Raw genomic sequence first — 51059 nt, forward strand, 5'->3', positions numbered from 1 at the left:
GGCAAATCCTTCCGTCATGGACAAAACGAGCAAAGCCATCCCATCGGTTGAGCAGATAATTGATCGGCTTGATCACGTTTGACGAACGCGAGAGCCGGGCGGATTCCGCCCGTAGCCAAGCCTCAAAATCGCTCAGCAGCGGCGCGCTTCTGTCTTGGCGGACCCGCAGCCGCTCCTCGGCATTCAACCCATGGATCTCGCGCTCGATCTCGAACAGCTGGTCAATTCGAGGCACCGCTTCCAGCGCAATGGGCGAGATCGCCGCCGCCGAAGCGCCTCAACGTCGACGCCCGCATCGACAATGACGCGCCGCCCGCCAGCCAGCTCGATCTCAATCCGACGCTCCGTCGAGTGTGCTGTCGCGCTCTCCGATGAAGCCGCCACCGACGCCACAGGCCCATCCTCGGCCACAACTGCCCTGACAAAGCCAGCCTCGGATTTGGTCCGCTCCGCCGCGAAGGCTCTTCGCCAAGTCACCAGCAGAGAACGCGACAAGCCGTATCGCCGCGCTGTCGCCGCAACCAGCCGCGGCTCGGACAGGCTCTCCAAAACAATCCGCGCCTTCTCCTCCTCAGACCAACGCCGCCGCCGGCCCGTCTCCACCACTTCCAGTCGATTCAGCGCACTGATCGTATGGCTGTCCATACGTACAGTTCTCAACCATCAAGCCAGCCCGTCGCAAGGCGTCTTTCCTCGGAGGCTTACCCTGCGCCAACGGCGTAAGGCAGCGCAACGCGCAAGACGGCCTCCCCGGCCTCTAATCAGCGCTCGTGTCAAGTCTACCAAAACAACTCCGCAATCATGGCCGTTCTGCTGCCGGGCTATGCGGGGCGGTTGCACGCGGGAGCCGAGACGGGCGGCGAGCTGGACGGCGCTGTTGCGAGACCCAGCGGAGTTACTCTTCCGAGCGGCTTTAGCCGGCGACCTTTCGTTGGGCTTTAAAAGAAAAGTCTATGTCCCACAGCGACAAAGACCCAACCTGTTCTTTCACAAGATGGCCGAGCTACCAACCTCATCTTCTGATGAGCTCACCCGATACCCAACTCATTCAAAGGCCATTTCAACCACCTCAATCACAGGCCACCGGTAGGGCTTCCGACGACCCGGCGGTTCGCGCCGGTGCGTTTTGAACAGAAGTAGACCAACGATCGGCGCTCCCCGGTCAGCACAGGCTTCACCTCATGTCGGAGCCTACATGTGGTGACAAGCACGGCGCCAAAGGGCGGTCGGAATACCTGCTGTTCGTATCCGCTTGGATATACCACGAACTCCCCCCCATCGAAGTCTCTCGCGAGCTGCACAATCACCGAGTACTCGAAATCCGGGTCGCTCGCCGCATCCCGATGCATGCCAACAAAGGAACCAGGTGGCATACGATGCATTTGGCATCGGCGAATCACGTAATCTGACGATGCCCCCAAGATCTTTCTTACCGCGACTCTGCGGTCTTTCCTTTCAAGTAGTTCCATGATCTGCCCTGGAGCTGCACCACTCGCGTTGCTAGGAGCGCGGCCGGGCGGGTCTACCCTCACGCGTTTGACAAAGACATGGTGCGAGTCGCCGGCATCTCCTTCCCGCACTTCTTCTTCGGGAATCTCAGCCTGCAGCTGATCGATCCTGGCCAAGTCATCTTGGGTGAACAATATCTGGGGGCCGATCACGACCGTCCCCTTCACCAACAGCTCTATGCGGTATTTTGTCAGAGCTTCTTCTGAAAGCAGACGGGATTTATCATTCATTGCGCGCGCCATTCTAGTTCACTCCAGGGCTTCAATCTTCGAGGCAGGGCTACCGGGTCCTGGCGCATATAGCGGAATGCTTGCTCCCAATGCTCGCCATCGAACTCGTTTATTCTTATGCATTCGATTATCCAGGCATCGAATATTTACGGCTGAATCCGGAAGGGTTCGACTGCGGCCTATAGAATGGCTTTGGACCACAAAGCCGGCAAAACGTGTGCCGAGCGATGTTCTTGTTGAACTGGTACGCAGTGAGGAATTCTTCGCCGCACTTAATGCCGAGCCTATCGCCAGGTACGAGCAAGTGCAGAAATCCAGACATTTGGCAGATTGAGCAATTGCATCGAACTGCAGAAGCTCTCGTGGCGCTCGGACGCAGAACTTGACAGAACCACAATGACAACGGCCATGGTGTTCGATCTCCGAGTGACCATCTCCCTCACGTGAGACGATTCGGAGCAGATCGCGGCACCACAGTAAGCTGAGCCGATAGGCTCGATCGAATTCATTCAAAAAGCGACCATTAAGGTCTGCCGGGACAAGTTCGCCAAGCAGCCGGCTTGTCATTTCTCTGTGATACTTCTCCGCGGGATCTTCTCCGCGGACATGGCTGCGGAAATTCTCAAGATCGTCAGACCGCGCCTCAAAGGTTTTTACCAAAGTGGTCCGCCGCGACTGGATCATGTCCGCAGCGTGTAGCTCAAAAGCGACCATGTAGGCGCAACCCACTAGGGGGTCTTTCGATGACAATCCGGCATAGAGAGAATACAGGTACCGCTTCGTCGTGGCACTGTAGTTGGTCCGCACTGCTCTGCCGAGTAGTCGCGAAGCATTCTTTCTAAAGAGGTTTGAGTGGAGGTTTTCAATGACCGGAATATCGGGTAGCGCTGCCTTGCCGCCCTGGAGAACTCGGCGATAACCACCCCTCTCATCCCAACAGTTAAAATTTGCGACCATGCTGGTCAGTTCAATGTCCCTCGCACGATCTCGATTGTGATGCATTGCATCGAATATGAGATCCCTTTGCGACTCTGCCTGCAGGTACGAGAACGCCTGTGACATCGCCAGGTATTCAGGCATCAGGATAGCGACCTGGTCTTCGGACATCTCCACATCGAACGGGTGCGGGCCGAACAGGGCTCGCGCTTGCTCAGTCAAATACTCGCAGCATATCTGCGGAGGCTGATCCGGTGGAAATCGAGACGCTTGAGATGTCATTTGACCTATGGCGATGAGGAGAGAACGAAGCCACTTCGTGTCCGGACCGGCTATTGGCCGCCGCGGAGATCTGCAACTTCGTTGGTTCGATGGTCGTATGATCGCGTTCACCATCGAGGCGAACTTCCTCGTGCCGACGTTCACGTACCAGACAGCGGCATGCTCAATCCTGCTCACGCGATGTCCACCAAATTGAGCGGCGGCGATCCAGTCGGATTCCGGACCATGAGCAGTCCGATGCCGTGAATGCCCGGCACGGCTAGCAATCGCTTGTAGAGTCATGGTGAGATCTTGCCAGCGCACGCCATCGGGAAGCTAACGTCACTGCGCGAGTCGCCCGGGCGCTTCCAGCTTTCGCGATCTGTCGTGGATGAATCAAGCCCTCGCGGTTGCTGCTCCTGCCAGTTCATCGAACGGCTATGACCTACGTACAACATTGCAAGGATCAATCCGCATCTACCTGGCGCTTGACGCCTTTGGCCGCAAGCTGCGCGAAATGCCGGCTGCTGGGCGGCACGAGCGTCTCAAAGAGACCGCCGCTAGTTTTCGCGTTGCGAGCGCCGCCATATTGTGTTCTTGCACGTTTACAGCAATCACCGTGCCAAAACCGTGCACTCGCCCCATAAGGTTATGAGTGCGTTGACGAAACGCTCGCGACCGACTCCTCATTGCAAGTGTATTGAACCTGACAGGACTTGCACGGCCCTCGGAAACCAAACAGCGAAGAGCCAGCCGCCACTCACAATGGGTATAGGGCTGTTGAATTGCGAACATTGCTCAAAAGGCGACACATAGGTGGGCTTTGCGCCCTGAACCGCGCGACAGCACTTTGGGCGTTCAAGCGGCATCGCGCTAGCATGGTGATCCCAGTCGCTGACGTGTTCCGTCTTCGTTCGTAACAACTACGCGCGAAGCAGTCGTCGAATACGACCACACAGTGGGGGTCTGGACGCATGCGCAGCCCTTAGTCGATGCGCCTGATCGCAGCCAACTCGGGGCATCGATCGGTCTACGGAACATGCAGTCCCAGGTGATCGCGAGCGATCGAAGAACGCCATAGACCAGAATGCGCAGGTCGCGGGCTGAGATGCGTACTACATCTTGCGCGCTCTCACTGGACGGTGCCTCTTGCCCTTGGTACATCCTCGGACCGTTTCCGATCTATCGTTGCCAGGGCTCTCCAGATCACGCGTCACGGACAAGTGCCGCAAGATCGGTTTCGAGCTTCGGTTGATACTTGAAAATAGCGTCTATCAACGCCTGTGCCGGTTGCTCGGCGGCCTCAACCAACGTTGCCTTCTCAGCCCGCGCAGAGGGAGCGAACACTCGTTTGACGACGGTCGGCGAGCCCTTGAGGCCGCATTTGGAGACGTCTTCGACACCGGCATCGTGCGCGCTCCATTTCACGATTTGGGCACGCGCGGCACGCAAGGCATCCGCCATCGCGCCGCGCCGAATCTGATTCGTTGCCTCCAGCATGGTGATGAGACAGGGCAGCCTCGTGTGCAGCACCTGGACACCACCTTCGGAGCGTCGTTCCGCTTCAATTGTATGGGCGGCGAGATCTAAGGATCTGACCTTGGCAACGTAGGTTAGCTGCAGTACGCCAAGCCGCTTTGCGATGCCGGGCCCAACCTGCGCGGTATCGCCGTCGATGGTCTGCTTTCCCGTGAAGATAAGGTTGGTCGGGCGGTATTCCTTACCAATTTTTCGGATGGCTGTTGCAAGTGCATACGTTGTGGCCAGGGTGTCGGAGCCCGCAAAACAGCGATCGGTGAGGAGTACGGCGCGATCGGCGCCATAAGTCAGCGCCTTTCGCAAGGAATCTTCCGCCGATGGCGGCCCCATTGTAAGCACGGTAATTTCGCCGCCGAACCGATCGCGAAGCTCCAGCGCGGCCTCGAGTGCGAAGAGGTCATATGGATTGATGATGGTCGGCACTCCCTGACGCATGATCGTATTGGTCACGGGGTGCACGCGGATCTGCGCCGAGTCCGGAACCTGTTTGATGCAAACGACATTGTGCACGGAGTTGCTCCAAAAAGTTGCGACAGCTGCGAAGAGAACAGCAAGTGTTGTACCATCGCCATCCTTTTGAAATCGGCTTGCCATCACAGTGGCTAGAGCGGGTAATGCGCCCCTCTAGCCCGCTCTTCCTGACGAACGAATGCTGACACAAGTCGGGGCTGCGACAGCGCTGTTCCGCAGGGCACGCCAGCCGAGTGACGCCAGGACGGCTTGCGACAGACTACCGCCGCTAATCACGAGCGGGCGGCGGACCGGTTGACGGTCAATGAGAATTGCCGCTAGTCCGGCTTGATGGACGAATACGCGTGATAGCTCGTCTGATGTCGAGCAATTGACGGTTCGCGCTTGCAGACCGAAGGTGACGCTCTGTATGTCGTGGCGCGCAAATCCATCTCTCACCGAACCAGGTGAGCTTGCTTGCGACAGCAGTCTCGGAAGCGAGCGGAGCGGTTTCGGTCGTGGCCAAGTCGCCGCCGAGGGCGGACCCGTTCCTTTAAGATTGCAATGAGATTGGCCACCGGAGATCGTCCTCACATAGCTATTTGGCTCAACTGTGATAGTAAAGGTTCCGGCCGATTTTGTCGTTCAGAACCGCTTTATTTCGATTCCGTATTTCCTCAGCGCGTAGCCGATCTGGCGTGGCGTTAGTCCGAGCAGGCGCGCTGCCTTTGCCTGCACCCAGCCAGATTTTTCCATGGCCGCAATGACCCGTTCGCGATCGGCCATCTTCGCGCCGCTTACGAGAACTGTGCCGGGAGGAGCCAGTGAGGTCAGTTCGCTGCCGACGGACGGGACCGGCGGGGTCGCTTCAGCTAGCGGAATGATGGACTTTCCGGGCACCGGCGGGATGGGTGCCGGCTGGTCTGACCTCCCGTCCGATGTACTTTTCCACAGCATCGCGGAAAGGCACTGGGCCTGGTGGCATGCAAAGTCAGTTCTTACGATCGATGATCCGGCGCACAGCGTCGCTGTCCGCTCGATGCAGTTTTCGAGTTCGCGGACATTTCCCGGAAAGCCGCACTTCATCAGTACATCGATCGCACTCGCCTCCAAGGTCAGCGTACGGCCGTTCTCGTTGTTGAACTTTCTGAGGAACTCGCTGGCAAGCAGCGGAATATCACTGCGTCTTTCGCGCAGCGGTGGCAACAGCAAGGGAACTACGCTGATGCGATAGTAAAGGTCCGCGCGGAACTCACTCCGTGCCACGGCCTCTTCAAGGTTCCTGTTGGTCGCAGCTATGACTCGAACATCGACCTTAATCGTCTGGTTGCTGCCGACGCGCTCGAACTCCTGCTCTTGCAGGACGCGCAGCAACTTCGCTTGGAACGGAGCTGAAATCTCGCCGATCTCGTCAAGAAATAGCGTTCCTTTGTCAGCAAGTTCGAAGCGTCCCTTGCGCGAACTGAACGCACCGGTAAAGGCACCTTTCTCATGGCCAAATAATTCCGATTCCAGGACGGTCTCAGGAAGCGCCGCGCAATTCAGCTTAACGAACGGCCGCTTGGCGCGGGACGACGATTCGTGAATGGCCTTGGCTACGAGTTCCTTCCCGGTACCGGATTCGCCACGCAACAGAACCGTGCTTTTCGATTTGGCTACAACCGCAATCTTCTCGAGCAGCCCGCGCAGCGCCGGGCTGTCGCCAATGATCCCATGGACGTGTAGCTTCTTGCGCTCTCGAGCGGGCTGCCTGAGGTCAAATATCTGCTTTTGTAGACGGTCTTTCTCCGCCACCAGTGGTTCGCGATCGCAGGCGAACACGCGGTCTAACTTCACTGTTTGTCCCACGAGGTTGGCGATCATGGCGAGCAGCCGCGCATCGTAATCGATGCGGAGGCTTGACCTATCGTCGCGGATACGGTCGATCGTCAGAGTACCCACAACCTTCGGACCAATGCGAATCGGAACCCCGATGAACGACACTGGCATATTATCGGAGGCGCCGAGCACTTCCCGGTCGTCAGCGCTGAATGCCGGCTCGGCGGCCACGTCCTCGGCGACAAGAGGCCTGTCTGTCGCGACGATCTGATCGATTGCCTTCCGTGGCAGGCGCATCCGGTAACGTTCGTCGCTGCCTTCGCTCCAGCCGGCGCCCACTGTAATGTCCGGCATGCCGTCATCGTCGAACAGTGAGACGATGCCGTGTCGCATCTGCACAAACGATTGCAGAAGATCAACAACGTTTGCCAATGTGACTTCGAGCGGACAAGGAGCCGTGAGTATTTTCGATATTTCGAAGATGCCGGCCAACGCACTCTCACGCAACGGCTCCCCCGAGAGCTTATGCTCCGGCTCAAGTTGCGAGGCAGGTCTTTCGAGTGAGGAAGGGATATCCAGCATGAGGCGGCCTCCGTTGTCTTGATGATCCTCCGTAGCACCTTGTTCGGGTTTGCGAGGTTCGTTTTGCATGTCACTCTCGATCTAGTTCCAAGTGTTGACGAGATGACACAGAACCGTAACACCTTTTCATGGCACGACGGTAAACTTACAGTGTGCCTTTTTTCCTTTTGCGGAATGTGTGCGCGTCGTCAGCGGAGAGCATAAGTACCGCTGCTGCAGCTCAAGTCACTGCGGCGCCAAGGCTTGGCCAATTCACAGATGTTGCCCACCATCGATCGGCACCTCGGCCCCCGTGACATAGCTCGCCGCATCCGAGCACAGGAAGAAGATGACCTTGGCAACTTCATCCGGGGTTCCCACTCTGCGCAAGGGGATGTTTGGCACGAGACGCGCTTCTGTGTCGGGCGATAACATGTCCGTCCTGATTTCGCCGGGCGCGATCGCATTCACGCGAATGCCATGCGGCGCATAATCATGGGCCATTTCGCGTGTGAGGCTTGCAAGCGCAGCTTTTGAGGTCGCATAGGCACTGCCGGCAAACGGGTGCACCCGCGAGCCCGCGATCGAAGTCACATTCACGATCGATCCTGACGCGGCTCTTAGCTCGTCAAACAAACCCTGCGCCAGCATGATCGGGGCCACCAGATTGAGATGGAACACGCTCATCCAGGTCTCGGTTGAAGTCGTCAACGACGTCATCCGATCGCCAGTGGGCGTTTTCGGCGAGACACCAGCATTATTCACCAGCGCGTGCAAAGGAGCACCTGCCAAGCGCTTCTTGACCTCGCTGATCGCGCGCGGCAGCATTCGATGATTGCTCAGGTCGATCTGGACATGATCCTCGTTCCCTGCCTCCCAGGGGCATCGCTTGCTGTCGAACGGTTGGCGCGCGCAAGAAATGATGCGCCAGCCCGCCTCCGAAAACAGCTTGGCAGTGGCATGGCCAATTCCGCGCGATGCCCCGGTCAGCAACATCGCCTTCTGTTCTCCGCGATGAATACGGGCATTATCGGCGTGAAAGAGGCAACCCAGGTGTGTTTCGGGCAGCTGACCTCTGATCAGATCGTCATTCGGCAGATCGAGACCCACGCCCGCCTCCTCTCCTATTGCGTCGGCGCACGCGTAGCAGAATTTGCGCCACTGCGATGCACGCAAATCAACTCCGTTTTTGCGTCCTAATGTCGCGCACGCGGAATGCTTGGTGGGTTCAAGACACCGTGCGTGTGCTCTGCGACAACGATGGTGCATTACCTACGTAATGTCACGAGCACACTCGCCTGCGTCAAGACGAGGGTGCAGCCGCGCTCTCTTTCCTGATCGCGCAACCGAGGAGCCAGCCGATGGGCACCGCCTCTCGTTGGAGGAACGATCGATCAGGATAGCGGCCCGCGGCCAGTAGCCGCGTCAACTCGAAAACTGACGTTACCAGCTTCGTGCGTCAGATTTGTCGGCAACTGATGCTGACTTTATCGCGCTCTGCTCTGCAGTGTCCGGCACTGGCACTTCGCCGGATTGGTCCTGGACCACGACCTGGCTTACTGGATGTTCAGCCCAACATAGTGGATCTCGAGACCGCCGCTCCGCACCAGCGCGTGCCCGACCGCAACTACGGAACTCACCGGCTCTACGGAGACCCTTTCGATATGTTCGTCCGCGACCGACCACCGATTAGCTTCCACTCGCGGTCCGCGCAAGGCGAAGACGTGTTCCACCTGTTTAACGTGGCGGCAGCACGTTAGGGCCATCGTTGTCGACGTCGAGCTTCGGCGGGAGGCATTCGGTGGAGTTGTGCGACAGAGCATTACTTTGCGACAAATGCCGCCCCGAAAAAAAGTGCCAGCACTGCTGGATGCAACGAGCGGCAATCAGATCGATCAAGCGGGCAACGACTTTCATGAAGCAACGAGCTCTTGCGAGGTTTCTTCAATCAGGACCAAGCGGCTCGGATCGTTCAAATCGAATTCAATAACGCGTGGTGCGTGGAGACGCGCATAGCGCGTGAAGGCGCTCGTCGGGGGAAAACGGATCACGGTGTCGCAGCGCGCAAGAAGATACATATCGATCAGGGCGGAAAAGCCGCCCTCGGCTCCTAGCGCGGCGTTGTGCAATGGGCCGGCCTGAGGCGCCTGAAACCGTTTGGGGATCGTGAACACATCGGGAAATCTAGTCGAAACTTTCTCAAGGACGAGCGCGCTGTCCGTGCACAGGAAAGCTCTCACGGGTTTTGCGTGGGGTAACCCCCGGGCCCTATCAATGGCATCAAAGACCTGTCGCAAGGCGCGCTCCGGGTCGGCCCAGTAGGGAGTATGCCCCATAATATCTTCGCCGTTGCCATGCCGGACATGAATGCCGATTACGCTGTACGGCTCAAAGTGCTCACGGTAGACAGCATCAATCCGAGCCCGAATTTCAGGTCGTGGCTTGATGCTCCGAAAGATTTCTCGTTCGGCCTCCTGATCGCAGCGCCACATCAGGCACGCGTCACACACGACCGTGTTAGCGTCACTATCTTTCTGACTTCGCAACAATTGATCGAGTTCGTCGCGTTCCCGGAAAATCTGCTCGTCCGGACGATAGACGCAATCGATGGATGGCTTGTTCCACCATGTCGGGAAGAATGGTCCCGGAAATGAGCACTGATTGATCCTGTCGTCGCAGATTACCCGCACGCCGGCAATGTCTTGAACCGGTTCGAAGAAGACTGGAAAGGCGTTGGTGAATGGCTCATCGAGATAACAAGATCCCCGCCAATCAATGGCTAGCGTCCGTCCTGTCTGCTTTGCAAAACGCCAGGCAGCGGCCAGTGACCACAGGCAGTCGCCGAACCCCGTACGTCGCCGGGAAACTACGAACCGATCCTTCCTCGAACCGCTAAGCATCTGCATCGCCTCTTCCCGGGCTCCTGGTTGGACAAGAGACGTCATTGCAGACATCTCACGTACCATCTTGTCCGACGTCATGGTCTGAAATCGCAGTGCCGGCGAGCTGCGTCGGTAGAACTTCATAACAGCGCTATCCTTGATGGGCCGCGTTCTCTCAACACTTTCCGTCTTTTCTTCAGCGGTGTCGCGTCCACGTGCCCGATTTCAGTCGGATGCCCGATAACCCCGTGTGCGTCGGATGGCCTGGCCCCCTCACATGCAGGTATAGGCATGGCCATTCTCATGAGTCCCGGCTATGTCTATTTTTCACTTCATTGTGGCCGCAAGCCGCGCGCGGCGGATGCAGGCGAACGCCCCGCAGCTCCCACACGAGCCGCAATTCCTTCACGAGATCTTCACGCTGGGCCTGGCTCAGCATGGTTGTGTCGAGAAGCCAGCCGAGCGACGCCTCGCCCTCGATCCGCATCAAGATCTCGAAAAGCTCATGTGAGATACGCATACTATCGTGGGCGGAATGTCCCTTGCGGATCTCGCAGACCGTTTCCTGACGATCTGGCGCTGTGTGGGAGCGAACACGATGAAGGGATGCATACGGCGGCAATGAAACGCCCAGTGCACTCCAATCCTGCAGTGATGCTGGCCGCTTCCTGACGAGGAAAGGCCCAACAACAAGTCCGTCCAGGTCAGTCGTCAAGAACGTGGTGATCGCATCTGACACGGACTCCACGATCGGCTCGGCATTGTTGTTAAATGACGTATTTAGAAGAACCGGGATGCCCGTTCGCCTCTTGAACGCATTAATTACATCCCAATAGGTGGGGTTTGTCTTGCGCGATACTGTCTGCAGTCGAGCGGTCCCATCAACGTGCGTGATCGCACCGAGCACGTTACACTTGGTTTCACGCACACGAACTACGAAGTTCATGAAGGGGAGCTGCTGCGTGCCGTCCGGGAGCTCAAAGAACTCGCTCGCATCCTCCTCCAGTACAGATGGCGCAAAGGGGCGATAGCCCTCACGCTTCTTGACCATCGCGTTGATGCGGTCCTTGTTTTCCGCAGGCCGCGGGTCCGCAAGAATGCTGCGGTTACCAAGCGCACGGGGGCCGAACTCAGAGCGGCCCTGAACCCAGCCGATTACAGCGCCATTTGCCATCCAGTCTGCCGCACTGGACGCTATGTCATCACTTCGTTGAATGTCGAGGTGGCCTGACCATGCGTTGAGCTCATGCTCTACGGCTTGGTCGTTCCCGAGATCGGGCCCCCAATAAACGTCCGGCAGTCGCTCGCGCGGTGCTGGCCTGCCCAGCTCGTTCGATACCATCAATGCAGCGCCGAGTGCGCAACCGGCGTCGTGCGCCGCGGGTTGAACAAAGATGTCGTCAAATAGCCCGGAATAAAGCAGTTTACCGTTCAGCGTGCAATTATGCGCTACCCCGCCAGCCAGGCACAAGCGTGTCATGCCCGTCGCTTCACGATGGTGGCGCAGGATGTGAAACACGATCCGCTCCAGCGCTTCCTGCAGCGAAGCGCTGACATCTCGATGCTGTTGGGTGAATGGCATTCCTTTTCGCCGAACCTCGATGTTGCGGACCAGGGCCGGACCGATTCGATCCAGGTGAACGCGATAGCCACCGTTGTCCAACAACTCGTAGAACTGCGCGAAGAGCTCGCGATAGGGAGCGGGATCACCATACGGGGCAAGCCCCATCACTTTGTACTCGTCGAACAACCCGTAGCCGAGATATCGGATCGTCTCGAGATAGAACAGCCCCAGGGAGTTATGTTCCGGGAAGCTTTCAAGTTGCGCAATTTCGGTGCCAGACCCCACCGCCAATAAGCCGGAGAGAAAATCGCCACCGCCGTCGATCGCAAAAACGAGACTTTGCTCGAACCCGGACATGGCAAACGCGCTCACAGCATGCGCTTCGTGGTGATTCACGAAGGAAACTCGGGACGGATCGATCTCGGCGCCGAACTCCCGTGCCAGCAGCTGCCGCAGCAACAGTTTGGCGTCCAACGGAACGGGCTGAGAAACAGAAAGGCGCTCGAGCATAGTATTGCAGTAGGTTTCAGTCGCGTAGAACGCGATACGGTCGATCTCGCCGAGCTCAACTCCTGCGGTAGAAAGGCAGTATCGGATCGAATTGCTCGGGAACTTGTTGGAGTGCTTGACGCGGTTGAGGCGCTCCTCTTCGACAGCAGCGATCACGCGGCCATCCTGCACAAGAACCGCAGCCCCATCGTGAAGAAATGTATTCGGCAACTCCGGCGAGCTTTCATAGATTCTGTCAAGACCGCCACTCACTCCCAGGCACAACATCCCGTTCTCCATTTGATCATGACGGCAAGGCCAACTGCCGTCCCACCTACTTAATCTGTACAGTCACGCTCCGTCGGGTGCGCGGGCCAGACAGCACAACACAACTTTGCAAAGTCCGTCACGGCGCCTAGCGACAGGCGCTCAGAAATAACGGTGCTGGCGTCCGACACCGATCGACCGAATAGGCGGCCGTAGACGATCGCGGCCTCTTAAGGCCATTGCAGCATCTGCTGTGACAGACCAGGTCACTCCCGAGCTACCGCAGAAAGCATCGTGACACTGAATCGATTTGACATTCTCCGTTTTCGCTCAACTCACATCAACGCAGCAGGCGGCGCCGAAATAGTGCCGTCGACGCGAAAAAGGGCAAGACCGCGTAAACGCAGAGCGCACCGACGTGCAGCGCAGCACTGTCGGCGCCGCGCTCAAGCATCGCTGGGCGAATAAGGTCGACCGAATGTGCGAGCGGCAACAAGCCGGCGAAGTGCTGAAACGAGCCGGGCAGCTGGCTCGTCGGAAAGACCACGCCACACAAAAACACCATAGGAGTGAGGACAAGCGTCTGGTAAAACACGAAGTAATCGTAACTTGGCGCAAGAGATATGACGAGCATCGCCAGGCTGGCGAAGACAAGGCCAGTGAGAGCGATTGTTGGCATCGCATACAAAATGGATGACCATGATGCATAACCCAGCGTGGCAGCGACGATCCCGATCGCTGTTCCGGCCAGAACGGACTTACTGGCCGCCCACACCAGTTCACCCAGAACGATATCGCCAAGCGTGAGCTGAGTAGAGAGGATTGCTTCCCAGGTGCGCTGGGCGTCCATGCGTGCAAAGGCTGCATACATGGTTTCAAAGGTCGCGGACGTCATGGCGCTGGTCGCGACCATGCCTGCCGCCAGGAACGCGATGTACGACGTCCCCTCAACGCGCCCCACGATCAGTCCAAGGCCAAAGCCGAGGCCAAACAGATTGGTTAGAGGATCTGCGAGGTTACCGAGAATCGATGCAAGTGCGACTTTCTTCCATGCCAGGAAGTTCCGACGCCATACCGCGATCCAGTTGTACGCGTTAGCGGGCATCACCGCCGCATAACTTTCACCCATCGCTCACTTCTCCATCTCGCGCCCGGTCAGCCGCAAAAACACGTCTTCGAGATTCGGGGGGCGCTGCAGAATACGAAGGCCCGCTCGCCCGCGCAGTTGCACGCGTACCTGCTCCGGATATGGCGCATAACAAAAGAGCGTCTCTCCACTCACTTCGATGTGCCGCGCATACGGCCTAATCAGCTCGCAGAGCTGGTGCGGATCACCCCCATAGATTTCGATCACGTTACAGCCGATATGCTCATCGATCAGGCCGTCTGGCTTGCCCTCGGCGATCTTGCGTCCACCCTCGAGGACACACAGCCGATCGCACAGGCGTTCGGCCTCTTCCATGAAGTGAGTGGTCAAGAGAATCGTCTTGCCCCGCGCAAGCAGAACTCGCAGACGTTCCCAAATCAGGTGGCGGGCGTGCGGATCCAAACCAGTCGTCGGCTCGTCCATCACGAGCAGATGCGGGTCATTGATTAGCGCACGCGCCAGCGTCAGCCGCCGTTTCATGCCACCGGACAGCTCGGCAACGCGCGTGTCCGCCTTGCTTTCGAGGCGTGCAAACTCGAGCAGCGAGGGGGCGACCGCCTCGATCTTGCGAGCGCTCATGCCGAAGTAGCGGCCAAACACCAGCAGATTCTCTCGTACGGTGAACTCGAGTTCAAGATTATCGAATTGCGGCACCACGCCGATACGCACACGTGCGACACGAGCGCGTGCAGGTACAGGCTCATTGAGCACCGTAATCTTTCCTCCGTCCGGCGAGATCATGCCAAGCAGCATGCGCGCGATCGTGCTCTTGCCAGCTCCATTCGGCCCGAGAAGGCCAAAGCATTCTCCCCGCGCGACCGAGAACGACAGATCATTGACGATGATCTTGTCGCCAAATGATTTTTTCACGCCGGCAAGGTCGATTGCTACGGTGGACATGCTCACTCTTAGGCTGACAGAAGTCGTTCGGCCGATGATGACTTCCTTACGACCGTCTTGGTCCAGAGCAGGCCGTCGCACCACACATGCTCAACCCGTCCCCACTCGCAGGCCGCGGCAGCATCCGGAAAGAATCCACGTCCGTGGAGGTTGGCACTCGTATTGCAGAGCAGCGGAACGCCTGTGAGTTGTTCAAATTCGACGAGAAGCTCGGCGATTTTGTGCGGAGAGTTGCGGGAGATTGTCTGCAGCCGCGCCGAACCGTCCAGATGGACGACAGCGGGGACCTTGTCGCGCCATTCCGCGCGGGTCTGGTGATCGAACAGCATGTAAGGATCTGGCGTACCTGGGTTGAAAATCTCTGGGGCCCGATCCTCCAGACAAATCGGCGCCACCGGTCGGAAGTGCTCGCGACGCTTAATGTCGTTGAGATGATCTTTCATTGCTGGGGAGGTCGGGGCTGCAAGAATGCTTCTGCCGCCCAACGCCCGCGGCCCAAGCTCGGCGCGCCCGGAAAGGAAGATGATCGGCTTGTTGTCGGCGAGAATCGCCGCAAGTTCACGCAGAGTGCACGGCGCGGCCTCCCAGTCCGACGGAAGCTCGCTGTCCTGCAGGGCCGGCCCACTGTAGACTGACCATTCCACTGGCCCGAAGCCATTTTGCGCCGCCATCGCACCGCAAGCAGCGCCGATTGCCGAGCCGCTGTCATTCGGAAACGGCGGCACCCAGACATCATCGAACAGTCCCGTCATACGAAGCGCACTGTTCCACTTGATATTGAGACCGCAACCTCCGGCGACACATAGATTTCGCGCCCCCGGAAGCGACGAGTGCCGCAGCAGGACCATCGCGATTTCCCTGACAAGAAGACGTTCCAGGAACACATGAAACGACGCAAGAACGTCCTCCGCTCGCTTGGCCGTCAGGCGCAATGCGCTTGCCTCAAAGAACTCGTGTATAGCTGCGAGAGACGATTCCGCATTGTTTATGTCCGCGCGGTAGCGACGAGCCTGCTCGGTGTCGGCCGCGAAGCGCTTTTCATAGAGCTCCTGAAACACCGCCACGATGCTTTCGTCGACAGCGCCAAGCGCGATGTATGCCATCAGCTTGCCGGCGATGCCCAAATCCCAACTGGAGCGGTTCGGCTGCCTGTAAGGCCCGAAGTGAAGGCCCGCGGCAGCATAGGCGTGGCCGATCATCGGAAACAGGGATCCAATGAGCCGCGCCCCCCGAGGTTCGACATAGTAAAGACGTGGAAAGATGCAGCCGTCCCATACCAGACAGAACGCCGGTTCTCCCGCGCTGGCAAAGGGACTGGTGCTATATGCTGACGCGACGTGGCCCGTGACGTGCGGGTAGCTCTTATATGGAAACACCTTGCCGCCGAGGATCAGGCCAAAGCCGTCGACGGAATCAAGAAGCCCCTCAGCATGGCGCTCGACGTATGGCGCCCCTTTCAGCGCGATCGGCACAGCTCCACTGAGGACCTGGAAATGCGACTCGATCTCACCATCCCAGCCGTCAATGACGAACTGATCGATATCTCGCGGATCCAGGCCATGCTCCGCCAATGCGAGCACGACTGCATCGAGATTCTCGACGGATTGATAGCGTGGACTGTTGCCGCGCTTCTCTTGCTCGGTGCAAAAGAGAAGCCGCCCGTCCTCGACGACAGCAATTGCGCCGTCATGTGTTAACTTGATGCCGCAGATGCGCATACGAACTCCTGCCTAGTGACTGACGTTTGATTGTTCTGACGGGTGACCCTGCTTCCGGAACCGGACGATCAAGCAGTCTTCGTTGACCGACCCGGTGTGGCAGTGCAGACGCTCGACCTCCGATAGACTCTCGTTAAAGAGACCGATCACCGTCTCGGCACCAGCTGCATGACCCCAGCGTTGACACGTGGCATCACGTGCGGACCCGAAAATCAGAGCTCCATTTGGTGCAAGCATACTCACAAGGTTGCGGATAGCCGCATGCATCTCGACAATGTCCTTGAGGTAGTAGAGAACTTCGGCCACGACAATCAAATCGAACTGCTCAGTGGTCGAGAACCGTTGAATGTCGCAGGTCACCCACGTGATATGTGACCACTTCCTGGTCCGTAGTCGCGCTCGCTCGATCGCCTGCGGCATGACATCGACCACCGTGAGTCGCTCGCAAAGCGGCGCCAGCCTGTCCGTGAATGCACCGGCTGCACATCCTACTTCGAGGGCATACGCAAGATCTCCACTGCAACGCGACATCCGGAGCATTTGCGCGTATCGCTCCTGCTCGAACGAACTGCTGTCGAGGCGCCATGGATCGTCGACAGCCAACTCTCGCTCTAATAGCTGATGGTTTTTGTCCGAGATCATGAGCAACCACCTATTTGAAGGCGGTCGAACGATCGCGAGCGCAAACACTCTCCGTCGCCGCCAGGTTCGATGAAGGGTGCGAAGGCCCCGCCTTATGAATTGTGCCAGACATTCCCCCTATACTTGCAGGACTTCGTCCAGCGTTCGGGTGCAGGATGACACACTGTTTTTCCCCTTCGGTCGGCACGTTGGCGACCTTGCGCGATAGCCAATCGCTGTTGCTCAATGTGCAAAGTGCATAGGCCTTCAAAGGAAGTAAGAGGAAGATATTGATCGGTGTGTGGAGCGAGAAGCCGAGAAACCGCACTTCGCGAGCACGAAGGGCTGCAACACTGCACCGGACCATCGTCATTGCTACAATCGTCAATCCCGTCCACCAGGGTACCGAGCCGCCGATTACAAGCTGCGCGAACGCAGCCAGTGATGAAAGGGCGAGAAGCAACGGGCCGAGATTTTGCCCGATAACGTCTAGCGTCAGATAGCCATCGAGCTCCGGCAGCAGACGCAATGCAAGAAACGTGTCCCGAAAGGTACTGCGCGCCCAGCGGAGCTGCTGACGCAGATATGGCGCAAGGCTGTCCGGAACTACTGTTGCTGCGATTGCGTCCGGGACATATTCGGTTCGAAACCCCGCCTTGAGCATGAGGATCGTTAGATGGCGATCCTCGCCGAAATCGCTCGGCTTCCCGCGAAAGAATTGCGCTTCGTATTGATCAAGCAGCAAAGCGAGCGCGGAGCGACGATACATCGCACAAGGGCCGCAGCAGCACATGACGGCACCGAAACGAGCCTGTGCCGCACGCTCTTCGTTGCACGCCAACCAGTATTCCATATCGATCAGCCTGGTCAGCCAGGTTTCGCTGCGATTGCTCGCTATCAACTGACCCATGGCCGCACCGATTTCTGGGTCATGCATCTTCACTACAAGCTTCGTGACAACGTCAGCAGCAAGTATCGTATCCGAGTCGACGTTGAGCACCAGGTCCCCGGATGAGCTGCGTATTGCAGCGATCTGCGCCTTGCGCTTTCCAACGTTGTTTGCCAGCAAGATGATGCTGAATCTCGGATCGTTCGCATAGATTTTGTGTACAGGCGCGACAACGTCGCGATTTGCAGATCCGTCGTCGACCACATAGACCTGTAACTTTCCCGCGTAGTCTTGACTCGCAAGCGACTCCAGACATTCGGCGAGCGTGTTTGGATCCTCGTTGAAGCACGGCACGATGACGTCTACACTGGGAAGGACCCCGTCCGATTGTCCCAGGTTGTCCTGCAGCGATGAGTTATTCGCCGGTTGGGCATAAAGCGCTTGCGCGCTCTTGTAGATAGTGGAGAGCAGTGCATAACACGAAACGGCGACAGCACTGGTTGTAGCGAGCAGGTCCATAGGGTGCCAGTTTTTGTTCAGTGAAGTTGAGGGAGCGGACGAATTACAAACCCGCGCCGTTGCAATGCCGGAATCAGATATGACAGCGCCATCGTGGTCTGATCACGCTGCGTAGCATCAGTGCACAGCCTCTCCTCATCAGGAGGATATCCGTCGTGCAGGAGCACAATTGCACCCGGGCGAACGCTCGCGAGCACTGAATTCACAATTCTATCAACCCCGGGGCGGGACCAATCTCGCGGATCGACCGACCAGTGCAGAGCTGTGAGACCAGCGCTCGCTGACATAGCGAGCACCTCTTGTGTCCATATGCCGTAAGGTGCTCGCATGTGCCTGGGCGAGGCCTGCGGGCACGCCGAACGGATCGCCTCGCTCGCCGTCAACACTTCATCGTGCACCTCCGCAGGTCCGCATCTGGATAGATCCGGATGCGTCATCGTGTGGTTCGCAACCTCGTGTCCTTCCGCGATCATTCGTCGAATGAGTTCAGGTTGGTCGGCCGCATACGTGCCGATCACGAAGAACGTCGCCGGAACCTGATGTTGCGCCAGCACATCGAGCACCTCTGGCGTGCAAAATGGATTTGGCCCATCGTCAAAGGTCAAATAGACAGGGCGACTTCCGCTCACGTCAGCGTAGTCGCATCGGACAGCAGATAGGGGGAAAAGCTCGTTCACAGCTCAGGCCCGTTCCGATCGATGATCGTCCCGGCCGGCCACTCGCTCATCGAGCGTCCAACCGGGAAAACCACCACGATCACGTCTTCGATCCGGATCGGCGACAAATTGGGATAGACATCCGGATGCGTGGAGCGGACGCGAATGCCAGACAGGAGGGTGGCGAGCCCCTGCCTTTCGACCAGTCGGGTCATATGTTTCTCTAGCGCAGGCCGAACCGTACCAAAGCCGAACGGAACCCCAACCTCCTGCAGTATGGGATACATCACGCGCATCGCGTGGCTGATTCCCAGCCCTTCAAGATCCGGACGCACCGCATATAACCCCAGTTCGGCCACGAGGAGATCGACCCCACCAATCTTGATGAAGCGGCGTAGTAACCCGAGGTGAGCAGCTACCCCGCGGGCGTCGTAACCAATTACGCGGAACTCAGGTCTTGCACCGGCCCAACTTCGGTTGCCCTCAAATGGCTGCGCATTGAACGCACCGGTCGGCCCGTAACTCTTGCGGAAGAACTCGGCGAGCTCGGCATGATCGGCGAGCTGCAGTTCGTTTTCCCAGCGACGGCTCCACTTCACTTGGGCGCGCGCAGAAGGAGCTTCCGCAGTCCGGCATACGGCGATGTTCATGGCGGGCTTCCTTGCGCCAGTGGAATTAAGAGCGGAGATGGTCACGTGATGTCGCTACTCGCCGAACCGCTGATCAATACTGAAATGCGCTGCCATGCGTCGTAGGAGCTCAGCACCCTCGCCTGCACCGTGCCGTGCGCCTTCGCTCGCGACGAAGCGATCGCATGGTTCGCGCTCGTCATCCCGGCCAATGCCCCGCGCGAGATATGCGGGAAGATGCCGACGAGGCGATTGGACCATCCAGAACCTGTCTGCACCATGGAGCTTTTCCGCCTCGTCCAGCATCGCTGTCGACGTGTTGACGTCTGAGGGCATGCCATCGATGCGCGGGGCCGCTTCGAGGGCGCATCGGAGTGGCATTAGATCAAACTGGTTCTTATGCATCTTCGACTCGCCCTGAATGCGGTGGACAGGCGAGCCGTTTGGACAGTCGCCGGGAATACTTGGCATGCGCAATCTGCACCTGCCGCTATTCCGCGACACTAGAATGAGGCTGAACGCGCCCTCAAGTGTACGTGGGTAAACCTCCAATATGGAAACGGATGGAGTACGCATACCAACGTTTATCGGGACCCGCTTGGCGTCCGATCGAGCGCGCTTCGCAACCGAGAAGAAGCGATGCGGCTCGCACGGCGCGCCCATCGCAGCCCGCGAAACCGATGCGGCGGGTGCTCGCACCTCCAGGAGTTTTTCTCTGAGCCCGCGTGAACGACCAACAGCCATCGTGGTATGCCATGATTACTTTTCCAAACTGATGTTTGCTATCCAACATCCCGCGATTTGGTAAAATCGATTGTTTCGATAGAACACATCCACACGATGGATAGACTCACAACATGCGGTTCAAGGGACTCGATCTAAATCTTCTCGTTGCGCTCGATGCTCTGATGACGGAGCGCAACCTCACAGCGGCGGCGCGCAAAATTAACCTGAGCCAGCCCGCTATGAGCGCTGCGATCGCGCGGCTGCGCACCTATTTCCGCGATGAACTATTTACCATGAGAGGTCGCGAGCTCGTCCCGACACCTGGCGCGGAGGCGCTTGCAGGTCCGGTTCGCGAGGCCCTGCTGCACATCCAACTCTCGATCATATCACGGGACGCGTTCGACCCGACTCACTCGAGCCGACGCTTCAGGGTCATTCTCTCCGATTTCATGACAATCGTCTTTTTTCGGAGAATCGTGGACCGTATTGCACACGAAGCCCCCGCGGTACGCTTCGAATTGCTGCCATTTTCCGATGAACCCGATGAGCTGCTCCGCCGGGGCGAGGTCGACTTTCTCATTCTGCCGGAATTGTTCATGTCGAGCGCGCACCCTAAGGCGACGCTGTTCGACGAGACCCTCGTGTGCGTGGGATGCCGCGCGAACAAGCAGCTATCGCGGCAGCTTACGTTCGAGAAATACATTTCGATGGGGCACGTTGCGGCCAAGTTCGGACGGGCGCTGAGACCAAACCTAGAAGAATGGTTTTTGCTTGAGCACGGCCTCAAGAGACGCATTGAGGTCGTTGTGCAGGGCTTTAGCCTGATTCCGCCGATATTGTTAGACACGGGCCGTATCGGCACGATGCCATTACGGCTCGCCAGACACTTTGAAAAGCGGATGCCGCTGCGGATCGTCCAACCACCGCTCCCCCTGCCAACATTCACCGAGGCTGTGCAGTGGCCTGCGTTCCACAATACCGACCCGGCGAGCATTTGGATGAGGCGGATATTGCTGGAGGAGGCATCCAACATGGCATCTGGGCTTCAGGAGCCTCCAACTCGCAGGCGCTGCTAGGCTCACCATAAGCCGCTCTCGGCACGTTCCAAATACGCTATTAAATCCTTCGATGTGCTCGGCAGCTTAATCACTTCAACGTCTCGGGGGCGAAGCTGCTAGAGGCCACAGGGAGGCTGCGATAAGACTTGCCGGGTGGTGAGCGTGGTGACCTCGCAGGTGTGGTTTGATGCGCCTGCACTGCAAACAGGTGAAGCCCAGCAATATCGCGCACGCTTCTTCCAGAACAATAATGTTTGGCTTGCCCAATAAAATCGCTTGAACCCCACACTGCGTCAGGTTGTAGGCTGGCCGCCGTGACTAACGCTGCACTACGCATCCCGTCGACAGGGCGCTTTGGCGAACTCACGGCGTCGGCCGGACACTGATCTGCGATTAACGAACTGACCGGGTCCTGTTGCGTGGATCGCCGGAAGCAGCGAGACCGATCAGCTTCGGGACTCCTGACGGTTTCCGGCCGCTGGTGGTCGGCCTACCGCCTTGCTCGCCATTCTTGCGATCATCCAGCGAGCGTCTTCTCGCGATCGCACGATGGAACCGACGTCCATTCCGGCGACGCAATAAGACCGCTTCAGACGAGCCGTCGCCGCTCGTTGTATGCACCGCAAGGATGGTTTGTGCTGGATAAGAAGACATGCGTTTCAACGGTCTGGATCTAAATCTTCTCGTCGCGCTGGATGCTCTAATGACTGAGCGCAACCTCACCGCAGCGGCACGCAAGATTAACCTTAGTCAGCCGGCCATGAGCGCAGCCGTTGCCCGGCTGCGCACCTATTTCCGTGATGATCTGTTTGCGATGAGAGGGCGGGAACTTGTCCCGACCTCATGCGCGGAAGGACTCGCAGCTCCTGTCCGCGAGGCTCTAATGCACATTGAGCTCTCCATTATCGCGAGGGACGTGTTTGACCCGGCTCGATCGAATCGGCGATTCAGGATCGGCCTTTCCGATTTTATAACAGTCGTATTCTTCCGAAATGTCGTGGAGCGCGTCGCGCGAGAAGCACCCGGTGTCAGCTTCGAACTGGTGCCGCTCACAGATCAGCACGATGAGCTTCTCCGCCGCGGCGAAGTCGATTTTGTTATCCTGCCGGAATTATTCATGTCCAGCGCGCACCCCAGGGCGGCCCTGTTCGAGGAGAGACTCGTCTGCATAGGCTGCTGCACGAACAGCCAACTACTACGGCGGCTTACATTCGATCGGTATATGTCGATGGGCCACGTTGCGGTTAAGCTCGGAGGTGCGCGCAAGATCCCGGTCGAGGAATCCTTTTTACTCGATCTCGGCCTCAATCGGCGCATCGACATTCTCGTGCAGAGCTTCAGCATGATCCCGCCCCTTCTGGTAGGCACGAACCGCATAGGGACGATGCCATTAAGGCTCGTAAAGCATTTCCAAAGAACGATGCCCCTTCGGATTGCCGAGCTTCCGCAGCCATTCCCCGCCTTCACCGAGGCGGTCCAATGGCCCGTGCTTCACAACAGCGACCCGGAAAGCATCTGGATGCGAGGGATATTGTTGCAGGAGGCTTCCCGCATGGCAACTGCACAAGAGCCCTCCATCATCTGCACTTCGGAACGAGCGGATGCTGCCGGATATTTCGCACGATCTGTCTCGCCGTAGCCGTAAGGACGTTTGCAAAGTCTGCGAACCTCGTATCCCAACACATATCTCAAAGCACGCAATTGAGGCCCGCCTCGCTCGAACTCATCGTCGCTGGATAGTGATCCTAGCAGCGGACGGCTATCATGACGACGTTGTGTAGCTCTTTCGCACGTTGGCATCAGGCTCGTCGTGCGAGCGGCGGCTCAGACTGTTGGCCCTCTTACAGACAGGGACGGAGCGACGCGCTCGCTGCCAAGCCAGGCCTTTACGTTGCAACCCGGCCTCCGGGCGCACCTGCCTCGATACAGCAGGATCGGCACGGGGCTGTCGTCGTCAACTCTCAGAATGAGTAGCGGCTCCCAATGAGCGGAGACGATTCCTCTTCTTCTGAGCTGTACCACCACGCACAGTGAGCGTGGTGGTCATCGCTCATGCATATGACCACGATCTCTCGCCCTGTCGAAGCAAGCATCGCGCCGCGTGTTGCCCTGTCGCATCACCCTGGAGTACATCGCATCTTCGTCGCTCTGCGCCGCCGGTCTGACTTCTTTTGGCCCTACCGCGGCCAAACGTCTTGACGACGTGCGCTGCCCTGACGCAATGACAAACAAGGAGCTGAACGTTGGAGCAATGCAGCGAGGTGTTCGATCCGGAAGAGCTTTCCGTCCTGGGAAGCCCTTATGATGGCGCGGCCACGGCGTTACCGCCATCAATGCGAAATCCGGAGAATCGCACAGCAATCGCCAAACTCATCCTGGAGCGTACAGCGGCTGGCGAGGCTCAACTGGCATGCCTGACGAACTTGTTGATCAACATTTCCCCTCAGGGTTGATCCCCCGCCATTCTAAGGATAGTCACCACTCTCGCGCTGGAATGGAAGACGATCCAGCTAGAGCTTTGAAATAGCTTGAATCATACGTGACGTCAGGTTGTAGGCTTTGAAATGAACAACATGAGCAAAGCTACACCACGAAGGCGTCGATGGCGCATTGGCGAACTTGCAGAGGCGACCGGAGTAACGGTACGCGCGCTGCATCATTATGAACACACGGGGCTCCTAGCAGCCTCAGAGCGTACTGACGGCGGCCACCGGATGTACGACCGCGAAAGCGTGCAACGGGTTCACCAGATTCGGGCGCTACGTGAGCTTGGCTTCTCCCTTATCGAGATCCGTAAAGCTATGGAGGGCACGACCTCACTCACCGACCTGCTGCGCAAACATCTAGAGCGGATAGAACTTCAAGTCGCTCGAACAACTCTGTTGCGAGATCGTTTGCGCAACATGACCAACGACAGTGAGATCCAGGTAAGTGTGGATGAGCTGCCTGCCACCCTGAATGCCATGTCGCGGGTCGAAACGCGTAGTCAGACGTCCCGATGCACCTGCAAGTTAGCTGCAGATCGCGAGGAGCGGTGGCGGCGGATCCGCGACGACCTGCGTGATTGTATGGATCGGGGCGAGCACCCTTGCGGCGAGCGGGCAAAGGCTGTCGCAGTTGCAGCACGCCTGCTGATCAGCGAAATCGCCGGCGCCGATTCACGCGTTTCGATGATCCTGAAGGTACTTGCACGATTAAGCGCCCCCCGTAGTCTGGCTGGTTGGGATCCCTGCCTCATGCAATATCTCGATCTCGCCCTTGGCGGGTTGGAGGATCAGCCGTACTGACGTCCTCATGGCCAGCTCCGCATAGGATTGCCGATCGGCCTTGGCAAGCTGAAAGCGCGACGACGCTTGGTTGATCGGCGACTCTGATGCGGGCCGACAGTTTTACGGATTCAACCGGACAGATCGTCGTGGCCTCGCCGATCCGCGCTCCCTGACGCCTTGATCGAGGCTCCCCTCAAACGGGGCTTGAACCGCACGTAACGTCAAATTGTAGGCTCTACCGTGGTCGCAATCTGGCCGACCTAACGCACGCTTCGCTTGGCAGGCAGCCTCGACCTGCAGGCACGTCTGATCACAGCTGCTGGCGGTTCACTTCAGGTGAACATTGGGAGCTCTACAATGTTAAATGGGCGTTACGCTTCTGCTGCGCGGGCAGCGGTTCTCTTCTGCGCCCTCGCCTCGGCTGCGCGCGGTTCCGAGGTCAGTATTGCCGTGGCTGGCCCAATGAGCGGAAGCAGCGCTGCGTTCGGCGCGCAAATGCGCGATGGTGCGGCTGCGGCGTTCGAGGCGTTGAACGCTTCGGGCCTACCTCCCGATACCAGGGTGATATTGAGTGTCGCCGACGACGCCTGCGACGCGAAGCAAGCTGTCGCAGTCGCGAATAAGCTCACAACAGAGCGAGTCCGGTTGGTCGTTGGCCATTTTTGTTCCTCTTCGTCGATCCCGGCCTCCGATATCTACGCCGAAGCTGCCATCCTTCAGGTGTCACCTGGCTCGTCAAATCCTCAGCTAACAGAACGCGGCCTTCTGTCTTTCGGAACTGCAGCCGCGACGACCAACAGGGCACCGTTGCCGCTGAGTACATTCACCGGAACTACCCTGACGACAAGATCGCAGTGCTCGACGACAAGAGCACCGCAGGCAAGGGCCTCGAGGCACAGCTTAAGAGATTCGGTGAACAAGTCATTCGGCAAAGCTATGTAGCCGGTGAAAAGGATTAGAGGGCGTTGGTCTCAAGAATGAAGAAGAATCGGGTGCGCGTCGCCTATATCGGCGGCTATCATACCGAAATCGGATTGTTTGTACGCCAGGCAGCAGAAGCAGGAGCGGACTCATCGTCATGGCGAGCGATCCGTTGATGACCTCTGAATTCTGGGCCATTACCAGCAGCGCTGAAAATGACACATTGTTTACCTTCATGCCGGCCCCGCCAGGAATGCCAATGCGCTCGGCGTGGTAGCCCGACTCAAAGCTTCCAACCTGTCCGCTGAAGGCTACACGCTTTACGCCTATGCAGCCGTGCAAGCATGGGCAGAGGCGGTGAACCGGACCGGCTCCTTCAATGCTGCGCGTCGCCAGTGCACTTCGTTCACGGCCGATCGATACCGTGATTGGCCCAGTCTGGTTCGATACAAAGGGAGACGATGCGGCTCCTGGTTTTCTCGTTTACCGCTGGCGCCACGGTCATGTTGAAACTGTCGAGCAGAACTGATTGGCATCAACGCCGCCTCCCCAAGCCCAAAGTGACACGGATGATGAGACGCCCTCAGGACGTTGGAGCAGCGATACTCGCAAGCTCTCTTATACTTGCCGCTTTTGGAGCGTTTTTCGCGTTCGTTGGAGCGCTCGCAGAGCTACCCGATGTCGACCTGAAGGAGACGCTACGGCCGATGATAGACAAATAGTAGCCGTGCCGAGCTGATCTGGCTCGCAGGTAACCGGCGATGGCGGGAAACAACTAATTAACGCGCTTTCGATGTAGGCGATGAGATTACTCGCGTTCGCTATCCACGAGCTGGATGCATCCCATCGACACTTTCAATTTTACTAATTTCTGCCGAATACCCATAAGTCGTTCGCCGGTTTCCGGAAAGCACATTTCACGAATGTCGTGTGACAATGAATCCCTTTTGCTTTCAGCATAGTCGCGGGCCAATTCAAGCTTCTCGTGGCTGCATCCCCAACGACACCGCTCAATCTTTGAAATCGACGCACGTGCGGCGCAAACGCGGTCGGATGGCCAATCGCAACGTCTGGCGCGCAATCTATCGCGTTGTCGCCTCCCCCTTTGCCATCATACCAAAAGCCTCCAAAAAGATCGGCTCTCACGCACACTGTTTGGCCAGGGTAAATGCGTGCGCTGCATAGAACTCGGGCAGGCGAACTGCCCTCTGCAACGGTGCGGGCTGGACTTGTCGCCCCGACCAGGCGGGCAGCGTCGACAATCCGCCGCTGTCGCGACCTCCAAGCAAAGCAATACAGTCAGCTATCTAACTACCTTAAGTGCAAGACACATATCCTCCGGCCAGGACGAGGCACGGATGTCGATCCGTGCGATGAGACCAGTCTCGCGATCTTACTGTCCGCCCCCGGTACGTCGTGTGATCGTGGATTCTCACTCCGCTCGCGTGCTCAGCTTTCGTCGGCGGGCGGCGCCCACACCCGCTTCCTACAGACTGACGCCCCCCATCTCATTCTACGCGTCGCCGCTCTTGGAACAAATCAAGACGCGGTTATGCCTTGTCAGCAATCCTTGCATCACCATCGGACCGAGTGGTGGACGTGCGCGATCTGCCGGTCTTGGATCTCAGCGCGCACAGCTTCCAGGAGCCTATCCGCACGCTCAGCGTGCCAGGCATCTCCAGTCAACGATTGCAGAGAGGAACCGCAGATGTATGTAGCGGATGTTGGTTCTGGGTTGCCTGGCAGGGACTGGGCCATTATTGTCTGGCATGATGAGGAGTCCAGTTCTGGGCCAGCTAACGGCGCATCTTCAGCAACAGCTTCCTCCAGCGCCAAGCGCTCCGTATGGCATTCTGCCTCGCGAGCCCTCTGGTTACGTCTCGATCGCTATGCCACGCGGCAAGAAATCCCGCAGCAGTTCGGGCGGCCGCTTCTCGACTTGCCGTCATCAGCGGCGTCCCCGCTGGCTGGAGTCACGGCCATTGCCCGACGCGCTCGACCGGCTCGACGGTCCAATCAAATGACGGGTCATCTACAACGCTGTTCGCAGCGCTCTATACCCTCGATTCCGGCTTTGCGATCCTTTCGCGGCACATGCCTGCCACCCTCTCTCCTCGGCGACCGTGCGTGCGCACCTTGCCTGGTGCAGCAGCCATTCATTCTAGCGTCGCGTCAGCCATGTCGCGAACGGGGAAGCACGACACAACCGTTACTCAGCCTGCCCTGCATTTAACTACTCTGGAGCAACACCGTGGAACTTGACCCTTCCAATTCACGCATACAGGACCTCGAGGATCGCATCGACCTGCAACTCAACATCGTGGCCGCCCTCATAAGCGAAGAAGGCAACGAGCTCGAAGCGATCCGACTGCTTAACGCACTCACAAACCAAATGATTACGGCGGAACTGGAGCTCGGCCACCTCGGCGACACGAGAACCGCTGACCGCGCCGGCGACCGGCGAACAGCGCGACTGTCGCGAGACCGTGGCGTTTACAACCCCGAAGACCTTCAGGTTTTGGGACGTCTTCTCGATCAGGCAGTGGCGGCATTACCGGCAGTTCTGCGAACTCCCGCCAACCAATTGAAGATCGCCAAACTAATTCTGTCACGTGCAGCAGCGGGCTGAGATTTCATTTGGCTTTTTCTGGCGGTTGAGGGCGCGTTTATCGAACGTTCATCGCTGGGCTGACAGTCGTGCTACGGCCGTACGCATCAGGGATCGAAGGCTTGGGGTTTATGGGCTCACCGTCCCGTAAGCGCGCCGCTTCCGCTGGCTTTCCATATCGCAACTGCTCGCTACCATGTTCGAAATCAGGCGCGCCCTATTAAACCACCTCGCGCCGGAGATGACACAGCTACATTCAATCCAGCTAGACCTTGCTGTTCCTCGAGCTCCTGATAGCTATGGTGTCTTATACGCCTGCGGCCCACTTCAAGGGCTGGTAGCGGGGAAGCGCAACCCAACACATGCGTGCGAGACATTCGCACGGCTATCGCCGCCTTGTGATTCCTCAATGCGTTCGGCCCTCGTTGCGGCATTGTCTCCTACAAACCCGCAACGAACGGCACCCCACATTCCTTTGCCGGGCGGTAGGAGAGCATCGCAACTGCCGCGGCATTTCGCTCCTCTTCTCTAGAGCGTTAGCCCATCGGACTGAGTCGCTGGGGATTCACAAATCAGCGGTTTCATGATTCAAGCTGCTGGCCGGACGGGAGGCCGGCGGGCATGGCGAAACCGCTGTCGATGGATCTTCGCGATTCTTCGCGAACGTGTACTGGCCTGTATTGCAGGGGGCATTTCCGGCCGGCAGGCTGCCGACCGATTTGGGGAAAGCGCGGCGAGCGTGAGCCGCTGGCGAATGCGCGAGCGGGAACAAGGTGACGCCCAGCCGAGAGCACAGGGCGGCGATCGCAAGTCTCATCTGATCGATGCCCATCAGACGACGATCCTGACTCTGCTCGAGGCCACGCCCGATATCACCATCGAGGAATTGCGCGATAGCTTGAGCAAACAAGGCCTATCCTTTGGCTATGGCACGATCCGCCGCTTCTTCGAGCGCCACAAGATCACGCGTAAAAAAAGACCGCCCATGCCACAAAGCAGGATCGCCCGGATGTCTTGACGCGGCGCGAGGCCTGGCGTGAGAGCCAGGACAAGCTCGATCGGAACCGGCTCGTCTTCATTGATGAGACCTGGGCATCGACCAACATGGCGCGAACACATGGCCGTTGCCAGCGCGGCGAACGGCTGCGGGCCAGCGTTCCTCATGGACATTGGAAAACAACAACCTGCGTAGCCGCTCTAACCACACGCGGCATCATCGCACCTTGGGTGCTCGATGGTCCCATCAACCGCGATGCCTTCGAGACCTATGTCGAAAAGGTGCTCGTCCCCGAGCTTCCAACCGATGCCATCGTGATCATGGACAACCTCTCCAGCCACAAAGGGCCGCATGTCCGCGAGATGATCGAGGCTGCCGGCGCAACGCTCCTTTATCTTCCGCCCTACAGCCCCGACTTCAACCCGATAGAGAACGCCTTCGCAAAGCTCAAAGCAAATCTGCGAAAGGCTGCCGAACGCACTGTCGTGCGGTCTCTGGGACGCTATCGACGGCATCATCGACACTTACACGCCCGCAGATTCCTCAAACTACTTCGCTGCCGCAGGATATTTGCAACCTGATCGGCTAACGTTCTAGTGGGCCTCACCTGGAGCAAACCGCACCGAGAGCAGGAGGCCATGCGCAGGGTCGAACAACAGGACGACGGGCCGCGGGCACATGTCAGAAAGCAAACAAGCAGCGTTCGGAACACGCCACATGATTCCAAAAACGGCATGACAACCAGCATTGCGATTTGAACGCTTCTTGGCTTGAGACTGCGAAAGGAGCTGAACGGTCAATTTTCATCATGTTCGAGTTTAGTCGTGATTGGCATGGCGCGGATCTTCCGATTGCAGTAAGAAGAGCCACAACTATTGACCGATGCCAAGCAACAAGAGCACTTCGGCAACGAAGCGCGCGAACAACGCGTGCTCGCTTAAAGCGTTTTTGGATTATTCGAATCGCGCATGGCAATACGACATTCGGTCATCGGAACTTCAACAAACATCTATAAACTTCATTGAAGCGCCGAGAGCGGCTCGATAGGCAAGCGAGCTGCGGCCCTGATGTCTTACTTGCTGGGACAAGCCACAGACCCTCGGTTAGCTTTTGGCAAGGTACTTTCTTGTATCAGGACGTCGAGGAGTGTTGAGATGGATCAGTTCTTATCCGAGCAAGTGCAGGTGCGAGATGCTATCGTGAGCGTCGCATTTGATAAGGCTTGGCGCTTCGTCGAGAAGGATCCGTTGCTGGCGCATAATCTCAAGACGGTCCTTCATAGCCGGTTGCGAACATTCCTTGAGTGTTCGATAAGGAACGGCGAACGGAATACTTTGACTCTTGCAAACGAGGCGATACGCAAGTTGCGGGCTGAACTGGCGCCGTCGAGCGAGCAATAAGGCGCTTGCACCTCTACTGCCAGGTGGGTTTGGCTTCGTTAAGGCTCTTGGGAATCTTATGCGGCAGGAAAACAACCGGGTCAGAGCGTGGTCCAGCTGACCTTCCTCCACTCATGCTCTGCGCCGCTGAAGACGAGCACGTTCGGGGCGACTGTTGGCTGTGCAGCTCTTCTGGCGACCCGCTCCTTCTGTCGCTAACTAGCTAGCGCCAAAGCCAGGCTGGGCCAACCCGCCCCGTGCATGCTCGCTGTTCAGAGAGTTCGGCAAATGAAGACCGCTGATCGAGGACGCGTCTCGGGCGCTCAGGCTCATCCTTCCGGCAGGACGGTCATGAGCGATGCGGTGATGGTCGATCACAGCCCTCGATCGCTTTGGCTCCGGACCTACTACAAGTGTAGCACGATGTTCCTCAATCTCTACCTTGATCGAAGGGCGTCAAGAAGCCGATGCGGCTGCGCTTGACAAGGCTCTTCCTTGAAGTTGTGCAAGCTCGCGCCGAGCCCAAGATCAGGAGAGAAAACGGTATGCCTTTCCTGGCGCCAGCGAATAATAGCGCGGCTGTGCAGCCTCGTCGCCGACTTGCTCTGGGTTCCACTTTACTGGCCTCGCCAAACACCTCGCAGCATTTTGTCGCATCACAGGCCATCACGAACGGATCGCATTCAAAGAAGGACCTGCGCCAAGCGACCACTGTCAGGCCGCAGCATTTCGGTCGAGGCAGTGCATGGCAATTTGCGCGCTTCACAATCTGACGCGGCGTGCGATTGGCCCCATTTCTTTCGAAGACATGTTGTGCCGCAGTTACAGCAATTCGCGATCATATTGTTAAACGCACGGCGCCGGGGGGCATCGAAAGGAACGACACTCGAATGAAGAATTTTCTGATTCTGACCGCAAGCATCGGCGCACTCAGTGCGGCCGCTCCCGCATTCGGCGCGGACTTCGCCGCGCAGCCCGTCAAGATCAAGGCGCCCCCGCTGCCGGTCGCAGTCCCGATTATCGATTGGTCCGGCTACTATATCGGTGTCAATGGCGGCTGGGGAACGAGCCGCAATTGCTGGGATTTCAATGGCGTCACTCCCGAGGGTTGCCATAATTCGACTGGCGGCACCATTGGCGGGCAGATTGGCTATCGTTGGCACATCTTCAAAATGGTCTACGGCATCGAAGGCCAGGGCAACTGGGCCGACTTCAGCGGCTCCAATGTCAGCACCGCCTTCCCAGCAGATACTATTGGCACCAAGACAGATGCGTTCGGTCTGCTCACCGGCCATATCGGCTACGCGTTCAATGCTGTGATGCTTTACGCCAAGGGCGGTGCTGCGGTGACCAGCAACACCTATCACGTCAACTCGGTGGCTACTGGCACCGAGATTGCCAAAAACAATGATGTGCGTTGGGGTGGCGCGCTGGGCGCCGGTGCCGAAGTCAGCCTCACGCCCGACTGGTCAGCTGGCGTCGAGTATACCCACTTGTTCATGCAGCACAGCAACGTAAGCTTCCCAACGGCCCTTGGCGCCGATCGCGTCCACCAGGACGTCGATCTCATCACGGCACGGCTCAATTACAAGTTTGGCCCGGCGTTTGCCAAATAGTGATCTCCAGGCGATTGCGTAAATCGGGGCCCCGACCACGGTCGGGGCTCTTTCTTCAGACGCTCCTCTCCCTCGCGGCATCCCTGCCGCACTTCCGAAGCACCAGGCCCGAGCGCGGCTAAGCCGCTAAGCCTCGGTCACCGGCTGGATGGAACGACGCCGCCTGACTCCAACGGTGGCGGACCAGCTCAGTCGATTCGACACGACGCCGACGGTTATGGAGCTCCACAACCTGAGGCAGCGTGAGGTTTGAGATCGCTTGTCTCGATGAGCGTTGTATCTGCGATTTGGCCGAAAGTGCCATGCTGAACTTGCCAGAAGCTGGAAGCACAAATTTGGCAGTTGGTGCTCGTTCCATTCGACTGATGAATTCAAAGAACATTGAGGCGAATAGCCATAACGATCGCTTGAATCCGGCTGGTCGCACCCAGCTTTCGCATCGCATTCTTGATATGAAAATTGACTGTATTCTCGCTGATTTCCAGGATCATTCCAATTTCCCATGACGATTTCCCCTCCGCCACCCACCGCATGCAACTGATCTCCCGTTTAGATAGTGCAACTTTTCGGTCGCAACCACCATTGGAGGGACGAGCTATCTCGCCATAGGCGGTGTGAAAGTGCCAGGCCAGCGCATTGAGATGACCGATGCGGTCCTGAGGATCAGCATCGTCGGACGCAGATGCAAACGACACCACAGATACCCGACCCAACGGGCCGAACAATGGCACGCTCATACCATGCTTCAGGCCCGCCTCTCTCGCCTCGTCCAGTACGCGTCTCTCGTCCGGTTGAAGTTGATAGTGGTCGGCGAGTTGATCCCACAAAAACGGCCGCGAAAGCATCGGCGTCCGGCGGACCACCGGATCGATAGTATGGTACTTGCGTTTGAAGTATCGGTCGCACCAGTCTGGCGGCCACTTCACAGCCACAGTCGGAGGTGGACACTCCGCCAGCCGAAGTGGCTCGACGAAGTTGAGAGCGCCGTAAGCGACTTCACTGAACCCTTCCTCGGTGGCACAGCTTACAAGGAGCTCGAACAGCGCGCTGAGCGAATGCGTCTGGTTCGCGCATTCGGTGAAGCTAAAGAGATCCATGATGGGCGCCTCAGAACACCGCTCCTCCCTGTCACTGTGTTCGATTGCGCTTGTTTCAGGCAGAGCTAAATTCCATTCCATGACCTGAACTCTTGGGTTTGTTCTTCGTGAAGTCTGAGCGCTCGCACCCTGCGTCAGACGCCATTCCCGAATTGCCGCTGGCTGCGCCGGCATGATCGTCCCGTCAAACAGCCGAGATGCCGCCACCATCCCTGGTCCGAGGCTGAACGGCACGCCGCAATCGAAGCGCCGTTGTACATGCGAAAGGATCGGTCCAGCTCGCAGATGACGCACTGGCCAAATCGGAGATCACCGCGCCGTCGTCCTTGTTGATGGTCTGGCAGTGATAGAAAGTCCGAGGGCCCTGGCGACTCAGCTGGCGAGACGAACCAAGCAGCACGAGCGGCTACAGGCCCGGCTCTGTTCAGATTGGATGGCGAGAAACTAGGGTCCTGTCCGAACGACGCTTCGCTTTGTCTCAAGGCCGAGCACGAGGAGATCCTGGGCACTGAGCTCCGCGATACAGGTAAGGTAGAGGACGCCGATGCGCTCGGCGGTGCCGGACTCGACGTGCGCGTTGTCGGTATCCATTCTCTGCTTGCCGACGAAGACAACAGGAGCGTCATTTTTCTTCCCGATCTTGCGAATTGCCATCGCAAACAGTTGGCTGATCCTCCGCCCTATGACGGCGTCGGTGACGCGATCGATGAGCAACACGGAACAGCCGAAGCCAGACCCCTCGCATGATTGGCCGGCGTCTCAGCGGGCCCGTCCGGCAGGTCCGGCGAAAATGAATCGAAGGGGCAGAAAATGGCCACGTCAAAGGCGCAATGGGAGATACGCGCGGTCGCGAGATCTGCTTGATGTAGAGGACACTTTGCATGCGCATCTCCAGAAGGGAGGACCCCGGGGTCGGACAGCAAGTGTCATACCAACTGTTGATTTCGTGAAAATCAACCGTCGGGACAAAGGCTTGAAAGGCGGACGGTTGGTTGCAAAGTAAGCGCATTGAAGCAATCATGACATAAGGAGGAAAGGCGACAGCGCCATTTGCGCGAGCCGCGGCACGAGTTGGCGGGAGGGTCAATGTCGAGCGGGGCGGGCGAGCAGGATGAGGCGTACGCCGATCTCGTCTATTGTGTGCGAGGCAGCTTCAATCAAGCGCGCAGTAGCTGCAGGACCAAGAGCGCCTGATGGACGGCATAGGTACGGTCGTGCAGATCGATCCAGGGGGCGCATTCGGTTTCCTCAAGAGCGATAGGGGCCATGAGATCTACTTCAATTGTATCAGTATTCTAGTGCTCATCTTCTCGGTGACCGTCACTTTGCTCGTGACCGTGCTGACCTTCCTGCTTGTTAGCCGCCTGATCGGCCGGCCGGAGGCGAATTGAACGACAATCCCCACTCGCTCTGGGTCTATCTTTCACAGTCGCCGCTACTCTGGCTGACTGCCACGTTGCCGGTCTATGCGATCACGGATGCGCTATCCTTGGCAACGCATCGCCATCCACTTGCGAACCCGGTCCTGCATGCAATGTGGATTATCAGCCTGTTTTTGCTTCTGACCGGCACTTCCTACACAACCTATTTCGCCGGCGCGCAGTTTGTACATTTCCTGCTCGGGCCTGCGACAGTCGCGCTCGCCGTGCCACTCTATCAAAATCGCAAGCTTGTTACCGCGGCGATCGTTCCGATGTTAGCCGCCCTGGTTGTCGGCTCAATCACAGCGGTGACATCGGTCGTTCTGCTTGCCGAAGCCGCGAGGCTCCCCCGGGAGATTATCCTGTCCCTCGCACCGAAGTCCGTCACGGCCGGCGTTGCAATGGGAATCAGCGAAGCGCTCCTGTCGGCTCCCGGCCTTCGCGGCGCCGCGCCCGCGTCTCGCAGTCCGCCTCTAGGCTATGACGGGCTCCCGCTCGACGCATCATGATTTCGAGCCGACCGCATTGAGGTCGACTTCGGCCAATGTCTCGCCAGGCTTGCTCCGCCTGGGAGGCGGCGGCTCGTGCTTAGTGCAATCGACCACCAATTTCGTGAAAGGCACGATGTCGAGGCCGCCGCTCGCATCCTCGAGCGCCCTCATGTATTCGTCGCGCCGGTCGACGGGAACGATGGTCCAGGGAATTCCCGCCGACGCGAGCATCGAGTTCATGATGAAACGACCGGTCCGCCCGTTGCCGTCGGGCAGGGGATGGATGAACGTGAAGATGAAGTGCCCCAGGATCGCGCGCACGCGCGGATCCTGTTCGGCCTTCAGACATTCGAAGAACGATTCCATCGCGTCCGGCACGGTTTCCCAGTTCACGGGCGTGTGTCGGGAGCCGCGGATATGCAGAAAGTGCTGTCGGTACCCCGCCATATTCTCCGGCTTGACGATGCCGGCCGCCAACGACGGCTGAAAGAGAGCGCGATACCAATTGAGGTGTTCGCGCTCGACGACTTCCTCCGCGGATTCGCCGTCGAGAATGCGGGCGACCGCGGCGCGTACTTCTTGGAACGCGTCCCAATATCCCTTGGCGGCGAGCGCGTCGCGTTGCTGCCGGTCGTCCGCGTCGCCGTCCGGATTCCAAGATCCCTGTCGGACCTTTTCGATGAGTTGCTCGGTCACCGTGTAGCCCTCGATCGACAACGAGTGGTACGCGTCCGAGGTGTACCGATCGTCGATGGATGCCAGGTATCCGTCGCGATCGTTGATCCTTCGGGGCTCGACGTCGAAGTTCTGCAGTACCTTGTCGCGCATCTCCGCCCACATCAGTTTCACGCGGGTCGCGATGGGAGACACCGGGCGGGTGACGGATAGCTGCGTGGTCACGGGGCCCTTGAAGGGATCGGCGTCCTCCCGGACTTCGTGTCCGGCGCGCTTCATGGTGGCGACGATTTCGTCCGCTGCGCGCGCGTTTCCCAGAAGCCTGTAGGCACCCGCCAACCGGCCTGCCGCGAGCACGTAGCCTCCGGCCAGCAGGGCATTCAGGATCGTGGTGGTGCCTCTGATCGAGCCGAGCAGGGCGATGACGTCGTTCTTGTTGTTCTGCCAGAACGTGGGCGAAGCCAAGCATAAAGCGTCCGCCTGCGAAAAGGCGCGCATACCTGCGACCTCGACGGCCGACGTTGGAAGCTTCGGCACTCTGAGCAAGTACAGAGAATTGTTGTGCAGCAGATCGAGCCGTTGATTGTTCGCAGCCGGCGAATGCACGATGACCTGGGGTGGGACGTTCAAATTCTCGGCATGGAGGACGATCGAAGCTTCGGGAGATACCACCCAGTTCTTGTCGAACCGGTCGTCGAGGTACGCCCGGCAGAACTGCCAGAACGACGAATACCATGAGGTCGTGTCGCCGGGCTTCTCGCCGGGACAGACCATCAAGACCCATCCTCGGATGATCTCGCTCAGAAATCCCGCTTCCGATAGCCGTTCGCGGTCGGCTCGACCCAGCTCGGCGAGTTTGAAGACCCGCCTATCGCCGTTCTTGCTGAGTTCGCACAGATTGCTCAGAGAGCCCGCGAGTTTTTCGTTGAGGCTCGCCATGCGATTTTCTCCCAGGGGGCGGGTGCGGATGATCATCGCCACGCATTTGGCGACGTCGGCTCACACTAGTTTCATGTCGTTCAATTACACTAGATTTGCGTTGTTCGGTTACGCTACTTTCGCATCGTTTATTTACACTAATCCGGCGCCGTACGAAAACACTAATTTAGTGCCGTATAATTGCACTACTTTCGCGTCGATCGACTTCGCTAATTTGGTGATGAGCCCGAACAAGCCGTTGTAACTTCTGTTGTATATTGCACCAATTTTCCGGTTCCTGACACATTGCGCTCGAAACGGGCTCGCCGAGAATTTTCTCGACCCCCTTGTAATGTCACACCATGTGATACATATTGGAACCATGACGATCACGATACGGCCAGACTTGAAGATAGCTTTGTTCGGTGAGGAGACGACGGTCTCCCCGCCGACTACCCAGGCTGCCGTATTCCTCAGCCACAACGATCGCGACCACCAGCACGCCGCCGACTTGGCGCGGCTCATCGCGGTGCTGACCGTCGACGGAACGCTGGGAAAGAAACACTTCTGGTCGACCATCAGTCATTCCGACATCAAGCCGTCGTCGCTGCTGGTGTCTGAAAAAGCCGAGGTCTGCGACGTCGCCCGTGCCGCAGCCACGCCGTTCTGGCGCGAGCACGCGCAAATCGACGAAGCGTACATTTCGCGCAAGAAGATCGATGCCATCCGCGACGAGGTCATCGACCTCTGGAAGAGCATCCTGCCGAGTCCGGTCATCGTCGCCGGACATCACGATTTCCCGGAAAACGCTCCTGCGGAGCCAGATTCGGACCTGTACTTTTGTCTCCACCACGAGATCGCGCACGTGCATCTGTCCGAGGCGGATGTCCAGCGCATCGAGCTCGCTGTCAAGCAAGCCATCGAAAAGCGCGTCCGCCTCATCCAGAGGTTCGTCTTCAAATGGACCCGCGCATACCTGTGCGACGACGACGCAGTGCGCGTCGCGATCCACTGCTACCGCGTTAGAACCGGGATTTCTCCTCCTGGGATCGACCCGAACCGGACGACCTTTTCGTCCAGCTCAGCATCGATCTCAATCTCCGAGGAGAACTACCATGAGTACGTTCGCAGACCAGCGAACAGAGGACGTTTACAGCGGCCGACACCGTATGGATGTGCCCGCAAGCGTCGCAGCCAGAGCCGCCAGGCAAATCGACATCCTGCTCGCAGCCGACAAGCTCGAGGACTGTCGAATTGCGGGACACGGACGCATCGCAAAGCGTCGCAACACCACGCCGCCCACCTTCTGCTGCAACACCGAAGGCCGGTGGTGGGTGACGTTCCAATGGCAGCATGAGAAGGCTGTCAACATCGCGCTTGAAGACACTGGCTAAGACCACCGAGGCCGACATGACCGAACGACGACCGACAAATCCGGGTGAGGTGCTCCGCGAGGATTTCCTCACCCCGAGCGAAATCACTCAGGACCAACTCGCGGAAGCGATGGGCGTGTCGCGCTTTCGCGTCAACGAAATCGTCAACGGCAAGCGGGCGATTACCGCCGAGACCGCGATCCTGCTGAGCAAGGCGCTCGGCACGTCGGCGAAATTGTGGATGAACCTGCAGATGGCTGTCGATCTGTTCGATGCCGAAAAGAAACTGGGCGGCGCGGCCGATGCGGTTCGCCGCCTAGTGCCGGCGACCGATTTCATAACGGAAACGCCGGCCTAACCGACCCGCTGCGCCGAAATCGCGCGGCGGCGAGGTTGGCCTCGGACCGGACTCATTTCGCGGTGGATCCAAAGCGGCTTCGGCGGCCTGATCGACGCGTTCGAGCCAGATGAGCTCCAGCGCGTCGCGGGCGCCCTTCGGAATGTCGTCGAACGACGCGCATCAGGCCCCCCCGCGGCCGAGGGAAATCTCGCCGGTCATGGCGGCGTCTTTCCACACGGTTCTGTTGGTCAGCAGCGAGGTGAGCGCCGTGAACATCGCGAACCGTGGGCAACCTACAGTTATTGGTAGGTCCGCAAAGTGCGGTGAGCATCCGAGATGCCGGCGGCAAAGAGACGGACAGTGAAATACTGGGCAGGTCGTGGATCGACTCGAATGGAGGGTCTCATTCAATAGTTTAACCGCGGATACAGGCCTTGGATGAAAACTTTTCGCTGCTTCCATCGACACGATTGACCCAAAAGCATTTTGAGCCGAAGTCCGCGCTCCTGACGCTGAAATGAGTGATGCCTAGCCCCATCTTCGTAGTCGCATCCGGGTGGAGCGCCAGTGCTGCAAGCAGTACCTCGGCATCGCCCGCGCTGACTTTGTCTCCAACATCATACTTATGAAGCATTGCCTTCAAAAACGCGGCGGCATCTCCCTTCTTACTGAAGTGATGAGGGCCAATTGTAACCGGCTTTTTGACCATAAAAGTCTCCCAATCAATATTAGGATGTTGACGTGGCAGCTCCTGCGTTGCCCTCAGGCAGCAGTTTGGCGCGAATCTCACGCAGGATGATGGCCGAAATGTCCATGCCCTCGAACTGAGCGTCGTGTTCTCTTACCCAAGAAATGCAATCTTCCTTATTGAGGTCATCTCTTGCGATCTTTTCGTACAGCGCGACAGCGCTCACGCGCGATAATCCGAGCTCGATCAGCGAGAGTAAGGTCCGCGAAGAAACACCGAACTCGAGCTGCGTTCCTATATCGACATCACCATCGATGAGGTCTTCCCGCCCTAATGCAACTAGGTGCATATTGAGAACGTCGACATAGGCGGACAAATACTTCGGCGCCCGAAATCGCGCGATTTGTTCGACCATCTCCATCGTGCTGCGTATCAGGACAGGCAGCTTAAATGACCGACCGGTCCTGCGATGGTAGTCGATATTTCGCTCGATCATTCGAGACAAGGAGAACCCCTTTAGCCATTGCACGACAATCAGTGCGTGAAGCGGAATGATCTTGTCTGGTGTGAATGCGGGAAACAGATATTGGTTGATCCGGCACATAATCGTCACGAAACGATCGTAGCTGTCCTGGCTGTCGACGGCGGCCGGCAAAAGATTCTCGACATCACCTTTGTAGTTGCGGAATGCATCCAACAGGCGCTGCATGCCCAGGGCGCTAACACCAGGATGTCGGGCTGCGATATCTGGGCCTATCGCGATTTGCGTGGCGATATTTGCAAGACTCGCTTCAAGCCGCTCGATGGTCGCGGGATTGTGGCGTTTGGCGAGGCTGGATTGTGCAATTGATCCCTGCCGTAAAAATGTAGCGAGCAGATATGAGGCGACCTGCTCGAATTGATTTGGATCTTCGAAATCGGCCAAATCAGTCGTTGCCCGGCGGTCCAAATAATCCGCAAGGCTATCTCCCTGTTCGATCACCGCGTCACTTTCGCGTTTGATTGGGAAGCGTGCACGTTCGGGAACGCCATCAGGCCATGCCTGTGCGTTCTGAGGATCGATGCAGATGATATTCCCTTGGAATTCATCGCCCCATCGACCGGCGCGGCCGGCACGATTCCAGAAATCGTGCGCCTCCATCGGATGCCCGATGCCCTTTCGTGGGCCGCGCAGTACAATGGTTCGGCACGACAGATTTACACCTTCGATGAGCGTCGAGGTACAAACAAGAAAGCGAATCTTGCCCGACCGGAACAGCAGCTCGACCTCCGAGCGGACGAGCGACGGCATGTTGCCATAGTGAAAAGCAACGCCTCGCTCGACGAGCGGCGCGAGCCTGTAGTGCGGGTGAACGCCTTTGCGCGCCAAATCCGCAAGCTCAAGCAATTCAGGGGCAGATGGTACTTCAGGTATCAACTGACTGATGAGATCGGCGATGTCTTCGGAATCGGCGGCGCCGTTCGCGTAGACGAGTGTCCCGCCGCGCTCTCCGGCAGCAGCGGCGATGAACGCCAGCTTTTTCTTGAGAGAGCCTGGGCTACTGCCCAGCTGGACCACGCCGAGCGGCAGCATAGACGCGTGTTGGCGTGCCGACAATTTCCATAGTTTTGGCTTACGCGGCACCTGCTCGGCCACGATGAGGTTTTGAAGCACAGTCGGAACGTCGCTTTCAAACGACGCGGTGTGAGCTCCCTCCGGAGCATCTGCAAGAAGCTCCTGCGGGTTTTGCGTGGCGGGACTGATGAACACGAGCTTGAGCGTGGGATTGGAGCGGCTGGCGCGCTCTATGGCATCCTGAAGAACAACGCCGCGTTGGTTGTCCCCGATCTTATGTGCCTCGTCGACCACGAGCAGATCGACCTTGAAGGCGCCGCCGACGGCGTTAGCGAGCAGGTGCATGCGCTCCTGGGTCAGAACAAAGATAGCGCGTGGGACCGCCTTCCTGCGCTTTGTCATGCTTTTCCCGAATCGGAAGCGAGGAGACCTCTATGCCGCTGCGGGCTCCGAGCAACGAGACTAGATTTGCTTCGATCTCAGCAACAAGTGCCCTTGTCGGCGCCAAATAGACAGCGACACGCATCTCGCTCGATCGGATTTGGTCGATCAGCCATTGCAAGACTAAGAACGTCTTTCCCGATGCTGTCGGAGCAGATGCCGAAAGCCATTGGTAATTGTCGGCCTGGCTCCAGAATCGTTGTTGGAAGTCATTGACCTGAATCCATCGCCCACTGGATTGGACAAGGATCGACTGATCCATCTGGCGGCGTTGCGCCTCGATACGTAACGCCATGCCGAGTCGTCCATCAACATCGGCAGTGAGCAATCCGCGTTCGGTCGCGAGCGCAACCGCACGAAAATTCGATAGCTGGCCTAAGAGAACCGCGCCAGAATCTTTAATAGTCTCACTAGCGGAGAGCGTGATTGCCGCGGTGGCGATACGAAGCGCTGCGTCTTGATAGGCCCGCTGATCCGACCGCGCAAGTATGCTTCCCGCTAGCAAAAGCCGTGGCCAGGCGGGCGAAACAGGCAAGGGTTTTGCCGTCGTGGCCGGGGAAGTCAAAGCCCTAGCAAGTCAGACCAAGAATGCTACTCAGGAGATCGCCACACAAATCGTAGCGGTTCAGACCGAAACGGATGCCGCCGTGGCCGCTATCCGGCGAATATTCGACGTCATCAATCGAGTTGGCGAAACGACTACATCTATCGTCAGCATTCTTGATGAACAAAATGCCGCCATCGGGGACATCAGCCGCAGCGCCGAATCCGCTGCGGCCGGAGCACGCGCAGTAGCCGGGCACGTTCTCGAAATTTCCGGCGCCGCTGCGACCAGCCGTGGGGCGGTCGATGACGTCGTCCGCACAGTTCATGACCTGATGGATCGCAACCGCGCCCTCGGCCAAGCGATTGCGACATTTGTTAGCGAGATGCGCCAAGCCGCGTCTTAGTCAGCTTGAACCTAGTCATCTGGAATGCAAGTTCGTGACATTAGTTGATCGCTCGAATCTCTAGAGAGGGGAGCCCTCGTGGCGAATGCAGGTGTGAAAGGCCGGTCGATCGCGCCGTTGGTACTGAGTCCGCAGGAGCGGGCGTACTTGGAGAGGCAAGTTCGTCGTCATCGTGTAGCCCGATCGCTATCTGAGCGGTGCCGCGCGATCCTGCGGTGTGCAGATGGTCTGCCAAGCAAGTCTGTGGCTGCCGAACTTGGCATCCATGAACACACCGTTGGCAAGTGGCGCCGCCGATTCTTGAAGGATCGCTGTGATGGCCTGCTTGACGAAGCCCGCCCTGGCCGCCCTCGAACCATCGACCATGATCAGGTTGCCGAGGTAATCGAGCGGACATTGCGTACGACGCCGCCCGGCGCGACGCACTGGTCGATCCGCTCGAGGGCCGCGGAAACTGGCTTTTCTCACACCACGATCCGCCGAATGTGGACGGCGTTCGGCTTGCAGCCGCACCGCAGCCAGACATTTAAACTGTCGAGCGATCCGCTATTCGTCAATAAGGTGCGCGATATTGTCGGGCTTTACCTGTCCCCGCCTAACCGAGCCGTTGTCCTCAGCATCGACGAGAAGAGCCAGATCCAGGCCCTGGATCGCGAGCAGCCGGTCCTGCCGATGATGCCGGGCGTGCCGGAACGTCGCACTCACAGCTATGTGCGGCATGGTACGACCACGCTGTTTGCCGCGCTCGATGTCGCCTCCGGCTTTGTCATTGGCAAATGCTATAAGCGTCATTGGCAAATGCTATAAGCGCCATCGGGCGGTCGAGTTCTTGAAGTTCCTCAAAGAGATCGACGCTCAAATCCCTGAGGGGCTCGCTGTCCATATCGTCATGGACAACTACGCCACCCACAAGACACCCAAGATCAAAGCGTGGCTCGCTCGCCGGCCGCACTATCATGTCCACTTCACGCCGACTTCCGCGTCATGGATCAATCAGATCGAGCGCTGGTTCGCTGAGCTCACCAGAAAGCAAATCCAGCGAGGTGTTCACACCTCCGTCAGGCAACTCGAGGCCGACATCCGTACCTTCATCGAACTGCACAACAATAACCCGAAGCCCTTCAAATGGACCAAGTCCGCAGACCAGATCTTGGCTTCCATCAAACGCTTCTGCCACAAAGCCCAGCAGACTTTATGTGGCGAACTTTAGATTCACGTGACTAGAAGGCCGCGCCAATCTCGACTCGCGCGTCGACTATACGTCGAGGAGCTCGGTAGTTGGTGAGCTGCATTGGAGCCGGAACGGGACGCCGCCGAACCAAGGCGCCCCGACGCACTTTGCCGGGGGTTGAAAGCGCGCCGGGCCCGCCCCAACATCATCAGTACATCCGTGATGATGCTTGCGGCAATGAGACAAGCAGCGTGGCGGAATTGAGGCTCATGCATTTTATACTTGAAATTAAAAAATGTTCTCGTGAGCTGCTCCAAAGCACTTGAATCGCACGTAGCGTCACGTTGTACGATCGCGCACTTGGCGCTCTTCATCTAGCAAGCAATTTATTTTCCGTGACACGCCGGCCTTCAACGGGAGGCATCCGACTCGTGGCATCTGCTGAGAGGTGCTGCATATCGAAGGTAAGCGGCGAGACGCCCGCCTCCCAAGCCAGCCATTGCTCCATGCTTTAGTGCCCTTGGATTCCCAAAGGATGATACCGGCTGGACGAGCGATCGAACCGTTGATCTGCTGGACGACGTGCGCGCCAGCTCCTTTGCCGATCGCCTCAATCGTCTCCGTAGGAAACGGCTGCGAAGCAAGGCTTCGAGCTCGAGCTCGCGCACTTCGCCCGGGAATTGCTGGAGGGCTGCTCAGCCTTGCGCTTCAACTCCTTGATCGTCTGGGCAATCGACTCCATCGATTGATCCTTCTCAAGCACACGCAAGCGCGCGGCTTCGTCAGCTTCCTGCCTGGCTTTCGCCTGGAAATCACCGATTGAGACCTATTCGATGGCAGATCGAGTTCACGTTCTCTTCATCAAGGGCACGTTGCTTGCGGATCAGCTCGGCTTGAGCCTGCTGCGCCTCGGCAAGCCTGGCATTGTTGGCTCCAAGTTTTGACAAAGCTCGGCCGCTTCGGCAGTTTGTGCCATTAGCTCGGCCGCCGCAGCGTCTCGAGCCTTCTTCGCTTCCATGGCGACGAGCTGGCCGCGCTCGGCAGCTAACCGCTCGGCGAGCTGGTCCTCGACTGCTCGCGCTGCGTGGCCCCTCGCTGCTGGGCAAGGCCTCGGCCTTGCGGGCAACCTCGGCATCCTTGTCCGCCAAGTTTTGCTGAAAGCGCCGGCCGGTTCCCTCATTCACGGAGCAGCAAGAGAGTCGGTGAGGTGAATCTCGTGATTGCAGTTCGGGTGGGCCGATGAGCGGCACCCGCCGCGGGTGTTTCAGGTTCTGAGCCCTCATGCCCTATTGTGCTGCCGGACTAGACGTGATCTCGCCAGCGTCGGCGCATTTTACCATGCGACTTTATCGTGATTTCCACATCCTGGTCGAATGCCATGAGCATCCACATCGGCTTTTCCTCGGAAAACCGGCTTGGAAGCCCAGCGACAGCCTGGCCCGCTTTTGGTGATGCCTTTAGATCCCTGGTTTTCGTCGCGAAAGGTTGCGCGTCAAGGAATGCGGAAGCGACGCGCCCTCGGAATGAATGATCGACACTGCGCGCAGGCTAGTCAGGGGAGACTAGCCGCTCCGACCGTGCTCATACGAGAAGTTCATTCTAGCCACAAGCATCCAGATAGTCGCTAACGAGCGGCTCTCATTCCATTCTCACTCCCGGCCCCTAAGCCGCGTTGGCAGTGACATCGAGAGCGGGACCAGACTTGAGGAACAGCTAGGCGCGTTTGACATTACGCAAAGACAGAAGAGAGGGCGTCGGTCAGCTTCATGCTGTTTGAGCATGGGAAAGTTAAGCCTTGCAGACCTCCCTCCTAAACAAGTATTGCGATGCTCGCCTGCCTTGGTACACCATCTACCCAACCGTACCGGATTTCTCCGCGATGGTCGGTGCCGAGACTTGTGAGACCTGGTTGAGGCGGCTGCCGCCCGACGAACCCGTATCGCTCTACCTCCACGTTCCGTTCTGCCGCTCGATCTGCTGGTATTGCGGCTTCCCTACAAGCCTCACTCGCAGCGAGCGACCGATCCGCATTTACTTGGCGGCGATGCATGAGGAGATACGCTTGGTCGCAGAGCAAGCGCCGCGCGCTCTGCCGGTGAGCGACGTGCATTTCGGCGGCGGGACGCCGACCACCATTGCGCCAGCCGATTTCCTGGCCTTGATGGAACTCCTGCGCCGCTGCTTCGCGTTCAGCAAATCAGCTACCATCGCCATAGAAATCGACCCGCGTGCGTTCACGGCCGAGATGGCCGAAACGTTACAAGCAGCCGGGGTCAGCCGCGCGAGCATCGGCGTGCAAAGCTTCGACCCCGTGGTTCAAAGGTCGGTCAACCGCGTCCAGAGCGAGGTGCAGACGGCTTCTGTCGTCGAAAGTCTTCGCCAGCATGGGATAAGCCGCATCAATTTCGACCTTCTCTTCGGACTGCCGCATCAGACGGTCCGGTCCTGCGTGGACTCCGCGCGGACGGCTCTGGCCATGCGGCCAGACCGGCTTGCAGTTTTTGGATATGCTCACGTCCCCTCCTATATGAAACGTCAGCGCCAGATCGATGAGGCGGCGCTGCCGGACAATGTCGCCCGCGCTGAGCAAGCCGCGGCCATTGCAGATACACTGGTCTCGGCCGGCTACCGCCAGATCGGGCTTGACCATTTCGCCCTGCCCGACGACGAGCTCGCGCTAGCGCAGAAAGCCGGTCGGCTGCGCCGCAACTCCCTGGGTTATTCGGCTGATACCTGCAAAACCGTAATCGGCTTAGGTCCGTCAGCCATCGGCCGTCTGCGTGACGGTTACGTCCAGAACGAGATCGCAACTGCTTCCTATCACCAACACATTCAGGCTGGTCGTCTGGCAACCTCAAAAGGCTACTTTCTCTCCGCCGAAGATCGCCTTCGAGCCGCAATTATCGAGCGTCTGATGTGCGATTTGCAGGCCGACGTACCAGCGATCTGTGCTGCGCACGGATTTGATCCGATTCCTCTTCTCCATTCGGCCGACCGCCTGGGAATGCTTACCGAAGACGGGGTAGTGGACATTGAAGAGGGATTCATTCGGATCAAGCAGGAGCACCGGTTTGTCATTCGTGCTGTTGCTGCCGCATTCGACACTTATCTCGACCGTACCCCCTATTAACTAAGCCACGCATGTGAGCAGATCCCAAACATCTAAGCTCTTCGCGAGGGAGCGATCCGAAGAAGCGCCTCGGGCAGACAGGCCAGATTTCGAGGATGCAGCGGCGGTGTGATGACACGATCTTTCAGATATGGCCTCAAAACCGGCGAGGGCTGATTAAAAGGGAGCTGATTTAAAGGAGAGGCGCAGCGGATTCCGCCGTTCAGGGCCACGCCTCGATCATGCGGAAAGGGCTCTGCCTCACCTTCCCCGGAGTGCTCTCGATGATGGTGACGGCCTCAGCGATATGCCGCTGAAGACGCCGGCGCCCGCACAAGCTTCGGGAATTTTACGACCGGAGGCAGCTTTGCGAAGTTACGGTCCACCTCCTCGAGCGCAGTTGGAGACTTGACCACGCCTGCAGCGGCCTGAGACCTCAAGGCTCGGCTGTCTTCGGTCCTGCGATCACTGGCGCGCCGCCGACGGAAACAGGTCCCTGTGGTTTGGACCGCCCGAGGCGTTTCCTGGCGACGCTTGAAACAGCCCCGGATGACGATAAAGGAGGCACGGAAGCAGCAGAAGGGACGGGTATTAAACTCTGCAGCGAATCGATCCGCGAAGTCAGCACGGTGATCTGATCCAGGATCCCTTTGAGGTCATCCCGCTGGGCATCGATCCGGCGGTTGAGTTCTGCGATCTCATCGCCAGCTTTCTGCTGTGCCCACTTTATGTCGGACAGGGATGCACTGTCCTCCGGTGACAGGCTCATCGTTGAAGCGACTTCCCGGGCTTCCGGCGTCTCGACAAACTTTTCAAGGTTAGTCCAAAGCCAGGCGCCAGCAGCACACGAGCCGACGAGGACAAGCGGGAAAACCAGGGGAATCCGTCTTGACGGCCGGTGCAAGAGCGGCCGCAAGTCTGAAGCGGCCGCTTGATCAATCCAGTCCATTGTCCCTCGCTCAACATCCCATTCCAGCAGGCTTATTTCGTCGAAGCGACAGCCTGCGATACTCACGCGCTCCAGTAGCTGCCAGCGTCGAGAATAATCAATCTTGGCGACCTTCCCGATCGGCTGCCACTGCTCTTATCAAACTCCCTTCTTGAGCAACGCAACGCGACAATTTGCGCGCGTTCTCCATGATAGCATCACCATCGAGCAATGGTTCTCGTCTTCGTCGGCGATGGCGCAGCATTTTCTCATCATTCAGAAGAACCTTGCAGATTTTCCTACCTTGCCGCTGCACGAATGCAAACCGTCCACCGATTGCTGCAGCGTGTTCGATGGAGTCCCGCCTCACGCGTTGCCGAGACCAGCAACTTCATTCCGGACGCGCCACGTGAGCGCCACGGCTGAGCGGCCGAGCCGCAATGGCCGATTGGACCGGCAACCGTTGCACCTGGTCAACTACCAATTCCGGCAGGTTGTTCGAGATGACGGGCACGTGGCAAGCGTGGCCAACGAACGCCGCGCACGTGAAGGATTCGGATGCAAGACAGATTTTGCCGCGCCAACGGCGCTGACGGAGGCAGCAACTGCTCGCCGATACACGCCAAAGCTGCTCGATGGCTGATTCCTCTGGTCTCCTGGGCCACCACGTTAGACGTTGTGGTGTGGTTGCCGCGCGCGCAAATTCAAAGGCTCTCCGGCCTTCGAGCCTGGCGATTGTCGCGTCTTTCGGTGACAACGATACCAATGAAGCGCTTCGTGAAGCCAGGCCGCTTGCCCGGCGAGCCTTGCTTTCTGGTAGCTGCCGTTTCGTCGAGAAAGCCGCCTTCGATGCAGATGCGCGGCACCGCCAGAATCGCCTGACTCACAGTGCTGGCCATTCGCAATGTCTTGGCGGCCAGGACAGCGAGGTCCCGCGCGCTCGGCGTGAGCATTTTGCCGAGCCAGCGCTCGCCGCTGGCTCTCGGCGCAGCGGCCGTGATGCTCAAGAAAGTTGCAGACCAGACCATCATCGCGCCGCGAGCGGAGAGGTTTGGGCCTGAGTGGTTCTCTTCGGATAGATCGAATTCTGGCTCGTCCCCCTCGCCCTCGGACGCGAAAACGCCGGGAGCTCACTTTGGGCCAATCAGGCCGCAGTGCAATCTATTCATGGCCGGCAGACATGGACCCGAAGTGCGCCATGCGTGATTGCTTACTTGCGACGACCTCGCCTCGGACATACGCGGCTACGGCAGCACTTTCTTCCAATTTTAGACCAAGGGGAAAGCAATGTTGGCTTGTTATCGCACTTTCGCTAACGGCTTGTCTGGTCGGCAATTCCGTACTGGCACAAACCGCGAGCGGGCTTGATCCTAGTAGCCACCCTGTGGATCAGGCCAGCAAAAGACGAAAGGCTTCCGATCGGGCCGCAAAGCTCCCGATCGACCTGATCCGTCAGGCAATCCGCCCTCCTGCCCCGGCGTCAGCAGCAGGTCCCGGAGTGCCTTTCGAGAAGCGCGGCAATGCGGACAGGGCTGCTCAGACGAGACCGCAAAAGACGATCGATCCCTTCGCAAGGTACGACGATCTGCGTGAAAAAGGGTTGTGGCTCAACATACCCGGCCCTGCGGACACAATTGATCAGGACAACGTTAGATCGGCGCTGGCAGATGTCGGCATCGGCTACATCGGCTGGACACACAACAGCTTTGCAAACAACCAGCTGCCGAATGCAGCCAGAAGCACTATCGCAAACCAGCTCTATATGGGCCAGAATCCGACCTTCGCGTCGGCAAACTTCATGATTGTCACCTACGATCTCAGCCGGTTTGGCATTGCCGACGGACAGATTGTCGTAGGAGCCGAGCAGCAATACTGGACGTGGGATCGCCCGGGGCCAGATCGAGTGGGAATCAATACGCTCGCCTACTACCAGACCTTCTTCGACAGGACACTAGAACTCAAACTTGGCTACCTCAGAAACCAAAATGAGTTCACCGGCACATTGTTCGGAGGGATTACAGGATCGAACATGTCTGCCTTGTTCCAGGCAGGGATGAGCACCAATGCCGCGCCCACGCCGGCGGTCAACTTGAAGTACAATTTTGACGATCGCTTGTACAACAAGGTCTCCATCCAACGCTCAATCAGTCCAGATGGTCCCTATGCCCAGATAACGGAGAATCCCACCGGCTTGAACTGGAGCACGGCCAATGCAGGCATCCTTCTCGTTGAAGAAGCCGGCTACAAGAGCAAGGCTGCTCCGGGCGTAACCGACACGTGGCTGCGGGCGGGCGTCGGTTTCAACAATAGCCGCTACACGAATTTGGCGGATCCCAAGCAACAAAGGGAGAGCGGAAACAATTTCTACTACATCGCTGCCGACAGGCAGCTCTCGCAGAGTGACGCCCCTGGGTCGCCGTCTCGCGGCATCTATGGCGGCTTCTCCGTCATGGGAACTCCACCTGACCTCAACAGGATCAGCCGGTATTATGAGCTGCGTCTTTATGCGAAGGGAGCTTTTGATAGTCGGCCCAGTGATCTCATTGCTCTCGTTGCGACCAACACAGCCTGGAGCAAGCATGCAGTGGATGCTGCTCTGGCTAAAGGCCAGCTTGCGCACCGCCAGACCACAGCAATCACGGGGACATACACCGCGCATCTCGCCCCGGGGATATATGCAAGCGTCGGACTGTCATACATTCACAACCCTGCAAGCATCACACACACGCCCCAAACGGAGCATGCGCTCAATCTGTTGGTATCTACGTTGATTTTCTTCTGATCATCGCATGCGCCATTCTGCTCCCACGTTCTCGTGACGCATGGGACCGAAGCTTCGCGATCTCCTTGAAAGGATCGGCCGCAATGCGCTAGACGAGCCCGTTAGGTCGGATATGACCGGACGCCAGCTGGAAGAGATTATGGAGAAGGATCTCGTTAGTTCTCCAGGGAGCATCGGGCGGATGGAGGAGAGGCTGGTCCCGAGCGCCGTCATTTCCGAGGTGGGCCAGCGCGAATAACTCCCTGTATGGAACCATGGCCAGGTCAGGTTCTCGAAAGCTTGCCCGACTACCGAGACCTGTTCAGGTGATCCTGGAGGTGAGGTTAGCGTGGACCCGCAAGGTTCTGACCCATTTAATGTACCAGCTTGGTCGCAGGTGCAGCACGCCGTCTCGGAACAGCCGCAGACGAGCCAGACCCGACAAGATGGCTTTGAGCAGCACTTGGCCCAGGCAAGGCAGCCCGCTCCCGTCGGCGGCGGGGGGCCCCTATCCCCGTCTGCTATCTAAAGACCGGCAGGGCGATTGCTCAATATGCGGCTCAGAAAAGTCCACAACCGAACACGGCCGCGGCGCCTTTCACCTTCGTCGGGAATACCGCGAAGTTACTGCCCTGCCCGAGCCCATCGGTGAGGCCAACTATCTGGTTGGCGCCCATTTCTTCGCGAGGGCCGATCCGCCCCACATGGCGCCGGGGTGTTGTACCGAGAGGCACGGGTTCTCTCATGGGCAGGCCATTCTACCATGGGTTGATCAATTAGGTGTTGTGGCGGGAGATAGCCGTGGACGAAACTAGCCTTCATGACTTTGACGGACCGATGTCGCCTCAGACTTGGCGATCATGGGAAGCCTGGACCGACCATCAAGACTCAGAACCGCAACCCAAAAGCCTCCCCTTCGTTGTGGCCCGCCTGCTCTTGTGATTTGGTTTCTGTTGGGATTCGTGGCTTTGGCGAGCTGGGT

The 51059-nt window shown here is 58.2% G+C and carries 41 protein-coding genes and 5 pseudogenes; 18 read left to right on the top strand and 28 right to left on the bottom strand.

What is annotated here, in order from left to right:
* From XI09_RS03125 to XI09_RS03210, 18 genes and pseudogenes are all read right to left on the bottom strand, one after another.
* Positions 1-259 (bottom strand): annotated as a pseudogene (locus tag XI09_RS03125) (IS66 family transposase); the annotation flags it as partial.
* Positions 184-645 carry an IS66-like element accessory protein TnpA gene (tnpA, locus tag XI09_RS03130; RefSeq protein ID WP_097668604.1) on the bottom strand — a complete coding sequence of 154 codons (462 nt, stop codon included), beginning with the start codon at positions 643-645 and terminating at the stop codon, positions 184-186. The pseudogene XI09_RS03125 and the gene tnpA, both read right to left, overlap by 76 nt.
* Positions 646-1073: 428 nt before the next feature.
* The gene (locus XI09_RS03135; protein ID WP_097668527.1) at positions 1074-1751 is read right to left on the bottom strand and encodes a 2OG-Fe(II) oxygenase; all 678 of its coding nucleotides are present in this window, start codon (positions 1749-1751) and stop codon (positions 1074-1076) included.
* 6 nt (positions 1752-1757) lie between these two features.
* Positions 1758-2846 (bottom strand): GFA family protein, encoded by a 1089-nt coding sequence (locus XI09_RS03140; protein ID WP_271565619.1) that lies wholly within the window; start codon positions 2844-2846, stop codon positions 1758-1760.
* A gap of 1296 nt (positions 2847-4142) precedes the next feature.
* Complete coding sequence (locus tag XI09_RS03145) at positions 4143-4985, bottom strand: electron transfer flavoprotein subunit beta/FixA family protein (RefSeq protein WP_271565620.1); 843 nt, start codon at positions 4983-4985, stop codon at positions 4143-4145.
* A 585-nt stretch (positions 4986-5570) separates the two neighbouring features.
* Positions 5571-7394: a nif-specific transcriptional activator NifA gene (gene nifA / locus XI09_RS03150; protein ID WP_271565621.1), complete on the bottom strand. Its 1824-nt coding sequence runs from the start codon at positions 7392-7394 to the stop codon at positions 5571-5573.
* Between the two features lie 183 nt (positions 7395-7577).
* A complete protein-coding gene (locus XI09_RS03155; RefSeq protein ID WP_097668524.1) occupies positions 7578-8414 on the bottom strand; it encodes an SDR family NAD(P)-dependent oxidoreductase in 837 nt (278 codons plus the stop codon).
* Positions 8415-9041: 627 nt separating this feature from the next.
* Positions 9042-9221 carry a hypothetical protein gene (locus XI09_RS03160; protein ID WP_143279286.1) on the bottom strand — a complete coding sequence of 60 codons (180 nt, stop codon included), beginning with the start codon at positions 9219-9221 and terminating at the stop codon, positions 9042-9044.
* Complete coding sequence (locus tag XI09_RS03165) at positions 9218-10330, bottom strand: nodulation protein NodZ (protein WP_271565622.1); 1113 nt, start codon at positions 10328-10330, stop codon at positions 9218-9220. The genes XI09_RS03160 and XI09_RS03165 overlap by 4 nt, the downstream gene beginning before the upstream one ends.
* 157 nt (positions 10331-10487) lie before the next feature.
* Positions 10488-12527: a carbamoyltransferase family protein gene (locus XI09_RS03170; protein WP_271565623.1), complete on the bottom strand. Its 2040-nt coding sequence runs from the start codon at positions 12525-12527 to the stop codon at positions 10488-10490.
* Positions 12528-12846: 319 nt separating this feature from the next.
* Positions 12847-13635, bottom strand: coding sequence for an ABC transporter permease (locus XI09_RS03175; protein WP_271565624.1), 789 nt, complete (start codon positions 13633-13635; stop codon positions 12847-12849).
* A 3-nt stretch (positions 13636-13638) separates the two neighbouring features.
* Positions 13639-14559, bottom strand: a complete 921-nt coding sequence (gene nodI, locus XI09_RS03180; protein ID WP_245448754.1) for a nodulation factor ABC transporter ATP-binding protein NodI — start codon at positions 14557-14559, stop codon at positions 13639-13641.
* Positions 14560-14561: 2 nt separating this feature from the next.
* Positions 14562-16271: a nodulation protein NodU gene (gene nodU / locus XI09_RS03185; protein WP_271565625.1), complete on the bottom strand. Its 1710-nt coding sequence runs from the start codon at positions 16269-16271 to the stop codon at positions 14562-14564.
* Between the two features lie 12 nt (positions 16272-16283).
* Positions 16284-16913 carry a nodulation methyltransferase NodS gene (gene nodS / locus XI09_RS03190; protein ID WP_271565626.1) on the bottom strand — a complete coding sequence of 210 codons (630 nt, stop codon included), beginning with the start codon at positions 16911-16913 and terminating at the stop codon, positions 16284-16286.
* Positions 16914-16923: 10 nt separating this feature from the next.
* On the bottom strand, positions 16924-18300 hold the full coding sequence (nodC, locus tag XI09_RS03195) for a chitooligosaccharide synthase NodC (protein ID WP_271565627.1): 1377 nt from the start codon (positions 18298-18300) through the stop codon (positions 16924-16926).
* Between the two features lie 17 nt (positions 18301-18317).
* Positions 18318-18977: a chitooligosaccharide deacetylase NodB gene (gene nodB / locus XI09_RS03200; protein ID WP_271553807.1), complete on the bottom strand. Its 660-nt coding sequence runs from the start codon at positions 18975-18977 to the stop codon at positions 18318-18320.
* Positions 18974-19606 (bottom strand): NodA family N-acyltransferase, encoded by a 633-nt coding sequence (locus XI09_RS03205; protein ID WP_271565628.1) that lies wholly within the window; start codon positions 19604-19606, stop codon positions 18974-18976. Before XI09_RS03205 ends, nodB begins: the two co-directional genes overlap by 4 nt.
* A 41-nt stretch (positions 19607-19647) precedes the next feature.
* Positions 19648-19866, bottom strand: a complete 219-nt coding sequence (locus tag XI09_RS03210; protein WP_271565629.1) for a hypothetical protein — start codon at positions 19864-19866, stop codon at positions 19648-19650.
* A gap of 576 nt (positions 19867-20442) precedes the next feature.
* Here XI09_RS03210 and nodD1 point away from each other — a divergent pair.
* The 9 genes and pseudogenes from nodD1 (at position 20443) to XI09_RS03255 (ending at position 32159) form a co-directional block, all read left to right on the top strand.
* Positions 20443-21387, top strand: coding sequence for a transcriptional regulator NodD1 (gene nodD1, locus XI09_RS03215; protein WP_271565630.1), 945 nt, complete (start codon positions 20443-20445; stop codon positions 21385-21387).
* Positions 21388-22021: 634 nt separating this feature from the next.
* Positions 22022-23008: a transcriptional regulator NodD2 gene (nodD2, locus tag XI09_RS03220; RefSeq protein WP_271565631.1), complete on the top strand. Its 987-nt coding sequence runs from the start codon at positions 22022-22024 to the stop codon at positions 23006-23008.
* A gap of 604 nt (positions 23009-23612) precedes the next feature.
* Positions 23613-23822, top strand: coding sequence for a hypothetical protein (locus tag XI09_RS03225; RefSeq protein WP_271565632.1), 210 nt, complete (start codon positions 23613-23615; stop codon positions 23820-23822).
* Between the two features lie 120 nt (positions 23823-23942).
* Positions 23943-24656, top strand: coding sequence for a MerR family transcriptional regulator (locus XI09_RS03230; RefSeq protein WP_271565648.1), 714 nt, complete (start codon positions 23943-23945; stop codon positions 24654-24656).
* Between the two features lie 477 nt (positions 24657-25133).
* A complete protein-coding gene (locus XI09_RS03235; protein WP_271565649.1) occupies positions 25134-25580 on the top strand; it encodes an ABC transporter substrate-binding protein in 447 nt (148 codons plus the stop codon).
* Positions 25581-27810: 2230 nt separating this feature from the next.
* A complete protein-coding gene (locus XI09_RS03240) occupies positions 27811-28188 on the top strand; it encodes a NolY (RefSeq protein ID WP_271565633.1) in 378 nt (125 codons plus the stop codon).
* Between the two features lie 622 nt (positions 28189-28810).
* Positions 28811-29761 (top strand): annotated as a pseudogene (locus tag XI09_RS03245) (IS630 family transposase).
* Between the two features lie 557 nt (positions 29762-30318).
* The gene (locus XI09_RS03250; protein WP_271565634.1) at positions 30319-30564 is read left to right on the top strand and encodes a hypothetical protein; all 246 of its coding nucleotides are present in this window, start codon (positions 30319-30321) and stop codon (positions 30562-30564) included.
* Positions 30565-31433: 869 nt separating this feature from the next.
* Entirely contained in the window at positions 31434-32159 is a 726-nt protein-coding gene (locus XI09_RS03255; RefSeq protein ID WP_271565635.1) for an outer membrane protein, read from the top strand.
* A 371-nt stretch (positions 32160-32530) separates the two neighbouring features.
* Here XI09_RS03255 and XI09_RS03260 read toward each other — a convergent pair whose 3' ends face one another.
* Positions 32531-33256: a helix-turn-helix transcriptional regulator gene (locus tag XI09_RS03260; RefSeq protein WP_271565636.1), complete on the bottom strand. Its 726-nt coding sequence runs from the start codon at positions 33254-33256 to the stop codon at positions 32531-32533.
* A gap of 444 nt (positions 33257-33700) precedes the next feature.
* Positions 33701-33973, bottom strand: coding sequence for a hypothetical protein (locus XI09_RS03265; protein WP_271565637.1), 273 nt, complete (start codon positions 33971-33973; stop codon positions 33701-33703).
* A 476-nt stretch (positions 33974-34449) separates the two neighbouring features.
* On the opposite strand from XI09_RS03265, the gene XI09_RS03270 reads away from it, so the two are divergent.
* Entirely contained in the window at positions 34450-34647 is a 198-nt protein-coding gene (locus XI09_RS03270) for a hypothetical protein (protein ID WP_161536467.1), read from the top strand.
* Positions 34644-35129: pseudogene (locus XI09_RS03275) on the top strand (LrgB family protein); the annotation flags it as partial. The gene XI09_RS03270 and the pseudogene XI09_RS03275, both read left to right, overlap by 4 nt.
* A 51-nt stretch (positions 35130-35180) precedes the next feature.
* Here XI09_RS03275 and XI09_RS03280 read toward each other — a convergent pair.
* Positions 35181-36782 (bottom strand): Fic family protein, encoded by a 1602-nt coding sequence (locus XI09_RS03280; RefSeq protein WP_271565638.1) that lies wholly within the window; start codon positions 36780-36782, stop codon positions 35181-35183.
* A gap of 385 nt (positions 36783-37167) precedes the next feature.
* On the opposite strand from XI09_RS03280, the gene XI09_RS03285 reads away from it, so the two are divergent.
* Both XI09_RS03285 and XI09_RS03290 read left to right on the top strand, forming a co-directional pair.
* Positions 37168-38118: a hypothetical protein gene (locus XI09_RS03285; protein WP_271565639.1), complete on the top strand. Its 951-nt coding sequence runs from the start codon at positions 37168-37170 to the stop codon at positions 38116-38118.
* A 53-nt stretch (positions 38119-38171) separates the two neighbouring features.
* Positions 38172-38492, top strand: a complete 321-nt coding sequence (locus XI09_RS03290; RefSeq protein WP_210202972.1) for a HigA family addiction module antitoxin — start codon at positions 38172-38174, stop codon at positions 38490-38492.
* Here the strand turns inward: XI09_RS03290 and XI09_RS03295 are convergent.
* The 4 genes and pseudogenes from XI09_RS03295 to XI09_RS03310 all read right to left on the bottom strand — a co-directional run.
* Positions 38451-38753: pseudogene (locus XI09_RS03295) on the bottom strand (S16 family serine protease); the annotation flags it as partial. The gene XI09_RS03290 and the pseudogene XI09_RS03295 sit on opposite strands and share 42 nt — an antisense overlap.
* A gap of 136 nt (positions 38754-38889) precedes the next feature.
* Complete coding sequence (locus XI09_RS03300; protein WP_271565640.1) at positions 38890-39183, bottom strand: DCL family protein; 294 nt, start codon at positions 39181-39183, stop codon at positions 38890-38892.
* 19 nt (positions 39184-39202) lie between these two features.
* A complete protein-coding gene (locus XI09_RS03305) occupies positions 39203-41062 on the bottom strand; it encodes a helicase-related protein (RefSeq protein ID WP_271565641.1) in 1860 nt (619 codons plus the stop codon).
* A complete protein-coding gene (locus tag XI09_RS03310; RefSeq protein WP_271553020.1) occupies positions 41046-41693 on the bottom strand; it encodes a DEAD/DEAH box helicase in 648 nt (215 codons plus the stop codon). The genes XI09_RS03305 and XI09_RS03310 overlap by 17 nt, the downstream gene beginning before the upstream one ends.
* A gap of 13 nt (positions 41694-41706) precedes the next feature.
* On the opposite strand from XI09_RS03310, the gene XI09_RS03315 reads away from it, so the two are divergent.
* Together XI09_RS03315 and XI09_RS03320 are read left to right on the top strand one after the other, a co-directional pair.
* Positions 41707-42108, top strand: a complete 402-nt coding sequence (locus tag XI09_RS03315; protein ID WP_271565642.1) for a hypothetical protein — start codon at positions 41707-41709, stop codon at positions 42106-42108.
* Between the two features lie 78 nt (positions 42109-42186).
* Positions 42187-43318 (top strand): annotated as a pseudogene (locus XI09_RS03320) (IS630 family transposase).
* Positions 43319-43618: 300 nt separating this feature from the next.
* On the opposite strand, the gene XI09_RS45670 reads toward XI09_RS03320, so the two are convergent.
* Entirely contained in the window at positions 43619-43978 is a 360-nt protein-coding gene (locus XI09_RS45670) for a DUF2130 domain-containing protein (RefSeq protein ID WP_333927158.1), read from the bottom strand.
* 1096 nt (positions 43979-45074) lie between these two features.
* On the opposite strand from XI09_RS45670, the gene hemN reads away from it, so the two are divergent.
* Positions 45075-46409 (top strand): oxygen-independent coproporphyrinogen III oxidase, encoded by a 1335-nt coding sequence (gene hemN, locus XI09_RS03325; protein ID WP_271565643.1) that lies wholly within the window; start codon positions 45075-45077, stop codon positions 46407-46409.
* Positions 46410-46824: 415 nt separating this feature from the next.
* On the opposite strand, the gene XI09_RS03330 is transcribed toward hemN, so the two are convergent.
* On the bottom strand, positions 46825-47337 hold the full coding sequence (locus tag XI09_RS03330; protein ID WP_271565644.1) for a hypothetical protein: 513 nt from the start codon (positions 47335-47337) through the stop codon (positions 46825-46827).
* 103 nt (positions 47338-47440) lie between these two features.
* Between XI09_RS03330 and XI09_RS03335 the strand changes: the two genes are divergently transcribed.
* Positions 47441-47959 carry a hypothetical protein gene (locus XI09_RS03335; protein WP_271565645.1) on the top strand — a complete coding sequence of 173 codons (519 nt, stop codon included), beginning with the start codon at positions 47441-47443 and terminating at the stop codon, positions 47957-47959.
* A gap of 61 nt (positions 47960-48020) precedes the next feature.
* Here XI09_RS03335 and XI09_RS03340 read toward each other — a convergent pair whose 3' ends face one another.
* Positions 48021-48323: a hypothetical protein gene (locus XI09_RS03340; protein WP_271565646.1), complete on the bottom strand. Its 303-nt coding sequence runs from the start codon at positions 48321-48323 to the stop codon at positions 48021-48023.
* A 377-nt stretch (positions 48324-48700) separates the two neighbouring features.
* On the opposite strand from XI09_RS03340, the gene XI09_RS03345 reads away from it, so the two are divergent.
* Entirely contained in the window at positions 48701-50098 is a 1398-nt protein-coding gene (locus XI09_RS03345) for a carbohydrate porin (RefSeq protein ID WP_271565647.1), read from the top strand.
* Positions 50099-51059 lie beyond the last annotated feature (961 nt).

This window comes from Bradyrhizobium sp. CCBAU 11386 (genome assembly GCF_028128955.1).
Taxonomy (GTDB): domain Bacteria; phylum Pseudomonadota; class Alphaproteobacteria; order Rhizobiales; family Xanthobacteraceae; genus Bradyrhizobium.

Coding starts and splice junctions, on each gene's coding strand:
- XI09_RS03165 (WP_271565622.1), bottom strand. CDS start 10,330: ATGAAGTTCTACCGACGCAGCTCGCCGGCACTGCGATTTCAGACCATG.
- nifA (WP_271565621.1), bottom strand. CDS start 7,394: ATGCAAAACGAACCTCGCAAACCCGAACAAGGTGCTACGGAGGATCAT.
- XI09_RS03230 (WP_271565648.1), top strand. CDS start 23,943: ATGAGCAAAGCTACACCACGAAGGCGTCGATGGCGCATTGGCGAACTT.
- XI09_RS03205 (WP_271565628.1), bottom strand. CDS start 19,606: ATGAACATCGCCGTATGCCGGACTGCGGAAGCTCCTTCTGCGCGCGCC.
- XI09_RS03270 (WP_161536467.1), top strand. CDS start 34,450: ATGGACGGCATAGGTACGGTCGTGCAGATCGATCCAGGGGGCGCATTC.
- nodU (WP_271565625.1), bottom strand. CDS start 16,271: ATGCGCATCTGCGGCATCAAGTTAACACATGACGGCGCAATTGCTGTC.
- XI09_RS03140 (WP_271565619.1), bottom strand. CDS start 2,846: ATGTCCGAAGACCAGGTCGCTATCCTGATGCCTGAATACCTGGCGATG.
- XI09_RS03170 (WP_271565623.1), bottom strand. CDS start 12,527: ATGTTGTGCCTGGGAGTGAGTGGCGGTCTTGACAGAATCTATGAAAGC.
- nodS (WP_271565626.1), bottom strand. CDS start 16,913: ATGATCTCGGACAAAAACCATCAGCTATTAGAGCGAGAGTTGGCTGTC.
- XI09_RS03250 (WP_271565634.1), top strand. CDS start 30,319: ATGGATCAGTTCTTATCCGAGCAAGTGCAGGTGCGAGATGCTATCGTG.
- XI09_RS03135 (WP_097668527.1), bottom strand. CDS start 1,751: ATGGCGCGCGCAATGAATGATAAATCCCGTCTGCTTTCAGAAGAAGCT.
- XI09_RS03255 (WP_271565635.1), top strand. CDS start 31,434: ATGAAGAATTTTCTGATTCTGACCGCAAGCATCGGCGCACTCAGTGCG.
- nodD1 (WP_271565630.1), top strand. CDS start 20,443: ATGCGGTTCAAGGGACTCGATCTAAATCTTCTCGTTGCGCTCGATGCT.
- nodD2 (WP_271565631.1), top strand. CDS start 22,022: ATGCGTTTCAACGGTCTGGATCTAAATCTTCTCGTCGCGCTGGATGCT.
- XI09_RS03235 (WP_271565649.1), top strand. CDS start 25,134: ATGCGCGATGGTGCGGCTGCGGCGTTCGAGGCGTTGAACGCTTCGGGC.
- XI09_RS03300 (WP_271565640.1), bottom strand. CDS start 39,183: ATGGTCAAAAAGCCGGTTACAATTGGCCCTCATCACTTCAGTAAGAAG.
- XI09_RS03305 (WP_271565641.1), bottom strand. CDS start 41,062: ATGCACCTGCTCGCTAACGCCGTCGGCGGCGCCTTCAAGGTCGATCTG.
- XI09_RS03175 (WP_271565624.1), bottom strand. CDS start 13,635: ATGGGTGAAAGTTATGCGGCGGTGATGCCCGCTAACGCGTACAACTGG.
- XI09_RS03280 (WP_271565638.1), bottom strand. CDS start 36,782: ATGGCGAGCCTCAACGAAAAACTCGCGGGCTCTCTGAGCAATCTGTGC.
- XI09_RS03210 (WP_271565629.1), bottom strand. CDS start 19,866: ATGGTGCAGACAGGTTCTGGATGGTCCAATCGCCTCGTCGGCATCTTC.
- XI09_RS03260 (WP_271565636.1), bottom strand. CDS start 33,256: ATGGATCTCTTTAGCTTCACCGAATGCGCGAACCAGACGCATTCGCTC.
- XI09_RS03160 (WP_143279286.1), bottom strand. CDS start 9,221: ATGAAAGTCGTTGCCCGCTTGATCGATCTGATTGCCGCTCGTTGCATC.
- nodC (WP_271565627.1), bottom strand. CDS start 18,300: ATGGACCTGCTCGCTACAACCAGTGCTGTCGCCGTTTCGTGTTATGCA.
- tnpA (WP_097668604.1), bottom strand. CDS start 645: ATGGACAGCCATACGATCAGTGCGCTGAATCGACTGGAAGTGGTGGAG.
- XI09_RS03330 (WP_271565644.1), bottom strand. CDS start 47,337: ATGGACTGGATTGATCAAGCGGCCGCTTCAGACTTGCGGCCGCTCTTG.
- XI09_RS03290 (WP_210202972.1), top strand. CDS start 38,172: ATGACCGAACGACGACCGACAAATCCGGGTGAGGTGCTCCGCGAGGAT.